Origin of the sequence: Desulfobotulus pelophilus (assembly GCF_026155325.1) — a bacterium.
Lineage (GTDB): Bacteria > Desulfobacterota > Desulfobacteria > Desulfobacterales > ASO4-4 > Desulfobotulus > Desulfobotulus pelophilus.
In genome coordinates, this window is the sequence record NZ_JAPFPW010000019.1 from 1 (window position 1) to 57671 (window position 57671).

Annotated in this window: 54 protein-coding genes and 1 riboswitch (1 of these 55 running past the window's edge); of the genes, 29 read left to right on the forward strand and 25 right to left on the reverse strand. The window is 46.5% G+C overall.

Features of this window, described 5'->3' with window-relative positions; all coding sequences use genetic code 11:
* Positions 1-45: 45 nt before the first annotated feature.
* Positions 46-924, reverse strand: a complete 879-nt coding sequence (locus OOT00_RS13255; protein ID WP_368407604.1) for a PDDEXK nuclease domain-containing protein — start codon at positions 922-924, stop codon at positions 46-48.
* Position 925: 1 nt separating this feature from the next.
* Positions 926-1267, reverse strand: coding sequence for a DUF1016 N-terminal domain-containing protein (locus OOT00_RS13260; protein ID WP_265425866.1), 342 nt, complete (start codon positions 1265-1267; stop codon positions 926-928).
* Between the two features lie 128 nt (positions 1268-1395).
* Between OOT00_RS13260 and OOT00_RS13265 the strand changes: the two genes are divergently transcribed.
* Both OOT00_RS13265 and OOT00_RS13270 read left to right on the forward strand, forming a co-directional pair.
* A complete protein-coding gene (locus OOT00_RS13265; RefSeq protein ID WP_265425867.1) occupies positions 1396-1644 on the forward strand; it encodes a hypothetical protein in 249 nt (82 codons plus the stop codon).
* A gap of 138 nt (positions 1645-1782) precedes the next feature.
* Positions 1783-4008 carry an NADP-dependent isocitrate dehydrogenase gene (locus OOT00_RS13270; RefSeq protein ID WP_265425868.1) on the forward strand — a complete coding sequence of 742 codons (2226 nt, stop codon included), beginning with the start codon at positions 1783-1785 and terminating at the stop codon, positions 4006-4008.
* Positions 4009-4081: 73 nt separating this feature from the next.
* Here OOT00_RS13270 and thiC read toward each other — a convergent pair whose 3' ends face one another.
* The 6 genes from thiC to thiS form a co-directional block, all read right to left on the reverse strand.
* Positions 4082-5386 (reverse strand): phosphomethylpyrimidine synthase ThiC, encoded by a 1305-nt coding sequence (gene thiC, locus OOT00_RS13275; RefSeq protein ID WP_265425869.1) that lies wholly within the window; start codon positions 5384-5386, stop codon positions 4082-4084.
* A 2-nt stretch (positions 5387-5388) separates the two neighbouring features.
* On the reverse strand, positions 5389-6450 hold the full coding sequence (thiE, locus tag OOT00_RS13280) for a thiamine phosphate synthase (RefSeq protein ID WP_265425870.1): 1062 nt from the start codon (positions 6448-6450) through the stop codon (positions 5389-5391).
* The gene (gene thiF / locus OOT00_RS13285) at positions 6447-7103 is read right to left on the reverse strand and encodes a sulfur carrier protein ThiS adenylyltransferase ThiF (RefSeq protein ID WP_265425871.1); all 657 of its coding nucleotides are present in this window, start codon (positions 7101-7103) and stop codon (positions 6447-6449) included. Before thiF ends, thiE begins: the two co-directional genes overlap by 4 nt.
* Positions 7085-8209 (reverse strand): 2-iminoacetate synthase ThiH, encoded by a 1125-nt coding sequence (gene thiH, locus OOT00_RS13290; protein WP_265425872.1) that lies wholly within the window; start codon positions 8207-8209, stop codon positions 7085-7087. Before thiH ends, thiF begins: the two co-directional genes overlap by 19 nt.
* A 322-nt stretch (positions 8210-8531) precedes the next feature.
* Positions 8532-9335, reverse strand: coding sequence for a thiazole synthase (locus OOT00_RS13295; RefSeq protein WP_265425873.1), 804 nt, complete (start codon positions 9333-9335; stop codon positions 8532-8534).
* A gap of 1 nt (position 9336) precedes the next feature.
* A complete protein-coding gene (gene thiS / locus OOT00_RS13300) occupies positions 9337-9537 on the reverse strand; it encodes a sulfur carrier protein ThiS (protein ID WP_265425874.1) in 201 nt (66 codons plus the stop codon).
* Between the two features lie 227 nt (positions 9538-9764).
* Positions 9765-9872, reverse strand: a riboswitch (TPP riboswitch).
* Positions 9873-10190: 318 nt separating this feature from the next.
* On the opposite strand from thiS, the gene OOT00_RS13305 reads away from it, so the two are divergent.
* The 3 genes from OOT00_RS13305 to lon all read left to right on the forward strand — a co-directional run bounded on the left by OOT00_RS13305 (position 10191) and on the right by lon (position 13953).
* Positions 10191-10901 (forward strand): 16S rRNA (uracil(1498)-N(3))-methyltransferase, encoded by a 711-nt coding sequence (locus OOT00_RS13305; protein WP_265425875.1) that lies wholly within the window; start codon positions 10191-10193, stop codon positions 10899-10901.
* Positions 10902-11056: 155 nt separating this feature from the next.
* Positions 11057-11500 carry an Hsp20/alpha crystallin family protein gene (locus tag OOT00_RS13310; protein WP_265425876.1) on the forward strand — a complete coding sequence of 148 codons (444 nt, stop codon included), beginning with the start codon at positions 11057-11059 and terminating at the stop codon, positions 11498-11500.
* Positions 11501-11529: 29 nt separating this feature from the next.
* Complete coding sequence (lon, locus tag OOT00_RS13315; protein WP_265425877.1) at positions 11530-13953, forward strand: endopeptidase La; 2424 nt, start codon at positions 11530-11532, stop codon at positions 13951-13953.
* Between the two features lie 76 nt (positions 13954-14029).
* Here lon and gyrB read toward each other — a convergent pair whose 3' ends face one another.
* From gyrB to rdgC, 4 genes are all read right to left on the reverse strand, one after another.
* Complete coding sequence (gene gyrB / locus OOT00_RS13320) at positions 14030-16456, reverse strand: DNA topoisomerase (ATP-hydrolyzing) subunit B (RefSeq protein ID WP_265425878.1); 2427 nt, start codon at positions 16454-16456, stop codon at positions 14030-14032.
* 5 nt (positions 16457-16461) lie between these two features.
* Complete coding sequence (dnaN, locus tag OOT00_RS13325; protein WP_265425879.1) at positions 16462-17589, reverse strand: DNA polymerase III subunit beta; 1128 nt, start codon at positions 17587-17589, stop codon at positions 16462-16464.
* A 346-nt stretch (positions 17590-17935) separates the two neighbouring features.
* On the reverse strand, positions 17936-18475 hold the full coding sequence (locus tag OOT00_RS13330) for a hypothetical protein (RefSeq protein WP_265425880.1): 540 nt from the start codon (positions 18473-18475) through the stop codon (positions 17936-17938).
* Between the two features lie 3 nt (positions 18476-18478).
* Positions 18479-19093 carry a recombination-associated protein RdgC gene (rdgC, locus tag OOT00_RS13335; protein WP_265425881.1) on the reverse strand — a complete coding sequence of 205 codons (615 nt, stop codon included), beginning with the start codon at positions 19091-19093 and terminating at the stop codon, positions 18479-18481.
* A 137-nt stretch (positions 19094-19230) separates the two neighbouring features.
* On the opposite strand from rdgC, the gene OOT00_RS13340 reads away from it, so the two are divergent.
* From OOT00_RS13340 to OOT00_RS13350, 3 genes are read left to right on the forward strand one after another with little or no spacing between them, the layout of a single operon-like run.
* On the forward strand, positions 19231-19683 hold the full coding sequence (locus tag OOT00_RS13340) for a hypothetical protein (RefSeq protein WP_265425882.1): 453 nt from the start codon (positions 19231-19233) through the stop codon (positions 19681-19683).
* Between the two features lie 15 nt (positions 19684-19698).
* Positions 19699-22938, forward strand: coding sequence for a UvrD-helicase domain-containing protein (locus OOT00_RS13345; RefSeq protein ID WP_265425883.1), 3240 nt, complete (start codon positions 19699-19701; stop codon positions 22936-22938).
* A gap of 21 nt (positions 22939-22959) precedes the next feature.
* Positions 22960-23553: a lytic transglycosylase domain-containing protein gene (locus OOT00_RS13350; protein WP_265425884.1), complete on the forward strand. Its 594-nt coding sequence runs from the start codon at positions 22960-22962 to the stop codon at positions 23551-23553.
* 42 nt (positions 23554-23595) lie between these two features.
* On the opposite strand, the gene OOT00_RS13355 is transcribed toward OOT00_RS13350, so the two are convergent.
* The gene (locus OOT00_RS13355) at positions 23596-24657 is read right to left on the reverse strand and encodes a branched-chain amino acid aminotransferase (RefSeq protein ID WP_265425885.1); all 1062 of its coding nucleotides are present in this window, start codon (positions 24655-24657) and stop codon (positions 23596-23598) included.
* Positions 24658-24840: 183 nt separating this feature from the next.
* Between OOT00_RS13355 and OOT00_RS13360 the strand changes: the two genes are divergently transcribed.
* Positions 24841-25641 (forward strand): YkgJ family cysteine cluster protein, encoded by an 801-nt coding sequence (locus OOT00_RS13360; RefSeq protein ID WP_265425886.1) that lies wholly within the window; start codon positions 24841-24843, stop codon positions 25639-25641.
* Between the two features lie 75 nt (positions 25642-25716).
* Here the strand turns inward: OOT00_RS13360 and dapA are convergent, their stop codons facing one another.
* The gene (gene dapA / locus OOT00_RS13365) at positions 25717-26763 is read right to left on the reverse strand and encodes a 4-hydroxy-tetrahydrodipicolinate synthase (protein ID WP_265425887.1); all 1047 of its coding nucleotides are present in this window, start codon (positions 26761-26763) and stop codon (positions 25717-25719) included.
* A 499-nt stretch (positions 26764-27262) separates the two neighbouring features.
* Here dapA and OOT00_RS13370 point away from each other — a divergent pair, with 499 nt between their 5' ends.
* The 6 genes from OOT00_RS13370 to OOT00_RS13395 all read left to right on the forward strand — a co-directional run bounded on the left by OOT00_RS13370 (position 27263) and on the right by OOT00_RS13395 (position 33619).
* Complete coding sequence (locus tag OOT00_RS13370) at positions 27263-27886, forward strand: tetratricopeptide repeat protein (RefSeq protein ID WP_265425888.1); 624 nt, start codon at positions 27263-27265, stop codon at positions 27884-27886.
* 61 nt (positions 27887-27947) lie between these two features.
* Positions 27948-29066, forward strand: coding sequence for a hypothetical protein (locus OOT00_RS13375; protein ID WP_265425889.1), 1119 nt, complete (start codon positions 27948-27950; stop codon positions 29064-29066).
* Between the two features lie 288 nt (positions 29067-29354).
* A complete protein-coding gene (gene dsrA, locus OOT00_RS13380; RefSeq protein WP_265425890.1) occupies positions 29355-30674 on the forward strand; it encodes a dissimilatory-type sulfite reductase subunit alpha in 1320 nt (439 codons plus the stop codon).
* A gap of 18 nt (positions 30675-30692) precedes the next feature.
* A complete protein-coding gene (dsrB, locus tag OOT00_RS13385) occupies positions 30693-31841 on the forward strand; it encodes a dissimilatory-type sulfite reductase subunit beta (RefSeq protein ID WP_265425891.1) in 1149 nt (382 codons plus the stop codon).
* A gap of 75 nt (positions 31842-31916) precedes the next feature.
* Positions 31917-32159 (forward strand): dissimilatory sulfite reductase D family protein, encoded by a 243-nt coding sequence (locus tag OOT00_RS13390; RefSeq protein WP_265425892.1) that lies wholly within the window; start codon positions 31917-31919, stop codon positions 32157-32159.
* 38 nt (positions 32160-32197) lie between these two features.
* Positions 32198-33619, forward strand: a complete 1422-nt coding sequence (locus OOT00_RS13395) for a cobyrinic acid a,c-diamide synthase CobB (protein ID WP_265425893.1) — start codon at positions 32198-32200, stop codon at positions 33617-33619.
* Positions 33620-33787: 168 nt separating this feature from the next.
* Here OOT00_RS13395 and OOT00_RS13400 read toward each other — a convergent pair whose 3' ends face one another.
* From OOT00_RS13400 to sfsA, 4 genes are all read right to left on the reverse strand, one after another.
* Positions 33788-34228, reverse strand: coding sequence for a cytochrome c3 family protein (locus tag OOT00_RS13400; protein WP_265425894.1), 441 nt, complete (start codon positions 34226-34228; stop codon positions 33788-33790).
* Positions 34229-34291: 63 nt separating this feature from the next.
* Positions 34292-35053, reverse strand: coding sequence for a twin-arginine translocase subunit TatC (gene tatC / locus OOT00_RS13405; RefSeq protein WP_265425895.1), 762 nt, complete (start codon positions 35051-35053; stop codon positions 34292-34294).
* Positions 35043-35279, reverse strand: coding sequence for a twin-arginine translocase TatA/TatE family subunit (gene tatA / locus OOT00_RS13410; RefSeq protein ID WP_265425896.1), 237 nt, complete (start codon positions 35277-35279; stop codon positions 35043-35045). The genes tatC and tatA overlap by 11 nt, the downstream gene beginning before the upstream one ends.
* 100 nt (positions 35280-35379) lie before the next feature.
* On the reverse strand, positions 35380-36093 hold the full coding sequence (sfsA, locus tag OOT00_RS13415) for a DNA/RNA nuclease SfsA (protein WP_265425897.1): 714 nt from the start codon (positions 36091-36093) through the stop codon (positions 35380-35382).
* 85 nt (positions 36094-36178) lie between these two features.
* On the opposite strand from sfsA, the gene OOT00_RS13420 reads away from it, so the two are divergent.
* From OOT00_RS13420 to OOT00_RS13430, 3 genes are read left to right on the forward strand one after another with little or no spacing between them, the layout of a single operon-like run.
* Positions 36179-36634 carry an NfeD family protein gene (locus tag OOT00_RS13420; protein ID WP_265425898.1) on the forward strand — a complete coding sequence of 152 codons (456 nt, stop codon included), beginning with the start codon at positions 36179-36181 and terminating at the stop codon, positions 36632-36634.
* Between the two features lie 11 nt (positions 36635-36645).
* A complete protein-coding gene (locus tag OOT00_RS13425) occupies positions 36646-37629 on the forward strand; it encodes an SPFH domain-containing protein (protein ID WP_265425899.1) in 984 nt (327 codons plus the stop codon).
* Positions 37630-37679: 50 nt separating this feature from the next.
* Positions 37680-38495 (forward strand): sugar phosphate isomerase/epimerase family protein, encoded by an 816-nt coding sequence (locus OOT00_RS13430; protein ID WP_265425901.1) that lies wholly within the window; start codon positions 37680-37682, stop codon positions 38493-38495.
* Positions 38496-38580: 85 nt separating this feature from the next.
* Here the strand turns inward: OOT00_RS13430 and OOT00_RS13435 are convergent, their stop codons facing one another.
* Positions 38581-39891: a DEAD/DEAH box helicase gene (locus OOT00_RS13435; protein WP_265425902.1), complete on the reverse strand. Its 1311-nt coding sequence runs from the start codon at positions 39889-39891 to the stop codon at positions 38581-38583.
* Between the two features lie 486 nt (positions 39892-40377).
* Positions 40378-42042 carry a YcaO-like family protein gene (locus OOT00_RS13440; RefSeq protein WP_265425903.1) on the reverse strand — a complete coding sequence of 555 codons (1665 nt, stop codon included), beginning with the start codon at positions 42040-42042 and terminating at the stop codon, positions 40378-40380.
* Positions 42043-42485: 443 nt separating this feature from the next.
* Here OOT00_RS13440 and OOT00_RS13445 point away from each other — a divergent pair, with 443 nt between their 5' ends.
* The 8 genes from OOT00_RS13445 to OOT00_RS13480 all read left to right on the forward strand — a co-directional run bounded on the left by OOT00_RS13445 (position 42486) and on the right by OOT00_RS13480 (position 49629).
* A complete protein-coding gene (locus OOT00_RS13445) occupies positions 42486-43079 on the forward strand; it encodes an RsbRD N-terminal domain-containing protein (protein WP_265425904.1) in 594 nt (197 codons plus the stop codon).
* A gap of 222 nt (positions 43080-43301) precedes the next feature.
* Positions 43302-44294, forward strand: a complete 993-nt coding sequence (gene dsrM, locus OOT00_RS13450) for a sulfate reduction electron transfer complex DsrMKJOP subunit DsrM (protein ID WP_265425905.1) — start codon at positions 43302-43304, stop codon at positions 44292-44294.
* Between the two features lie 3 nt (positions 44295-44297).
* Positions 44298-45914, forward strand: coding sequence for a sulfate reduction electron transfer complex DsrMKJOP subunit DsrK (gene dsrK, locus OOT00_RS13455; protein WP_265425906.1), 1617 nt, complete (start codon positions 44298-44300; stop codon positions 45912-45914).
* Positions 45907-46308 carry a sulfate reduction electron transfer complex DsrMKJOP subunit DsrJ gene (gene dsrJ / locus OOT00_RS13460; RefSeq protein ID WP_265425907.1) on the forward strand — a complete coding sequence of 134 codons (402 nt, stop codon included), beginning with the start codon at positions 45907-45909 and terminating at the stop codon, positions 46306-46308. Before dsrK ends, dsrJ begins: the two co-directional genes overlap by 8 nt.
* The gene (gene dsrO / locus OOT00_RS13465; RefSeq protein WP_265425908.1) at positions 46308-47102 is read left to right on the forward strand and encodes a sulfate reduction electron transfer complex DsrMKJOP subunit DsrO; all 795 of its coding nucleotides are present in this window, start codon (positions 46308-46310) and stop codon (positions 47100-47102) included. Before dsrJ ends, dsrO begins: the two co-directional genes overlap by 1 nt.
* 7 nt (positions 47103-47109) lie before the next feature.
* Positions 47110-48261 carry a sulfate reduction electron transfer complex DsrMKJOP subunit DsrP gene (gene dsrP / locus OOT00_RS13470; protein ID WP_265425909.1) on the forward strand — a complete coding sequence of 384 codons (1152 nt, stop codon included), beginning with the start codon at positions 47110-47112 and terminating at the stop codon, positions 48259-48261.
* Positions 48262-48902: 641 nt separating this feature from the next.
* A complete protein-coding gene (locus OOT00_RS13475) occupies positions 48903-49061 on the forward strand; it encodes a rubredoxin (RefSeq protein WP_265425910.1) in 159 nt (52 codons plus the stop codon).
* A 139-nt stretch (positions 49062-49200) separates the two neighbouring features.
* A complete protein-coding gene (locus OOT00_RS13480) occupies positions 49201-49629 on the forward strand; it encodes an FKBP-type peptidyl-prolyl cis-trans isomerase (RefSeq protein WP_265425911.1) in 429 nt (142 codons plus the stop codon).
* Between the two features lie 86 nt (positions 49630-49715).
* Here the strand turns inward: OOT00_RS13480 and lpxC are convergent, their stop codons facing one another.
* Entirely contained in the window at positions 49716-50582 is an 867-nt protein-coding gene (gene lpxC / locus OOT00_RS13485) for a UDP-3-O-acyl-N-acetylglucosamine deacetylase (RefSeq protein WP_265425912.1), read from the reverse strand.
* A gap of 124 nt (positions 50583-50706) precedes the next feature.
* Here lpxC and OOT00_RS13490 point away from each other — a divergent pair, with 124 nt between their 5' ends.
* The 3 genes from OOT00_RS13490 to OOT00_RS13500 all read left to right on the forward strand — a co-directional run bounded on the left by OOT00_RS13490 (position 50707) and on the right by OOT00_RS13500 (position 53192).
* The gene (locus OOT00_RS13490) at positions 50707-52248 is read left to right on the forward strand and encodes a YifB family Mg chelatase-like AAA ATPase (protein WP_265425913.1); all 1542 of its coding nucleotides are present in this window, start codon (positions 50707-50709) and stop codon (positions 52246-52248) included.
* A 407-nt stretch (positions 52249-52655) separates the two neighbouring features.
* Complete coding sequence (locus OOT00_RS13495; RefSeq protein WP_265425914.1) at positions 52656-52802, forward strand: hypothetical protein; 147 nt, start codon at positions 52656-52658, stop codon at positions 52800-52802.
* A 114-nt stretch (positions 52803-52916) separates the two neighbouring features.
* Complete coding sequence (locus OOT00_RS13500) at positions 52917-53192, forward strand: hypothetical protein (protein WP_265425915.1); 276 nt, start codon at positions 52917-52919, stop codon at positions 53190-53192.
* Between the two features lie 119 nt (positions 53193-53311).
* On the opposite strand, the gene phaC is transcribed toward OOT00_RS13500, so the two are convergent.
* The 4 genes from phaC to OOT00_RS13520 all read right to left on the reverse strand — a co-directional run.
* On the reverse strand, positions 53312-54421 hold the full coding sequence (phaC, locus tag OOT00_RS13505; RefSeq protein WP_265425916.1) for a class III poly(R)-hydroxyalkanoic acid synthase subunit PhaC: 1110 nt from the start codon (positions 54419-54421) through the stop codon (positions 53312-53314).
* Entirely contained in the window at positions 54414-55175 is a 762-nt protein-coding gene (locus OOT00_RS13510) for a poly(R)-hydroxyalkanoic acid synthase subunit PhaE (RefSeq protein ID WP_265425917.1), read from the reverse strand. The genes phaC and OOT00_RS13510 overlap by 8 nt, the downstream gene beginning before the upstream one ends.
* Positions 55176-55276: 101 nt before the next feature.
* Positions 55277-56224 (reverse strand): universal stress protein, encoded by a 948-nt coding sequence (locus tag OOT00_RS13515; RefSeq protein WP_265425918.1) that lies wholly within the window; start codon positions 56222-56224, stop codon positions 55277-55279.
* A 359-nt stretch (positions 56225-56583) separates the two neighbouring features.
* Positions 56584-57671 carry the 3' portion of a GGDEF domain-containing protein gene (locus tag OOT00_RS13520; protein ID WP_265425919.1) on the reverse strand. The gene runs 163 nt beyond the window's last position, so the window shows 1088 of its 1251 coding nt (coding positions 164-1251); the start codon falls outside the window, past its right edge; it ends in the stop codon at positions 56584-56586.

Sequence of the window (57671 nt, forward strand, 5' to 3'; positions counted from 1 at the left end):
GTTCTTTATCCCACAGATTATATAGATAATAAAAATGGTCAGTTTTTATCTCAATAACTCAAGTCCGAAACTTGAGTTTAAATGATAAAAAAGCAGATCCATATAAAAATCATCTCCGCCGACTTCCACGGGAACCTGCCGCCCGACAAAGGCAAAACCCTGCCCAAGTTCCAGAAGAAATTTTTCCAGATGCCCGATAAGCTTATTTTCCAGCTCCGCTTCTTTACGGATTTCAGCCGTACCAAGAAAATCAAAGAGATATGGATCTTTGAAAATCTGACTGGCCATATCGGAATCATCCGGCGGTAAAGTGGCTTCAAAATTATTGGCGCTCTGCCCGATTCTTTGATGCAGCTTGGTTTCTATCTGAAAAGACAAAACATCACGGCTCCAGCCATTCTTCTGATTTTGTTCAACATACCAAATGCGTAATTTCATATCTTTCACTTTGTATAAAAGAAGCTGGTTGTTACGCCATGGTATTTGTGCAGCGCTGCGCTGCACTATTTCTCTATCGGGCCAGCATTCAGCAAACTTACGCATATCCTTTAGATTTCTAACGGAAAAACCATTCATATCCGGAAACACCTCCCGTAAATCAGTTGAAAGGCGATCAATGATTCTTGCTCCCCAGCCTGATTGCTCCTGCTTTTCCAGAATATCACGACCAATATCCCAGTACATGAGAATCTGGGCAGCATTGGCAGACAAAACCGCTTTCAGCCGTTCCGTTTTTACCCGCTGCTTAATCTGCTTTAAAAAATTCGTATAATCACCGGGTAACTCCATCGGGGCAGCAGGAACCGGCATAATAACATCTGCATTCTTACCCTTATCCCGCCTTTTTCTCTCACTGTCTTCACTGTGTTCCGTGGCTTTACCCAGTTTAGGCCCGCTGGTATCCGTTTGAGCTTTCTTTTTCATCTTACAGGCTCCTTACATCAAGGCTTGCTTCCCATTCGGCATGAGCTTTTTCCGCAGAAATCCGAGACAGTGTCTCGGAAATTGGCATAGACAAAGATTTAACAGGTATGGCCTGTTGAATCTCAATATAACCGACATAAAACTTCCGCATTAATTCCAAATTATCGACGGAAAATCCTTTGCCCAGCTTGTACGTCAATCTCTCTGATACATTTTTGAGCAAATTTTTTCCATATTCCGCTCGAACAGAACCGCTTTGCTGATATTCCACAATATACCGGCCAAACAGCCAGTTCCGCACCACCAATGCAATATCCACCGGCCGCGCAGCCTGACTCTGCATAGTTGTTTCCCATAAAAAAAGTTTGCGGACACCATTTTTTTATGGAAAAAAAGGGTATGATTACAAATATAGTCTTTTCTTTGCACAGGTGATGGCTTGCAATACATGGACAGAAAGGCTGGTGGATTTTGATTGACAGATTTATTCTGCTGAAACAACAGCTGAATGCAAAACAACCCAAGCCATGCCACAGATGCGGGCTTCATTATGAGGACTCCAAAAAGGTCTGTCCGCACTGCGCAGGACTTTCGGAAAGGGAGCTTGAAGCACTGATTCAAAGAAAAAAAGCCATGATAAGGGGCAATGTATGGCACATGCTTTGGGTTTTTGGAGCACTGTCCGCTTTTTTCATCCTGCTTTTCTGGCTTGTGAACTAAAACCATATCCGGCCTGGTTCCAGGGACGGATGGTCGTGGTGTTCAGAAATTGTAATCCGTCTCTGTGTGTGCTAATTTTTTCAGGTCGGCGGCGGCCGAAAGCCTTTCCTTTTAACCCAGAAATCACCGAGGCGGAATATGACCACCCAGAAAATAATCTATACAGAAGTAGATGAAGCACCGGCCCTGGCAACCCATTCACTACTCCCCATCCTGCAGGCCTATACATCCTGGTCCGGTGTTACAATCGAAAAAAAGGATATTTCCCTTGCCGGTCGCATCATCGCAAATTTTCCCGAGAAACTGAACCCGGAGCAACGCCAGCCCGATGATCTGGGCGAGCTGGGCCAGCTCTGTCTGCAGCCGGATACCAATATCATCAAACTGCCCAATATCAGTGCTTCCATTCCCCAGCTCAAAGGCGCCATCCGGGAACTGCAGGAACAGGGCTATGACATCCCGGATTATCCTGACGAACCCCTCAATGATACAGAAAAAAAACTTCAGGAGCGCTACGCTAAAGTACTGGGCAGTGCCGTGAATCCCGTTCTGCGGGAAGGCAACTCCGATCGCCGGGCTCCAGCAGCAGTGAAACGTTTCGGACAGAAAAATCCCCACCGTCTGATGAAACCATGGCCTCAGGATTCAAAATCTCGGGTGGCCTATATGAACGATGGCGATTTCTATGGCAGTGAAAAATCCATGACCATGGATCAGCATTGCAGGGTACGGATTGAATTTGTGGGTGAGGACGGAAAGATACAGATTCTGAAAAAAGAAATGCCCCTTCTGGCCGGAGAGGTGGTGGATACCGCTGTAATGAATGTGGCAAAGCTTACATCCTTTTTTGCCGCTCAGATGGCTGCAGCCAAAAAGGAAGGTTTGCTTTTCTCCCTGCACCTGAAGGCTACCATGATGAAAATATCCGACCCCATCATGTTCGGCCACTGTGTTTCCGTTTACTACGAAGATGTTCTGACCCGTCACGCTGCCGTACTGAAAAAGCTTGGCATCAATGTCAACAATGGTTTTGCCGACATAGAAGTCCGTCTGGAAAAGCTGCCTGAGGCACAGAAAGACGCCATCGAAACAGATATCAAAGCCTGCTACGGGAATAACTGCAGGCTTGCCATGGTGGACTCCCGCCATGGTATCACCAACCTCCATGTTCCCAATAATATCATTATAGATGCCTCCATGCCGGTATTTATACGGGACGGCGGCCGCATGTGGGGGGCAGATGATGAACTCCATGACACCATCGCCGCCATTCCGGACCGAAGCTATGCCACCATCTATCAAAAAGTCGTGGAAGACTGCCAGACAAACGGTGCCTTTGATCCGGCCACCATGGGATCTGTGGCCAATGTGGGGCTGATGGCTCAGAAAGCTGAAGAATATGGCTCCCACGACAAAACTTTTGTGGCACCGGGGCAGGGCAGCATACGTCTTGTAAGCGAAGAAGGGGTCATCCTGCTGGAGCAGACGGTGGAAGAAGGAGACATCTTCCGCAGTTGCCAGACCAAGGATGCGCCGGTCAAAGACTGGGTGAAACTGGCCGTCAGCCGTGCCCGTGAGGCAGGTACCCCCGCCATTTTCTGGCTGGATGAAAACCGTGCCCATGACCGGGAGCTGATAACTAAAGTAAAACGGTATCTTTCTGATCACGATACCAAGGGTCTGGATATCCGGATCATGAATCCTGTGGCTGCCATGGACTTCAGCCTGGAGCGTATCCGCAGGGGTGAAGACACCATCTCCGTAACTGGCAATGTGCTGCGGGATTATCTCACCGATCTTTTTCCCATTCTTGAAATCGGTACCAGCGCCAAAATGCTTTCCATCGTACCCCTGATGAACGGCGGAGGACTATTTGAAACGGGAGCCGGTGGTTCAGCACCCAAACATGTGGAACAGTTTCTACGGGAAGGCCATCTGCGCTGGGATTCTCTGGGAGAATTCTGCGCTCTGGTACCCTCCTTCGAACATATCCATAAAATATCTGGCAATGACAAGGCTCGCCTGCTTGCCCTTACCTTGGATCAGGCCATCGGAAAATTTCTGGAAAAGGGTAAATCCCCCTCCCGTAAGGTGGGAGAACTGGATACCCGGGGCAGCCATTATTATCTGGCCCTCTACTGGGCCGAAAGCCTCGCAGCCCAGACGGAAGATGAGGCACTGGGAAAACGCTTTGCCAAAGTGGCAAAGGATCTTTTGGATAAGGAAGAAACCATTATTAACGAATTACAAGATGCTCAGGGAAAAACCATGGACATTGGCGGCTATTTCCATCCGGATAAGGCGAAAACGGCTGCTGCCATGCGGCCCAGCCCCACCCTCAACGCCATTATCCATGCCATCTGATCAGGGCCCTGTAAAAACTGAATCCGGGCCGCAGGCATCAAGAAGGTTCCTGCGGCCCTTTTCATTCCCTCCATTAGTCCTGAAGCTGAATGTCCTTGCCTTCCCGGATGCGATTCATATTACGCACGGCACACATGCGACCGCACATGCTGCAGGAATCCTCATGCTCCGGCATGGATGAGGCCCGATAAGCCCTTGGTTTGTCGGGGTCCATGGCAAGGTTGAACATGGTTTCCCAGTCCAGGGCCGCTCTGGCACGGCTCATGGCATCATCCCATTTCCTTGCACCGGGAATTTTTTTGGCTATGTCGGCCGCATGGGCGGCAATGCGGGCGGCAATGATGCCTTCTTTCATGTCATCCAGATCAGGAAGACGAAGGTGTTCCGCAGGGGTAACATAGCAGAGAAAATCCGCACCGCTGGCAGCGGCAATGGCTCCGCCTATGGCGCTGGTGATGTGGTCATAGCCCGGTGCCACATCCGTGACCAGCGGTCCCAGTACATAAAAGGGTGCACCGTGGCAAAGGCGCTTTTCCATCATCATGTTACCGGCAATTTCATCCATGGCCATATGGCCGGGACCTTCGATCATGACCTGCACATTGCGCTCCCAGGCCCTGCGGGTCAGTTCCCCTAAGGTGATCAGCTCCTGCACCTGACAGGCATCCGTGGAATCATTCAGGCAGCCGGGACGGCAGGCATCCCCAAGACTCAAGGTCACATCATGGGCCTCGCAGATTGCAAGCAGCCTGTCGTAATGCTCGTAAAAGGGATTTTCCGCATCATTGAGCTGCATCCAGGTATACAGAAGGGATCCGCCCCGGGATACAATACTGGTGATGCGCTCATTTTTTTTGATTTTTTCTGCGGTTTCCCGGTTGAGGCCTGCGTGGATGGTGAGAAAATCCACCCCGTCTTTCACATGGGTTTCCACCACCCGGAAAAACTCATCCACGGTGATGTCTTTGATATTTTTATCGTAAAAGCCCACGGCATCATAAATGGGTACCGTACCGATCATGGCGGGGGATATTTCCACAAGGCGTTTCCGGAATTCCTGTGTCTTACCAAAACAGGACAGATCCATGATGGCTTCGGCTTTGAGTTTCAGGGCAAGATGAACCTTTTCCATCTCCACTTCCACATCAGAACAGTCCTTGGAAATACCCAGATTCACGTTGATCTTGGTGCGAAGACCTTCACCCACACCTTCGGCACTTAAATGTTTGTGGTTTTTATTGGCAGGAATGATGATCCGGCCCTTTGCCATCAGCGCCATGAGGCGTTCCGGGGCCATGCCCTCTTTTTCGGAAACCGTACGGATTTCCGGGGTAAGAATGCCCTTTCTCGCTGCGTCCATCTGTGTGGTGTATGTCATGTTTATCTTCCTTTTTTAGACAGAATGTTTCTGATTTCTCTTATTTTTCCGCCAATATCCTCAGCTCCCGTAATTTCCGTGACAAGACAGATGCACCTTGCCCCGCGTATTGCCACCTCATGGATGTTGTGGGCCTTGATGCCACCAATGGCCACAAAGGGCAGGGGGATGTTGTTCACCACATGCTCAAGATAGGCCAAACCCACGGGATCGCAGACATCCTTTTTAGTACGGGTTTCAAAAATGGGACCGACGCCGATGTAATCTGCTCCGGAAGCAAGGGCGGCGGCGGCCTGTTCCGGACTGTGGGTGGAAAGCCCGATGGCCATGGTTTCACCCACAAGCTCCCTTACGGCAGAAACGGGCCAGTCATCCTGACCGATGTGCACACCATCCGCACCCACCATAAGGGCAAGGTCCACATCATCGTTCACTACAAGTTTAGCTTCGTAATCTTTTGTTATTTTTCTTATTTCCTTACACTCTTCGTATTTTTCGCGAAGGTTTTTTTCCTTTTCCCTGTACTGCACAAGACGGATGTCCGCTTCCATCATCTGTCGCACCACCTCCATATTGGATCTTCCCCTGGAATGCTCCGATGCGGTAATGGCATAGATATCCGTATTCAGAATATGTTTGCGGTTTTCAGGAATCAGGGTCTCCAAAATACGCTTTTCCAATCCATAGGTCTCAAAGCGGCACCGCTCAAAAAAAAGGGACAATTCCGGCATGGAAAGGGCAGCGGCCTGCTCTTCAAGGCTTCTCAGTGCTTCCTGTACCCGTTTGCAGTTGGCCACAGCCACATCTGTCATGCCGGATCTGTTTATGGGCGGACCGTTCTGGGAAATCACAAAACCCGGATCCGTTTCACTGTTTCTGGCTTTCACAGCCTTTACAGCAAGAGCGGCCGTATTTTTACGAATGCTGTGCCGGAGGTTACGCAGGGCTTTGGAAAGAGAAGCCTCTTCTGGTACAAAACGCAGAAGATCCTCCAGCACACGCAGCCCTTCGCAGCAGCGATTTAAATTGGCATCCATGATGCGGTAAAGGGAAGAAGGATTCATGGGTTTATCTCCTTGGATGTCAGGCTTCCTATGAGGTATTTCAAAATGATGTCCGCCTGCATGGCTGCGGCAATGCCCACCCTGGGTGACATGGGAGGAATCCCTGTTTCCGAAGGTGTGCGCCCGTCCCCCACCACAACAATATTCTTTCCGAAGGTCGACACCCTGATTCCTTCGGGATCGCCATAGCCGCCAATGCCGGATGCCGCCACAATGAGCCTTTTATCAGGGGAAAGCGCTTCCACCAGCATGGCTTTGGCAACGGCATCATCCAGGGCTTCCACCACCAGTTCACAGTCTTGAAAAATGACCGTCAGGTTATCTGGTTCAAGACAAATGAAGTGGACTTTCATATCCAGTGCGGGATCAATTCGTAAAAGGTTTTCCTTTAGGGCTTCCACCTTGGGTCGGCCCACCTGATCGGCAAAATAGAACTGACGATTAAGGTTGGAGGGGGTAACCCGGTCACAATCTGCCACCACCAGAGAGGCTATGCCAGAACGGGCCAGATGGCAGGCCACATTGGAGCCGAGTCCTCCCGCACCAGCTATGCCAACACAGGTCTTCTGCAGCCGTTCCCGGCAGTGATCGGGCAGGTAGGTGGCAAGGCCCTGACGGAAAAGATTGTCATGGGTCATGCGCTTTTCTCCCATGAATCCATGGGCCTCCAGTCCTGATAAACGGGCTGGTATCCCTTATTCTTGATAGCCACAGCCATTTCTTCCACGGAACGTTCATCGGAAATATCAAACTGACCTGTACCCGAATCTTTTTCACTGTGCCCGCCCACGGCCGTGCTTACACCCGCCGACATCTTTGTAACACCAAGGCCCATAATGTTGTCCCTGAACTCTTTTCTCTCCCTTGTGGATATGGAAATGCCGCATCTGGGCATAAAAATTCGCTGTGCCAGAAGAATCTGTACAAAATCCGCATCACTGACCTCACAGGCCGGTGAATAACTTCCTGCATGGGGTCTCATTCTGGGCAGAGCAAGGCTTACTTCCACTTCCGGGTAACTTTTCTGCAACCAGTCCGCATGAAGGCCTGTGAAAAAGGCATCCCTTTGCCAGTCATCAAGCCCCAGCAGAGCACCCACATTCACCATGCGCATGCCTGCCATGCAGCCCCGTTCCGGTGCATCCAGCCTGAAATGGTAATCTTTTTTCGGCCCATAGGGATGAAGGGTTTCATAGAGGGTTTCGTTATAGGTTTCCTGATACAGGGTAAGGCCGTCCACACCTGCGTCCACCATGCGACGGTAGGTATCTGTATCCATGGCATAAATTTCTATGGCAATGGAGCTGAAATGTTTCTTAAGCTCTTCGCAGCAGGCCCCAATGTAGGCGGGTGTGGCAATTTTTGGAGCATCACCCGTAAGGATGAGAATATGTTTTAAACCGTCTGCGGCAATCAGGCGGGCTTCTTCTCCCACTTCTTTCAGGGAAAGCTGTTTTCTGGAAATGGAATTAGAACATCCGAAGCCACAGTATACGCAGCCGTTGGTACAAAAATTGGAAAGATACATGGGCGTGAACAGCTGTATGGTTCTACCGAAATGCCTTGTGGTGAGGTCCCTTGCCTTCACAGCCATCTGTTCCAGAAAAGGCCTTGCCGCAGGGGACAGAAGGGCAAGAAAATCCTCTGATCCACAGTTTTCCCTTGAAAGGGCACGCCATACATCCCTCTGGCTAAAGGATACTGTTATTTTTTGAATGTCTTCCTTTTCATATGATGCCAACAGGTCATAAAAACCCATGGATTGCTCCTTTGTAATTGTTCAACACATTTGATTCAGAAATTCAGACATTGTAATTCCAGCCGTTTTGTACCATTGCAAGGCACCTTGGGGTCATACTGCCTGTGACGGCGAGTCTTACTGCTTCCGGACAGGAAAAGAAGCTCCTTAATCCGACACTTAAAATTCATAGGTCTTTTGGTTCCCGTCAAAGGCCCGGGTCTTTCAGCTTGAGGTCGGATTGTGTCACGGCCCAATAGTCTGCGTGTCTGTTCATCGGCCTGATAGCTATGCTCCATAGCCATCGAAGATGGTGCTGAACAGGTATGCTTCTTTTGATCATTTAAGAAAGAAAGCCCGTAAGGGGAGAAGAGGCAAAAGCCCTGTCCGGTGAAACAGCTGCTTCTCCAGCAAGATAGGCCTTTCTTCCCGCAGCTACTGCCCAGCCAAAGGCTTTCGCCATGGATACAGGATCGCCAGCTCCGGCTATGGCCGTGTTCACAAGACAGGCCGCAGCACCCATCTCCATGGCTTCACAGGCCTGAGAAGGCTTACCAATTCCCGCATCCACAATGATGGGCAGGGAAATTTCTTCAATGAGAATCCGCAGCATTTCTTTTGTCTGGAGCCCACGATTACTGCCTATGGGAGCACCAAGGGGCATGACTGCCGCAGCACCCGCCGAAACAAGACTCCTTGCAATCATAAGGTCCGCATTCACATAGGGCAGCACAACAAAACCTTCTTTTGCCAGAATTTCCGTGGCTTTTACCGTTTCATAACCATCGGGCAGGAGATAGCGGTTGTCTGATATCACTTCTATCTTGATCCAGTTGCCGCAGCCCATAGCCTTGGCCAGACGGGCAATGCGTACGGCTTCCTCCGCCGTTCTTGCTCCGGAAGTATTGGGCAGAAGTCTCATATTGGAAGGAATATGCTTCATGACATTGTCCGTTGAAGCATTCAGATCCACCCGGCGCAGGGCAACGGTGATGACCTCGCTGCCCGATGCGGCCAGCACACCGGGAATGAGGGTATCGGAAGGGTATTTTCCCGTACCCACAAAAAGACGGGAGGAAAGGGCTTCGCCTCCTATCAGCAAGGCATCCTTTGCTGGAGAAATCAAACAGGGATCAGAAAAATTCATTTCACCCACCTCCCACAAAGCGCAGTATTTCTACCTGATCCCTGCTGTTAAGAAAGGTTTCGGAAAAACGTTTTTTTTCGATAATGAGGCCGTTCAGCTCTACCACCACCGTATCCGGTTTCAGCTTTTTGGACTGAAGCAAGGCAAGAATATCCGTTTTTTTTTCCATCATTTCTTCTCTGCCATTAACGATAATCTGCATGGTGCATCCTCCACGGGTAGGCCTTCCTTACGAGTAAAAACGGAACATAAAGAGGGGTTTTTAATGGGGCTAGGGGAGGAAAGGAGGGAAAGCTTTTCTGGGAGGGTATGGGGCCTGGGTTGTCTCGGACAGGCCTTTTTTGGTTTTTGTACTCAACAAAAACAAAAAGGGCCTGCCAAAGGCAAGCCCTGAAGAGACCTTCTACCGGATGCATGTATATGGTGCACCCTTGCTCTTTTTCGCTTCCCTACGGCAGTATGAACTGCTTCAGGTTCCAAGGGTCGGATCTTTTTATGATCCCTCTCAGCCTCTTTAAGGCTCCCCCAGCAATCAAAATGTAACGGGTAGGATATAATAATTTTTTTACAACAAAGTAAAGCTTATTTTTTACCAGTAAAAAAAACGGAACCTAAACCTATCCACTTCAGTTTTAGATTCCGTTATGATTATTTTCAGAAGTTAAAGTATCTTTCTATGAAATTATTGCGACCAAAAAAGCCTTTAAAAAGTTTCAGTATCATTTTACTCTCCTCATCATTATATAGTCACTTTGACCCATTGTTTTTTGCATTGCACCAAAAACCTGACAGTAACATAACCTTTATTATGTTTGTGTCAACAAATATTTTTACAATTAACCAAAAAGGTGATCCTTGAATTTACTTATTGTGCACCCCAACGACTTTATATCGGAAAATATGGTATCCATATCCGGTCCAAGGCTCCATCATATAAGAAACATATTGAAAACGGATATAGATCAAAGCCTTGCCATGGGTATTCTCAACGGTTCAATAGGTACGGGTATTCTGGCTAGCAGAAATGAAAGCAGGGATCTGTTTCAGGTACAGTTTTCAAGTCCGCCTCCACCGGCCTTAAACGTAACTCTTATCCTCGCCCTTCCTCGTCCCAAGGTATTCAGGCGCATTCTTCAATCCATTACCAGCCTTGGAGTGAAACACATTATTCTTCTCCATGCCTTCAGGGTTGAAAAAAGTTACTGGCAAAGTCCGTTTCTGTCTGACACCTCTATTTTTACGCAATGCATCAAAGGTCTTGAACAGGCTAAGGACACAATGGTACCCTTTATTCAGATGGAAAAAAAATTCAAACCCTTTGTTGAAGATCAACTGCCCCTTCTTCTGAAAGATAAAAAAGGATATATTGCACACCCATATTGCGAATCCTCTTTTGGTAATCCTGAACCCCCTGCCGTTGTTGCCATTGGTCCTGAAGGTGGATTTATTCCCTACGAGGTCCAATTACTGGAAAAAGCAGGTATGCAGTCCTTTTCCATGGGTGCACGTATCCTTACAACAGAAACAGCCGCATCCGTTCTTCTTTCACGATTTCTTCCTTTTTAATCTGAAACAAAATCATTTTTTTAAGTTTCCTTGTAAAAAAAACAAAAATAACTATCTTTTTTTTAATCTCTTGGATGTTATTGTCTGGTTGATTACACAAAAATAATATCCAGCCTCCTCTTCACCCAGCCATTCTCACGTTGAAGGAGATATTCATGAGCTACATTAAGATTCGTTTTGGATCGGAATTTGATCAGTCCCGAAGCTGCGGAGGTTCCGTTTCAGAAATGTTCACTTCCGTAAATCCCATGTTTTCCGTTGGCCAGAGAAGGTGGAATCCTTCCATGGATATTTATGAAACAGAAGATCATATTATCATTCTTGCGGAAATTGCTGGTGTTGAAAAAGAAAATCTTGAACTGGAAATCAGCCATAAGGCCATACGTATTCATGGAACGCGTAATTGTAAAATATCCATGTCAAATACCACCTACAGACTGGCGGAAATATTTTATGGTTGTTTTGAGAGAGTCCTTTTCCTGCCCACAACCATAGATACGGAAAAGGTCAGTGCATCCTACACCAATGGTTTTCTGGAAATTAACCTTACCAAAAAAAATTCCCGAAATATTCACCGCGTTGAAATTCAGTCCGATTAAACATTTGATATACTATCCGGAGGTGAGCGATGCAGGAGCAGCAGCCGTCCCTGGAACTGAGCCAGGAAAAATTACCCGAAATCTTACCCATTCTTCCCCTTCATGACGTGGTCCTTTTCCCTAAAATGGTGCTGCCGCTGGTTGTACGTCAGGAACAGTCCGTACAACTGATTGATGAAGTAATGGGTAAAGACCGAATTGTCGGATTTATTGCCGTTAAAAAAAATAAAGATAAAGGAAATCCTTTCACTTCACCCGAAGAACTCTATGAAACAGGTTGCGGTGCCATCATATTAAAAATGGCCAAAGGAGAGGACAATCGTGCCCAGCTTCTCGTTCAGGGTATCAGCCGCTTTTCCCTTAAGGAATACAACGCCCATAATCCCTACCTCGTTGCCAATATCCGGCAGATAGAAGAACCGGAAACCAAAGGCAAAGAAATAGATGCCCTTACTTCCAATCTGCTTGACCTTTACATACAGGTTGTGGAGCTTTCTCCCGGTCTTCCGCAGGAAATGGCTCAAATGGCCAGAAACATTGATGAGCCCGGTGTTCTTGCGGATATGATTACCTCAACTATCAATACGAGCCATGAAGAAAAACAAAAAATCCTTGAAATTACGGACCTTAAAAAACGACTCAGGGAAGTCACTAAGATTGTTAATTATCAGCTTGAAATTCTCAAAATTGGTTCCAAAATTCAGACGCAGGTAAAAGAAGATATGGGCCAGAAGCAAAAAGAATTTTATCTGAGACAACAGCTCAAGGCCATTCGGGATGAACTGGGTGAAAGTGATGAACCCACAGTTGAAGTGGATGATTACCGCGCTAAGATAGCAGAAAAAAAACTTTCCGAAGAAGCCAGAAAAGAAGCGGAAAGGGAGCTGAAACGTCTTTCCAGAATGCACCCATCTTCTGCAGAATACAATGTTGTTACAACCTATCTTGACTGGATGGTGGCCCTGCCATGGGGTCATTCAACGGAAGATATTATTGATATTAAAAAAGCCAGAAAAATTCTGGATGATGATCACTATGGACTTGAAAAGGCAAAAAAACGCATACTTGAATACCTCGCTGTCCGTAAACTGAAACCGGATTCCAAAGGCCCCATACTCTGCCTTGCCGGACCTCCCGGAACGGGAAAAACATCCCTTGGTCGATCCATAGCCAAAGCTTTGGGCAGGGAGTTTGTTCGCATGGCCTTAGGAGGCGTACGCGATGAGGCTGAAATAAGGGGTCACAGAAGAACTTACGTAGGTGCACTCCCCGGAAGAATTATCCAGGCACTACGAAGGGCCGGAACGGATAACCCCGTATTTATTCTTGATGAAATAGATAAGCTGGGCAATGATTTCAGAGGAGATCCATCATCCGCCCTGCTTGAAGTACTGGATCCGGAACAGAATCATTCTTTTGTGGATCATTACGTTGATGTACCCTTTGATCTCTCCAAGGTTATGTTCATCACAACGGCTAATGTGCTGCATACCATACCACCGGCACTGAGAGACCGCATGGAAGTTATTGAACTTTCCGGGTACACGCTGGATGAAAAAGTAAAAATATCAAACAGATATATTATACCCAGACAGAGAAAAGCCCATGGCATCAATGCCAACCAGATAACCTTTACCAATGGTTCCGTACGTCATATTATTGAAGATTATACCCGTGAGGCAGGACTTAGAAATCTTGAAAGGGAAATTGCCTCCATATGCAGAGGCGTGGCAAGCCGCATAGCGGAAGGAGAAGCGGAAAACGTTTCTATTAACGTGATGAATATTCCCAGATACCTGGGACCTAAAAAAATTCATAACGAGGTGAATACCAACATCAAGGTTCCAGGGGTTGCCGTGGGACTTGCATGGACTCCTGCCGGTGGTGATGTGCTGGTCATTGAGGCCAAAGCCATGAAAGGGAAGGGGAAACTCACCCTTACGGGACAGCTGGGGGATGTCATGAAAGAATCTGTATCCGCAGCCATGAGTTTTATAAAGGCAGATGCATCCCGTCTTCAGATTCCAGAAGACTTTTTTGAAAATCATGATCTTCACATCCATGTACCTGCCGGTGCTATTCCAAAAGACGGGCCTTCAGCAGGGGTAACCATGCTCACAGCCATAACCTCTCTGGCAACGGGCAGAAAAGTGAACCAGAACCTTGCCATGACCGGAGAAATAACCTTGCGGGGTGAAGTGCTTCCCGTAGGCGGTATTAAGGAAAAGGTACTCGCCGCACACAGAGCGGGAATAAGAACGCTGATTCTTCCCAAATGGAACGAAAAAGATACGGAAGAAATACCTAAAAAAATCAAAAAAGAAATTATTTTTTACTTTCCGGATAAAATGCTGGACGTTCTGGATATCGCCCTTGAAAAAGGGGAAAATATAAAAAAGGAAACATCAAAAGAAAAACAAAAGCCACCCAGAAAACCGGCAGAGAACAAATGACGTATTCATAACCAACAATAAAAGCCCGCACCCAAAAACAGTGTGCGGGCTTTTATTATTTCCTTCATGTATTGTATCACATGTCAATCATGGTCACTTCCAGTGCATTATTCTGGATAAACTCACGTCTGGGCTCAACCTCATCACCCATAAGCAGGGTAAAAATATCATCGGCAACCTGAGCATCTTCAACCTTGACTTGTAACAGTCTCCTTTTATCAGGATCCATAGTGGTTTCCCACAGCTGGTCCGGGTTCATCTCACCAAGGCCCTTATAGCGCTGAATATTAATTCCTTTTTTAGCTTCTTCATTGATTTTTTTATAAAAAGACCTGAGATTACCTAATGTTTCCCTGTTGTCTGTCTCTTTAGAAGAAATTTGGAAAGGAGGCCTGTTAAATTCTTTTATTTTCTGGCTTAAATCGGCACATCTCTGATACTCTTGGGAAAAAATAAAACTTCTCCCTATTCTTACGGGTTTTTTCTCCCTGACTGTTGCATATTCTTCTTCCAGCGATATTTTCCTTTCCGGAGATGTTACCACCAGTTCAAAAATATCCCTCTCTGCATTCCACATAAACTGGTTTATTTCATATCCGGAAGCAAGGAGATGATTGTGGACACGCTGCATCAGTTCTTCGTTTTTAAGGTCCTCTTTTTCCTTTATGCCTTCTCCCAGCAGAATATCCATCAGCTCGGGTTCATATCCCTTGCGCTGGAGTTTTTCCTGATTCAGCATAAAAAGGTCAAGATTTTTTAAAAATGTATAGAGAACCTCACTTTCCAGAGGTGTTTCTTCGTTATGAACATAAATATGTTTCAGGTCACAGACCCTTTTCAGCAGATAACGGCTGTATTCATTTTCATCTTTAAGATAAATGCCACCCTTTCCTTTTCCTATACGGTACAGAGGAGGCTGGGCAATATACATATACCCTTTTGCTATAACCTCAGGAACCTGCCTGTAGAAAAAGGTAAGAAGCAGAGTCCGGATATGGGAACCATCCACATCCGCATCCGTCATAATAACAATTTTATGATACCGGACCTTTTCAATATCAAATTCTTCCCTGCCTATTCCAGCACCAAGAACGGTAATTATATTTTTGACTTCTTCACTTTTCAGAATCTTGTCAAAACGTGCTTTTTCAACGTTTAATATCTTACCCCTCAAGGGTAGAATAGCCTGAAATCTTCTGTCCCTTGCCTGCTTTGCCGAACCTCCGGCAGAATCGCCCTCCACAAGAAAGAGTTCCCTTTCTTTGGGATCGGAATACTGACATTCTGCAAGTTTTCCGGGTAGTGTTGCATCGGCCATTCCTCCCTTGCTTCTGGCAAGATCTCTTGCACGCCTGGCTGCTTCTCTGGCACGGGCAGCTTCCACAGCCTTCACAATAATTTTTCTTGCAATGGAAGGATTTTCTTCAAAAAACAGATTCAGCTTTTCGTTTACCAGAGATTCAACCAACCCCTTAACCTCAGAGTTCCCAAGTTTGGTTTTCGTCTGGCCTTCAAACTGAGGTTCTTTTATTCGAATACTGACAATGGCTGTCAGTCCTTCACGGACATCATCTCCGGATATTTTGGCCTGCATATTTTTAGGGATATGGTCCCCGGAAGCATAGGCATTCAAGGTACGGGTAAGGGCTCCCTTGAATCCACTGAGATGAAAACCGCCTTCCACAGTATGAATATTATTTGCAAAAGACTGAATTTTTTCATTGAAGGAATCATTGTACTGAATGGCAACTTCTATCTGAACATCATTGCGTTTTCCTTCAATAACAATGGGATCATGAATCAAAGCATGATGACGATTCAGATATTCGACAAAGGACCGTATCCCACCTTCATAATGGAAATCATCCCGTTCATCGGATCTTTCATCTTCTATGACGATACGAATCCCTTTATTCAGAAAGGCGAGCTCACGCATACGTCGGCTTAAAATTTCGTAAACAAAGCTGTCCGTATTCATTACCGTTGTATCAGGTTTGAAATGAACCTGTGTTCCGGTCAGATCCGTTTCACCAATGATCTTTAGTTCGGAAGTCTTTTTTCCTTTGGAAAAAGTTTGAAAAAAAACATTTCCTTTTTGCCAGATAGTCAGTTCCAGAAGATCTGAAAGTGCATTGACAACGGAAATCCCAACACCGTGAAGACCACCTGAAACCTTATAGGTATCATTATCGAATTTTCCACCAGCATGAAGTTTGGTAAGAACCACTTCTGCCGCAGGTACCCCTTCTTTCTCGTGTATTTCAGTGGGGATTCCCCTGCCGTTATCTTTGACGGTTACACTGTTGTCCGTATGGATAGTGATTTCAATCCTGTCACAATATCCTGCCATGGCTTCATCAATGGAGTTATCCACTACCTCATAAACCAGATGATGGAGACCTTCACTTTCAATGTTACCAATGTACATGGAAGGACGTTTACGGACGGCTTCAAGGCCTTCAAGTATTTTTATATTTTTAGCTGTATAGGTATTTTCAGTCATTTTTTTTATATTCTTATCGGCATAATTACGGATGTGAAGTGATTGTCAGATTTTCCTTTTATAATACAGGGTGTCTGACTGTTATGAATATAAACATGAACCTCTTCTTCTTCTACCAGGGCTAAGGCATCCATAAAAAACTTTGGATTAAAGGCAACTTCAAACCCTTCCCTTTCAAAGGAAATTGTCAGTTCTTCATGGGATTCTCCCATATCGGGATTGGATGTCATGAGGGTGAGTTTATCCCTGTCAAAGGAAAATATGATGGATCTGAATTCATCATCAGACAGAATGGACATTCTGCGAAGGCTCATGATGAGTTCCTGTCTGTTAAAAACAATAATATTTTCCGGATCCATCTGCATGATATCCTGATAACCGGGGAAGCCTCCTTCCAGAAGGGTTATGGAAAAAATTTCTGTTTCTTTGGCAACCACAAAGCGGTTATTCAGTACACCAATATTGACAGGAAGGTTCGTATCTAAAAATTTGAGCAGTTCTGCAAGACCTTTTTTAGGTATCAGTAGAAAAGGACTTCCTTCTTTAAAAGGAAACTCTTGTGCCGATGGCATATCATACTTAACCATCCTTTTGGAATCCGTTGACACACCACGAATAAAACTGTTTCCTTCTTCATTTGTAAATGATTCCATATACAATCCCTGAGTGTAGATTCGTTTTTCTTCAACAAGGGCTGGTATGGATATATTTTTTTCGATCATTTTTTTAAAATGGTGGCTATCCACGGCAATAAAAGATGTATCCGTATCCCTTCCGATTTCAGGAAAATCTTCAGGGTTCATACCTACAATATGAAAAAGAAGATTATTTTCTCCTATTTCGATCCATCTGTTTTCTATTTCGCTGAGAAGAATTGTTTCTGAAGGGAAACTTTTAACTATTTCGTATAGTTTTTTAGCATTAATGCAAACAGTTCCCGTTTCCTGTATATCGGCAGGATAGATACCCGTAAAGTCTGTTTCAAGATCCGTTGATTCTATGCGCAGGGTTCCATCCTGCTCACCCGTAAGACGTACGGTAGACGTTATAAAAAGATTGGTTTTTCTTCCTGCTATGCCTTGAATTTTTGCAAGGACTTCATTGATTTCATTTTTTATGAGTCGGCATTTCATTTTTTTCTCCGCTTTATTTGCCTTTGTTTTTATTTTTTACATTTTTGCAAAAAACCTCTCTTTTTTACCAGCCTTTTTTTCTTTTTACAATTTTTGTTTTTTATTCTTTTCTTATTTAATAAAAACTCATAATAAGCTTTAGTCTTTTTTGTTGAAAGAGTATATAAATAGCTGTTATTTTTTCATTTTAGTCCTTTTTTTATTGTTTTTTACTCTCTTTTGTTCTGTTGAAAAAACATAACTTTTAGGTTCTTTTTTTTATTTGTTTAAAACCCGTATGGTTTTGAACATATAGTATCTGGATTTTTTTGTTCTTCGACAAAAGATGGTTGATAATTATTGTATCCTACCTGTCTTGGGTTGAACGTTTAACCCAGGCCTTCATATCTGAAAATGTTTGTTTCCATTCATCAGACGTTCGTATGGAAACAAATTCTGTAAAAAGTTGATCAATAAATTCATAGGTTTTTTGAATAAGTAAAAATTTTTCTAAAACAGCACCCTCTAACTCATCATTTTCATGAACAGAAGCCGTTTCCGGTGTTTTTAGGCTGGAAAAGCCAAGATGTTCCCCTTTAAGAATAAAGCTCCACTCATGTTCTCCAGAAATCATGATCAGTTGCATTTCCATGACCACAGCACCTTTTTTAAGGGCTACCATAGCTTCTTCTAAACCAGCTGCGTCTCCTTTGATGGTAAGGGTTTCTATACGGTCATCTCCATAGCGATTCTGCAGTACTACCCTGTTTCCAAGCCGGAAATCGGATATTTCTTCATGGACTTTGCTGGCCTGATCAGGATTGGTTTCTGAAAGAAACCAGAGCCATGTAAGGAATTCCTGACCAACAAAACTGAAACGATTATATGCAACGGCGATATCAAGCATTATTTACTCCGAAAAACGTACGGGGCTGAGGGTGGTAAAGGCATCTTTCTGGGTATCCGTTATATTTTTAGTAAACATGACTGCTGTGTACGGAAATATGCGGATAAGCTGACGTTCAAAGGTTTTTAAGAAAAGGGTTTCCACCTCTTCACTGGCGGCTTTCTGGCTGGAAAAAAAATAGGCCTCTCCCGCTTCCATGTCCCATAAAAAATCATAGATGCTGGGGGTGGCAGGAATTCTCAGTAAAAGAGAGGCCTCTATGTCTTCTTTGAGAGCTTTTTTTTCATTTTTGGATAAAAAATCTTTTCCTGATTCCTGAAGACGTTTCTGTGTTTCCATTATAACCAGTTTTTTTAATATTTTGGATGGAATAGCTTTTTTGTCAATTCTCAGACAAAACAAAATAAAATTTCCAAAAACAATTGTTTTTTCTGAAAAATCAGATAAGTAGTGAGATTCAAAGGGAGTCCATCCGCTGGTAAAAAGAGCGGCAGGGTCTTCTATTTCTGGAAAACGGTTGCTGTGAACTCTGTCTCTTATGCTTTCAAGGGAAAGATTTTCATGGTTTCCTTCTACTCGATACCTTGTCAGTGCTGTGGATGAAGAAAGCAGGGCCATAAAACTCCATATATTCTGGAAACTAATTCCTGGATGATGTGTTAAAAGTTTAAAAAAACAGGAATATTTTGATATATTCTCCATATTTTACTATCATGGATTCATATAAAAAGCACCTATGAAAAACAGGAAATCAAATGAGTATACATACCTGTGTAAACCCCGGCAGAGGCGTTGATTCCATTCCCTTTGGTTCCGATGAAAAGTTTGTTGTAGCATCCTTGGGTTTGGCAGATTTTACTGATTTAATTAAAGAAAAAACTCTGGGAAGTACAAAGGTACTGTATTATTTTGATAGAGGAATTACGTTTTATTTTGATGAAGAAGATGGGTACCGTCTTGGCTGTATAGAGGTGGAAGGTTTTTCTATTTTCATGTTTGATCAGAATGTAGCCCGTATTTCTAAGGAAGAACTGAAAAACGTGCTAAGGAAAAATGGAATTGAAGACTGGTATGAGGATAATGATGAAGAACAGGAAGCCCTTACGTCAGATTCTCTGGCGGCAACTTTTTATTTTGAGTTTAACACCCTTATTTCTGTCCAGATAGGGGTGTGTACGGATCAGGAAGAAAATCCGATATGGCCGTAAGGGGATGTGAAAATTATGAAATTTATAGCAGATCTGCATATACATTCAAAATTTTCCATGGCAACGGCCTCCTCTCTGGATCTGGAGCACCTTTATATTTCCGCACAGGAAAAAGGTATTTCGGTTATTGCCACCGGAGACTGTACCCACCCTGGCTGGTATGAAGAACTGAGTACTAAGCTTGTTCCGGCAGAATACGGGTTGTATGCCCTGAAGAATGAAATAGCTTCTGACCTGGACTCTCTGGTTCCTCAAGGATGCAGGCGGGAAGTACGCTTTATGCTTTCTTCGGAAATCAGTTGTATTTACAAAAAGAATGGCAAGGTAAGAAAAAACCATAACCTTGTTTATTTTCCAGACCTTGCGTCCGTAAAGAAATTCAATACCCGCCTGGGCCGTATGGGTAATATCGTTTCGGATGGCAGACCTATTTTGGGTTTGGACAGTCGTGATCTGTTAGAAATGGTATTGGAAACCCATACCCACGCTTTTCTTATTCCTGCCCACATATGGACTCCATGGTTTTCTCTTTTAGGATCCAAATCAGGTTTTAACCATATAACTGATTGTTTTGGTGATCTTACCCGTCATATTTTTGCTGTGGAAACAGGCCTTTCATCAGATCCTGCCATGAACTGGCGGGTTTCTTTTCTTGATGATTTTTGCCTTGTATCAAACTCTGATGCCCATTCTCCGGGTAATCTGGGAAGGGAAGCCAATATACTGAATACGGATTTCGATTATATGGGTATTTACAATGCCCTTAAATATAAGGATCCGGAAATGTTTTTGGGAACATACGAATTTTATCCCGAAGAGGGTAAGTATCATCTGGATGGGCACAGAAAATGCGGTGTCCGTTTTTCTCCGGAGGAGTCCATGGGCCTTGGTGGTATCTGCCCTGTCTGTGGAAAACCTCTTACCCTTGGTGTTTTATATAGAGTGTGTGAGCTTGCGGACCGAAAAAATCCGGATACGAGCCGAAAAATACCTTTTCACAGTATTGTTCCTTTAAAAAATATTCTTTCGGAAATTCATGGGGTTGGACCTAAGACCAAAAAGGTTCAGGCAAGTTATGAACAAGTTTTAAAAAAATGTGGTTCAGAACTTTCCGTTCTTTGGGAAAAAGATAAGTATGAACTAAAAAGCCTGGGGATTCCTCTCCTCGATGAGGCAATTGTAAGAGTGAGGGAAAATCGTATTTTTCTTGAAGGAGGATATGACGGTGATTACGGAAAGGTGAAAATCTTTTCCAGCGAAGAAAAAAATGATCTTCTTCCCCAAAAAAAATTTTTTCCCCTTCAGGAAGAAGCAAAGGGGGAACAGAAAAAAACTGAAAAATATACAAACCAAAAAATAAAAGGGCTTATAAAAGACTGTTCCCGGACCAGAAAGGAAGAAAAAGCCGTTTTACAGCTGAATGATGAACAGGAAGCAGCGGTGCATTACACCCATGGCCCTTCTTTGATCATTGCGGGACCCGGAACGGGTAAGACAAGAACCCTTACCTGTAAAATAGCCAGGATGGCAAAAAAAGCTGACGTGAGTAAAGGGGTTGTTCTGGCCATAACCTTTACCCGAAAAGCTGCTGAAGAGATGAAGGAAAGACTGGATAATCTTGGTGTAGACGAAGGCAACGTTCTGGTTCAGACCTTTCATGGTCTGGGGTATGAAATTCTTGAGGAATCAGGAGAACAAATTCAGCTTGCGGATCGGAATGTATACGAATTTCTGATCAGACAGACTATCCGGAAAAGTGGGTTGAACATAAATGTTCATTCGGCAAAGCAAAGAATATCAGATGTAAAAAAAATGATGTTCACAGGCGCGGTTCCAGACAATGAATCTTTTTTTCTGCTTACAAGCTATGAAAAGGAGATGAATGCTGCGGGAATGATGGATTTTGATGATCTGGTCATAAAAAGTATTGAATGTTTAGAAAAGAAAAAGTCGTTTTATGAAAAATTCATAAAACGATTCACAGCTGTCTGTATAGATGAATATCAGGATCTTGATGCGGCCCAGTATCGTCTTGTTAAGCTGATGACAAAGGATATCAGTAAAATAACAGCCATAGGAGATCCCAATCAGTCCATTTACGGTTTCAGGGGTGGAGACTCCTTTTATTTTGATCAGTTTCGGAAAGACTGGCCGGGCACGAAACTGTTCAGACTTACCCGTAACTATCGTTCATCAGAAAATATTCTCAGTACGGCATGGAAGCTGATGGAAAGCAGTTCTGAAGACAGTTCTCTGAAGGTTATTTCTGGCATTCCAGGCAGACCGGTTGTTTTAAAAGTCTGTTCCGATGAAAAAAAAGAGGCGGAATGGATCGCAGATTGCATACAAAAAGGTATTGGTGGAACTGGTCACCATGCCATTTATGCGGGAATGGATGACCATGAAGGTGATCGTTTTGGTTTCTCTGATATAGCTGTTCTGGTGAGAACCCGAAAACAGATGGATATTATAGGGGATGTTTTTTTAAAAAAGGGAATTCCCTTCCAAACAGGATCAGAAAAATCTTTACAGGAAAATGCAGTTGTTAAAGAAATAATTGCCGCCTTCCGTATTCTTTCAGGTCAGGCGATGGTGTGGGATCTTTTTTCTTTTTCTTTTGGCATACCATGTAAAGAAAGCTGGATACAAAAACTGTGGGAAGAAAATCCTCTGCTGTCTTTTCATATGGAAAAAAAAGAAATGGGTTCATTAAACAAAAAAATAAGTGCTTTAACAAAGATGTACCATTCTTCCAGAGATAGTATTCAGCTTATGGAAGCTGTTCTCGACGAGGTGGATCCGGAGAAAAAGAAGAGAGATGATTTGTTTGTTGCTGCTTTGTTAAAGAAGGCGGAAAAGAAGGATCCGGCTGCATTTTTGAAAGAAATTTTTTTAGAAAAAGAGATTGATACGGTCAGCGAGAAGGCCGAAAAAGTAAGTATGATAACCCTTCATGCATCTAAAGGCCTGGAATTTCCAATGGTTTTTATGCCCGGTTGCGAAGAAGGTTTTCTGCCCCACCGTAAAGGAGGGAAAAGTCTTGATGAAGATGAGGAAAGAAGGCTTTTCTATGTGGGTATAACCCGTGCTGCTTCCAGTCTCTGGCTAAGCTGGGCAAAAAGAAGGCGGATTTTTGGGAAAAGTGAGGAGAGAATGATCTCACCTTTTGTTCGTGATATTTTGTTTCTGCTTGCGGAAGAAAAAGAGAGAAAGGCAGTGAAAGAGAAAAAAGATGGACAGATGCGACTATTTTAAACAGGGATTGTCGGTGAAATAATGATTAAAAGGGAAATAATAAAAAAATACGGAAAAGTTTTTTCCCTTGTTTCTCTGTTTTGTCTGTTTTCAAGTACCTGCTTTTCAGACATCTATATGTATGTGGATGAAAAAGGTGTTGTCCGTTTTACCAATGCACCAACGTCATCCAGATATAAGGTTTTTTTAAAAGAAGAGGGGGGAGACAGAAATGATAGCATGGGTCCTCTTACTTTTTACGATGAAAATATAAAAATTGCAGCCGACTACCATGGGATTGATCCGCTTCTGGTCAAGGCTGTTGTGAGGGTGGAATCTTCCTTTAATCCCCTGGCCGTTTCGCCCAAGGGGGCAAAAGGACTGATGCAGTTGATGCCCTCTACCATTAAAGATCTTGGTGTTAAAGATCCCTTTAACCCAAGGGAAAATATTATGGCTGGAACCCGTTATCTGCGAATGATGCTGGATGTTTTTGATCAGGATACGGAGCTGGCCCTTGCAGCCTATAATGCTGGTCCTTCCAATGTAAGAAGATATGAAGGCGTACCTCCTTTCAGGGAAACTCAGGATTATATAAGAAGGGTTTTTTCTTTTTGGGAGGAATACAGCAGATAAAAACCAAGGGGTATGGGATCTGAAAACCCCTTGGCTCCTTTATTATATTTTTTCAGTCCACTGAAAAGGGTCCTTTTTTTCTCCGTACTGAATGGCTGTAATTTCATCAAAAAGCATGGATGCAACCGGACCGGCTGTACCTTTTTGAATGGTGAGAACCCGGTCTTCATACCGGATGGTACCCACAGGAGAGATAACAGCAGCGGTTCCTGAGCCAAATGCTTCGCTAAGCCATCCTTTCTCGTGGGCATCACAGATTTCATTCATGGAAATACGTTTTTCAGAAACGGCAATCCCTTGTTTTTTGGCCATCTGAATAACCGTATCTCTGGTTATACCGGAAAGAATACTCCCGTTGAGGGCAGGAGTTACAATGGTATTATTGATGACAAAAAAGATATTCATGGAGCCCACTTCTTCCACATAACGGTGTTCTTTTCCATCGAGCCACAGAACCTGGGTGTATCCCTCACGCTGGGCTTCTTCCGATGCATAAAGGCTGGCAGCATAATTACCTGCGGTCTTGGCTTCACCAACCCCACCGGGTACGGCTCTTACATAATCAGAAGTAACCCATATTTTAACGGGATTGAAGCCTTCGGGGTAATATGCACCGACTGGTGACAATATGATAAAGAAACGGTATGTGTGGGAGGCCCGGATACCCAGATAAGGGTCGGTTGCAATAATGGCGGGGCGGATGTAAAGAGAAGTTCCCCGGCTGGAAGGAACCCATTCTCTGTCTGTCCGGATCAGATCTTTCAAATGTTCAAGCACAGTATCCGTATCTATTTCAGGAATACACATGCGTTTTGCAGACCGGTTGAAACGATTGAAGTTGTCTCTGGCCCTGAAAAGTTGAATGGTATCGTCTGGACATCTGTATGCTTTTAACCCTTCGAATATGGCCTGTCCATAATGCAATACCGTGGTGGAGGGAGGAAGGGAAAAATTTCCGTAAGGAACGATACGACTGTCATGCCAACCCTTTTCCCGGTTGTAATCCATAAGAAACATATGGTCCGTAAACTGGGTTCCAAAGCTGAGCTGGCTGTCTTCAGGTTTGGTTTTAGGGGTTTGGGTGGATGTAAAGGATACTTTCATCAGGGTTGCCTCTCCAGCTTTTGATGGCTTTTTTGAATGGTTAATACCCATGGGATGGCTTGCGTCCTGTTATATACGTGTTTTTTCAGCCCGGAATCAAGATGGACTTTTGTCTTTTTATTGATTGAAACCCGAAAAAAGATTCTGCATAAAAATCAAATACAGTGTAAGGAGATGTTTTTTATGATCGATCAGGAGTTTAAGAATCAGGCTGTCCCTGTCCAGTTAACCCGAGACAGCCGTTTTTGCTTTGACTGCCACCCGGGAGTTTCCTGTTTTACGGATTGCTGCCGGAAGATAAATATCATGCTGACCCCCTATGATATTATCCGGATGAAAAACCGTCTGGATATCTCATCGGATGAATTTCTGGCGGTCTATACAGAACCCAGAATTCTTGAAAAGACAGGCCTTCCCGTACCCACAATGCGTCTCCTTGATGACGAAAAACAGTCCTGTCCCTTTGTGCGGGATGAAGAAGGATGTCTTATTTATTCTGATCGCCCCAGTGCCTGTCGGTACTATCCCATAGGAATGGCTACGCGCAGTCATGTTGAGGAGACAGGAGATGATTTTTTCTTCATGATCAATGAGGATCGCTGTAAGGGGCATCAGGAGGAAAAAGAATGGACTGTTGGAGAATGGCGTATGGATCAGGGCGTAGACAAACAGGATATGTTCAATGAAGGCTGGACAGAGCTTGTTGTAAGGAAAAAAAGTTTTGGTATGACCATGGATATGACCGAGAAAAGCAGGAAGTTGTTTTTTATGGTCTGTTATAATATTGACGGGTTCAGAAGATTTGTGTTTGAGTCTGATTTTTTAAAAGTCCACACGATCAGTGAAGACATTGTTGAAAAAATAAAAAAAGATGAAATAGCACTTCTTCAGTTCGGATTTGACTGGTTACGTGCGTTGTTGTTCCAGCTGGATCCGGAAGGTAGGTTTACCCCTAAAGAGGGCAGAAAGGTCACGGCAGACTAGATTTGCCGACAACAACTTTTATATAGTTTTGAAATTTATAGGAGTCCCCATCAGAAAAGATGGGGACTTTTTTTATCAGGGTTTCAGGTAATCTTCTGTGTAATAAAGGTCTGACCAGCAGGCAGGATTTGTCAGGCGTTCTTTGATATCAACGTTAAAAAATTCTCCCGCAGGGTTCAATATGGCAGGATTTTTTTCATGAACCTCCCGTGCTGTAGCCAGGACATAATTAAAACCTTTTTGGGTCATTTTACCCAATGGTTTTCGGCAGGGTCCGGAAGGCATACCGAGAAGTTGCATCAGGGTTTTAAGGGCCAGGGGATTGCGTGCTCTGCAGGCAACGGGACCATAGGGTGTTTCTTCCTGTGTTGTGACCGTAACCAGGCGGAAGAGGGGTTCTATGTCGGAAAGAATCTGCTGGGCTCTTTCCGTTTCACCCTTTCCGAGACAATAGGTCATCTCCGTTACAGCTGCAGGTACAACATTGGAGGCAACAGAAATAATACCCGATGCGGCAATATAAGGATCTGTCATCATAGGAAAAGTAAGGGCGTCATCACCGGAAAAAATAAAAAAATCTTTACCGCAGCACTCACGGGTCCGACGCATGTTTTCCATATTTCCGGTAGCTTCCTTCACGCAGCGTACGTTTTTGTATGTCTTGTGAAGGATGGCGATGTCTTCGGGAAACATCTGTGCTCCCGTTCGGCCGGGTATGATGTAGGGAATGATATCCATATCCGGAAAGGCCTGTGCTATGGGACCAATATATTCTCGACGGATTTCAAGGGAGCTGGGGCCGTTATAGTAGGGATCCACAAGGAGAATGGCATCTACGCCACAGTTGGCTGCATGCTGGGCAGCATGCAGGGATTCCGTTGTATTGTTACTGCCGGCTCCGGCAATACAAAGAGCTTTCTTTTTGCATTTGGAAGCAACGGTTTTTATGACGGTATTGTGTTCTTCCCAGTTCAGGGTCGGGCTTTCTCCTGTGGTACCCACTGCAAGAATGCCCGTAACTCCGCATTGAAGCTGAAAATCGACAAGATGTTCAAGCCCTTTGTAGTCAACGGCATTATGGAACATAGGTGTGACGAGCGCGGTATAACAGCCTGTGCGCATCTGAATCTCCCTTCTGTGCGAAATATCCGAAAAAGATACTATATAAGGATAAAGGTAAGGGTCTCTGTTTCGGGTGAAGTTTGCCTTCCTGTCCGCCTACCATAGATTTGACGCTTTGACAATATTTAACCCTTTGGGAATACAGCAAAGATAAATAGTCTTGACATAAAGGGACAGCCCATATTAACGAAAACCGTTCGATTGGTTTTTTGTTTTATGATGAATAATCATAAAAAAATTTATTTCATTCTGTATGGCAGGTCTGATAAGTGAGGGTTGTATCCGGTTTGTCGATTTGTGAAGGCTACATAAGGTTGGGGTGAGTGAGGTCAGGCAAAAAGGTGGATGGCCGAAGCGGGTTCGAGTCATCTTCGATTTGCAGGTTGAGCGGAAAAAAGAATTATATGGGCTGCCGGTTTGCCAGGAAAGCAGTGGTTTTTAAAAAAACAGGCTTGTTGGCTTGAAAGATATTTCTTTAAACATGTAAAGGGTGGATGCTATGCAGAAAGCACAGAATGCTGAAGAATATATTGCGATGCAGCGAGCCTCGCTGGCCGGTAACTCAGAATGCGGTGCGAGTCATTATAATCTTGCCGTAGCACTGATGGGCCAGAAAAAATATGAAGAAGCCGAGTCCCATCTTCACGAAGCTGTTTCGTGCAGCCCGAATCTGGCGGAGGCTTTTGTTCAGCTGGGCGCTATCTGTCTTCAGAGAGGGGATGCGGAAGGGTGTCTTCACTACAACAAGCGGTCCATAAAGGCCCGCGCAGGATTTGCACCGGGCTATGCAAATATAGGATATCTTGAACTTCAGAACGGTAATATTGATGAAGCCATTAAGAATCTTCAAAAGGCCATTGTTTTTAATTCAAAACATGTTCAGGCTTATACCACCCTGGCTTCCGCCTATCTCATGAAAGGTCTTATGGATGAAGCCATTGAAATATGTTTAAAGAGTATTGAGATCGAACCTGATTTTCCCATCAGCTATAATAACCTTGCCGTGGCTTATCTTGAAAAGGGTGAGTACGCCAAGTCCATAGAAAATGCCGACAAGGCAGGGTCGCTTGGGTATACAGTGGCGGAAGGCCTGTTAAAAGAACTTGAGCCCTACAGACAATAGTTTCCAGAGCAGGCAAAAAGTATGCTTTGGATATGCGCCGGACCTTATTTCGGAAAAGAAAATGGCTATATACCAATATGGTATTGCAGGTGTCACGGACAGCCTTCATCCGGAGGACTCTTCGTATACTCATTTACTGCCATCCAATCGAGAGTTGACCGGAGCTTCTGACAGTGTGGGGTGCGGCCTTTTTCTGGAGGGAGTCGGCAGATTTGTAGAAAATCATATTATTGATCTGGAAAAAGTTTGCGGAGAAAAAATCAGCAATGTGAGGGTTACCCTTGAAAAGCATGGCGCATTTTACCACCCCTGCCGGGTTACTCTGAATAATCAGTGTGCCCTTTCTTTTGTGGTGAATGGTGCGGTTACGGAAGAGGGTATCCGGGTCATGCACTCGGAAGAAAAATCCCTCAGGCTTCTTTGGGATAAAAAAATTAACAATATTCCAGAGCTTCTTTTTTCGGAAGAAGGCTTGCTTTCCGATGGCCACCGGGTTTCTTTTTTTTCAGCAACATGGTTTGACGATTTTTATGAGTTTCACTGGTCTTTTGACGGAAAAGAGCTGGCAATATCCGTATGGGAAGACAATGATAAAAAAAAGTCCCTTTCTTCAGGGCAGGTTTTCGATCTTTTTCGCAAAGCAGCCCGTATTTTAAGTTCTGCCTACGATTTTGATCATTTTCATCAGATATTTCCCTGGCATCATGCGGCCGGTGATTTTGTGGTACGTTCCGTTGGCGATTATGTGGATGTTCGCCTGATAACGGTACGCCAGTACACAAGTCTTTTTGGTACGGATCCGGAACATGCTGATATGTCAGACCGAATGGACTGCATGTTTTATTTTTTATGGAATCTGCTTCTGCGCATGCGCCTTGATCGCCTTGATGGCATTGGTGAGCTGATCTGGGCACCTGAAGAAATTGTTGTTCCCTGCATCCGTGGTTTTTTCGATGCCTTTGTTGAAAAAGCCGTTCATCGGGAAGATATTTCTATGGTTCTGGGGGTTTTTCAACAGATTATCGAATCCATGGGTAAAGATGGTCTTTTTGAAATCCATGAGGATATTCTTTCCGTCTACCATCCCGAATCTCCGGAAAGGATTCTTATGGGTGAGAATCTGAGGGCTCATTCAGATCTGGTTTTTGATAGTATTATGAGCGAACCGGTAATAAAATAATGATGACAGGGGAATAAAAATACAAGATGGGGATAGTCTTTGGGAGGAAAGAATCAAGATAGAGGGTTTTTGGAGAAAAATTGATAAATAAGAGCTATCGGTTTTGAAGAAAAAAACCCTTTTTTATTGACAATCATGCGTTCACATCCTATATGATCCATCTTTGAACAGACATGAAACAGGCGGTTTTTTGATAAAGAAATAAGAAACATTTTATGTTTCGGAGTTATGGTGAGTTCCCCTTGACTGTACGTCAGGATTGTAAATCTTTTACATGGAGGTAAGGTAATGGCAAAACACGAAACTCCGTTGTTGGACCAGCTGGAGTCTGGCCCCTGGCCGAGCTTCGTCTCCGACATGAAGCTTGAAGCTGAAGTCCGTGCCAAGAATGAGGCTGGCATTGAATTTCAGATTCCGGTAGATGCTGTGGATGACCTGCTGGGTGTTCTGGAACTTTCTTATGTACACGGCCGTACCCACTGGAAACATGGGGGTATCGTTGGTGTATTCGGTTATGGTGGTGGTGTTATCGGTCGTTATTGCGACCAGCCGGAAATGTTTCCCGGCGTTGCCCACTTCCACACCGTTCGCGTGGCGCAGCCTGCTGGTAAGTACTACAAGGCAGACTATCTGCGTCAGCTCATGGACATCTGGCAGATGCGCGGTTCCGGCATGACCAACATGCATGGTTCCACGGGTGATATTGTTTTCATTGGTACCCGTACCGAGCAGCTGGAAGAAATCTTCTATGAACTGACCCATAATCTGAATACAGACCTTGGTGGTTCCGGTTCCAACCTGAGAACCCCTGCGGACTGCATTGGTTCTTCCCGTTGTGAATTTGCCTGCTATGACACCAATGGTCTGTGTCATTTCCTCACCAATCTGTATCAGGACGAGCTGCACCGTCCCGCTTTCCCCTACAAGTTTAAGTTTAAGTTCGACGGGTGCCCCAATGGTTGCGTTGCCTCCATTGCACGCTCTGACATGAGCTTTATCGGTACCTGGAAGGATGATATCCGTATTGATCAGGAAGCTGTTCAGGCGTATATCGGTGGTGAGATTGCTCCCAACGGTGGTGCTTTTAAAGGCCGTGACTGGGGTGCTTTCGATATTCAGAAAGAAGTCATTGATCTCTGCCCCACCGAATGTATGTGGATGGAAGGCAAAGAGCTGAAAATCGACAACAAAGAGTGCAACCGCTGCATGCACTGCATTAACGCCATGCCCCGTGCCCTGCGCGTAGGTAAGGATACCGGTGTTTCCATTCTGGTAGGTGCCAAGGCCCCCATTCTGGATGGTCAGCAGATGGGTTCTCTTCTGGCTCCCTTTGTTGAAGTCAATCCCGAAGATGATTATGCTGCTGTTACGGAAGTGATTGAATCTATCTGGGATTGGTGGATGGAAGAAGGCAAGAACCGTGAGCGCCTTGGCGAGCTTATCCGCCGTGCCGGTTTCCAGAAAATGCTGGAAGTTACCGGTATTAAAGCGGACGCCCGTCACGTCAGCGAACCCCGCTGCAACCCCTACATCTTCTGGAAAGAAGATGAAGTACCCGGTGGCTGGGAGCGTGACGTCAAGGAATACAGAAAACATCATAAGCGCTAAGAAGGGGAGGGATATTCCATGGCTTTTGTATCCTCTGGTTATAATCCGGCTACTCCGATGGAAAACCGGATCACAGATATAGGTCCTCGTCACTTTGAAGAGTTTTATCCTCCGGTCATCAAGGCCAATAAGGGTAAGTGGCTCTACCATGAAATCATTGAACCCGGTGTTCTGGTGCATGTTGCCGAAAGCGGAGATGAAATTTATACCATCCGCTGCGGTGGTGCCCGCCTGATGTCCGGTACCCTGATCCGTGAAATCTGCGATATTGCCGACAAACACTGTGATGGCTACCTGCGCTTCACCACTCGTAACAACATCGAGTTCATGGTGGATTCCAAAGATAAGGTTGAAGCCCTTAAGGCTGACCTGAAAGACCGCAAGTTTGCAGGCGGATCCTTTAAATTTCCCATCGGTGGTACGGGTGCAGGTATTTCCAACATCGTCCATACCCAGGGCTGGATCCACTGCCACACGCCTGCCACGGATGCTTCCGGTACCGTGAAGGCAACCATGGATGAAGTTTTCACGGATTTCCAGGACATGCGCCTTCCTGCCAAGCTGCGTATCGCCATGGCCTGCTGTCTGAATATGTGCGGTGCCGTTCACTGCTCTGATATTGCCATCCTCGGTTACCACAGAAAACCGCCGATGATTGACCATGAGTATCTGGATAAGCAGTGCGAGATTCCTCTGGCCATCGCCTCCTGCCCCACGGCGGCCATTAAGCCAGCCAAGCATGAGCTGCCCGATGGTACCAAGGTAAACTCTCTGGCCATCAACAATGAGCGCTGCATGTACTGCGGTAACTGCTATACCATGTGTCCTTCACTGCCCATTTCTGACACCGAAGGCGATGGTATCGTTCTCATGGTGGGTGGTAAGATTTCCAACCGCATCAACCCTCCCAAGTTTTCCAAGGTTGTTGTGGCCTTCATTGAAAACGAAATGCCCCGCTGGCCCACAATGACTCAGGTTATCCGCCGCATGGTGGAAGCCTATGCCAGTGATGCCAGAAAATACGAGCGCGTTGGTGACTGGGCCGAGCGTATCGGATGGGAGCGTTTCTTTGAGAAGTGCGAAATCGAGTTTACGCACCACCTGATCGATGATTTCCGCGATCATGCATACTACACCTGGCGGCAGACCACCCAGTTCAAGTTCTAAGAGCTGAGTCTTTTGCTTCAAGAGGCCGGTATCTTTCAGATACCGGCCCAAACTTTTTTCTTACGGAGGCGTACAATGGCTCTTCCTGAAAATGCAAAAGAGATGGTTCTGGATTACATTGAAAAAAAATCCAAAACCAAATCCAAGTTTTACCTGAAAGATTTTTATACTATTTTTCCCGAAGAGGGTCCCCGGACCGTAAAAAACTTCATCAATAAGATGGTTGGTGAAGGTATTCTGGAGTACTGGTCTTCCGGTTCGTCCACCATGATTGGCCTCAAAGGTGCCGGCAAGCAGGCAGGCGCTGAGGGCGAATAGTTGTATCTTTCTGCTTTTTGAACGGAGCAACCAGCTTCATGCGTTACGATATTCCCCGCATTACCATTTCTGCCTTACGGGGCGGGTCCGGCAAAACCATTCTTTCCATTGGACTTGCCGCAGCCTGGACCCAGGCTGGAATGAAGGTGGCTCCCTTTAAAAAAGGTCCGGATTATATTGATGCCGGCTGGCTGGCTTTTGCTACTGGCCGGCATTGTTATAATCTGGATACCTATTTGTGCGAACCCGATGTGGTTCGCACATCTTTTTTTCGCCACAGCCAAAAAACCGATATAGCCCTTATTGAAGGAAACAGAGGGTTATACGATGGCATTGATCTGGCAGGAAGCACATCCACGGCAGATATTGCCAAGCTTGTCGATGCACCTGTTCTTTTGTGTCTGGACGTAACCAAAAGTACCCGCACCATGGCCGCTCTGGTTTTGGGATGTCTGCATTTTGATCCGGAAGTGCGTATCTGCGGGGTTATTTTAAACCGTGTTGCAGGAACACGCCACGCCGGAATTCTTACCAAAACCATTGAACATCATACAGGTGTTCCGGTTCTGGGAGCGATTCCCAAATTAAGGGAGCAGGATTTTCCTGAGCGTCACATGGGACTCGTTCCTTCTCAGGAGCACGGGTGGGCATCCCATTCCATACGCACAGCTGCTGCCGTTGTGAAGGAACATGTTGATCTCGAGCGACTTTTGAGGCTGTCACAACCAACGGTTTTACGGAATCCAGAGAAGAACAAATCTTTTCACAAAGCCATTACTACGGAAGAAAAACCGGTTACAATTGGTTTTATAAAAGATGCGGCCTTTCAGTTCTATTACCCGGAAAATCTTGAGGCACTGGAAGAAGAGGGTGCTGTTCTGGTACCCGTCAGCAGCTTAGAAGATGGGAGGCTGCCTGATATTGATGCCCTTTACATAGGTGGCGGTTTTCCAGAAACCCATGCGGCGGCTCTGGTAGGGAATGCCAGTCTGAGAAAAGAAATTCTGGAAGCGGCTAATAATGGACTTCCCATTTATGCGGAATGCGGGGGTCTTATGTATCTGGGGGAGGCCCTGGTTCTGGACGGGACTTGCTACCCCATGTGCGGGGTTTTTCCCGTGCGTTTCGGTTTCAGTGAAAAACCCCAGGGGCATGGATATGTTCGGGTTACGGTGGATGGCGACAATCCCTTTTATCCTAAAGGGCTCAGTATATTGGGCCATGAATTCCGTTATTCCCGGGTAGAGGCCATTGAGGAGGGGATACCTATGGCTTTTTCCATGGGGCGCGGTGTCGGGATTGGAAAAGGTCGGGACGGGCTTGTCTTCCGTAATACCCTTGCAGCTTATACCCATATTCATGCCATGGGAACACCTCAGTGGGCACCGTCTCTGGTTGCACAGGCTCGTTTATTCCGCGCTTCAAAAGAGAAGGCAACAAGTCTGTCAGATACAAAGTAAGGTTCCCGCAAACAGGCAGGTCGGGTCAGTTTTAATTATGATGACCTGATACTGTCATGTGAAGATAAAAAAAGGGTACTCCTGCATGAGGAGCACCCTTCATTGATTACGACACCTGATCCCCCTCGTTTCCCCACTTCCCCTCAGGATCGCACTGCCGTTAATGCATCAGTTTGTATGACACTGGTTGCACATTACCGGAGCAATGCGCTCACCCTTATCCCTGTTAAACTGGGCATGGCAGGTGCGGCAGTTGTCATGCATGGCTTCAGCATGGAAATCGAGTTTCGGAGTCTGATCTCCTCTGGCTCTCTGGCCGGGAATGCTATGGCACGCGGCACAGGACTGTACGGGGTCACCCATTACCAGTTCAAGGGGTTGTCCCTTGTCATCATGGTGACAGTCTCCACAGGAAATTCCATAATCTTCAGCATGTTTTTTGTGGGTGAATGTTACAAGGGGTCTCTGATGTTCTTCGTAGATGGGTGTTTTCATCTGAATGACATCATCAACGTCGGTTTTACCCTGCGCTGCCAGCGCTATGGCTGCAGCACAAAGAAAGGTTGCCGAGGCGGCAAGGATGATGATCAGTTTTCTTTTTTGTTTCATAAAGCCTCCTGTATTAGGGATGGGAATAAAAGGTTCTTTGCGGCGAGGGGGCCGGAAAAAACCTTATGATGAATGACCTGCACTGTCTGGATTTTTCTGATCCAGAGATTGTCGCTGAAAAATACGGGCCCCGAGAATGCTTACTTCATAAAGCAATACGAGGGGTATGGCCATCATGATCTGTGTAACCACATCCGGAGGTGTCAGGATGGCGGCCATTCCAAAAAAAAGAAGAAGGGCATACTTGCGGTTTTTAGAAAGAAATTGATGTGTTACAATTCCCATTTTTGCCATGGCTGTAAGAATAAGGGGCATTTCAAAAACCAGACCGAAAGCCAGAAGCATTTTGCTGGAAAAAGAAAGATACTCTTTCATCGCGGGCAGGGCCTGAATATTTTCCGTGGCAAAGCCCAGAAAAAATCGAAAGCCCCATGGAAAAACGATAAAGTAACCAAAAAAAGCTCCTCCAAGGAAAAAGAGAACAGAAAGAAAAATAATGGGTATCAGAATTTTTTTTTCTGTTCGGTATAGTCCGGGAGAAACGAACAGCCAGAATTCAGTCAGGATATAGGGTGATGCAAGAAGAAGCCCCCCGAGCAGAGCCACTTTCAGATAGGTGAAAAAAGCTTCCGGGAGTCCTGTAAAAATAAGGGTGGACCCTGTTGTGCCCATAGCTTCCTGAAGAGGGGCTACGAGAATAAAAAAAAGCTCTTCTTTGAACCCGTAACAAATGAGAAAGCCGACGGTTATGGCGATGATACAGCGGACCAATCGTTTTCTGAGTTCTGTAAGATGATCCATAAGGGAGAGAGACTCATCCTTCATGGCGGCTTTCTTTATCCTTATTTTTCTCCGGTGCATCAATGGCCTGTGGTTTCTTAGCGGGATCTGCCTCCGCATTCAGGGCATCTTTAAAATCTCTGGAGGCCGTTTTAAACTCACCAAAGGCTTTTCCCAGGGAGCGGGCAAGATCCGGTAGCTTTTTAGGTCCGATCACAATCAGTGCCACGGCAAGGATCACTAGAATTTCAGGCATGCCCAAACCAAACATGGATTCCTCCCTTTTTCATAAAAAAATACGGCCATTGCCGTATTCATTCAGCGTATATTATTAGCTTTTCCGGTATTTCCTGTCAAGTATGGCTTACTTTTTATAGGAAAACCGGCAGGGGCTGATGAAGGGAAATACCTTCCAGATTTATGCGTACATCATAACAGATAATTTCCACACCCCTTGCATGGGCTATCCGCAGCGATGCGGCGTAGGCGGGATCTATGGTTTCAGCAGGACAAAACCCGGAAGCATCTTCTCTTTGTACAAGGAAAAAAACAGCCGCACGATGACCACTGTCCACGAGCATGGCAAGCTCTTCCATGTGTTTTTTTCCCCGTGCGGTTACGGCATCGGGAAAGGCGGCAAGTCCGTTAATGATTTGCGTACAGTTTTTCACCTCAACAAAGCAGTTTTTTTGAACCGGGTCCGACAGGAGGATATCTAGGCGAGCATTTTGCGTGACGGCTTCCCGTTTAAGGGATTGATAACCTGCGAGTTCGGGCACAAGCCCTTTCTCTATGGAACGGGAAACGAGATTATTGGGTATCTGGGTATGAATTCCCACAAGACTTTCTTTCATCTGAATAAGGTACCATGTGTACGAAAGTTTTCTTGACGGGGATGGATCATGGGTAACCCATACCGGACGACCCGGCTCACTGCAGTGAGTCATGGCTCCTGAGTTGGCGCAGTGAGCCGTAATCCTTTCTCCCGTATCCAGAAGAATATCTGCCAGAAAACGCTTGTAACGTTGAATCAGAGTTCCTCTGAGGAGTGGTGGCCATAGGATAAGTTTTTGCTCTGAAGCCATGATCCACCTTTCCGGTATGGGCTCTTCATGGTACTATCCGTCTGGTTTTCATACGATAGCCGGAACCAAAGGGCAAGGAGGGAATATGGCTTTGTTTGAGCCTTGGCATGTGTGGATTGTTCTGGGCATTGCGCTGGTGGCCGGAGAAATGTTTACCTTAGGTTTTTTTCTGGCCTGTTTTGGGCTTGGAGCCTTTGCAGCCGCTTTTTTCTCTTTTTTGGGCATGGGGCTTGTTTTTCAGATTTTTATTTTTTCTGTGATGACATTTTTCTGTGTTTTTGCGGTTCGTCCCTTTCTTTTACGTTTTTCGTCGGGAAACAGTCGAAAGATTCAAACCGGGGTGGCGGCTCTTGTTGGAAAAACGGCTGTTGTGCTGGAAGCCTTTGGCGGCCCGGAAAGTCACGGAAAGGTAAAAACAGGGGGAGATGTATGGAGAGCCAGATCAAAGGACGGATCTTTTTTTTCTGAAGGAGATCTTGTTGTTATAGAATCGGTCAGTGGAGTAACCCTTGAGGTTCGTGCTGTCCCAACAACCGCATAAGGAGAACTTTTATGGAACCGCTGTTAATGATCGTTGGATTGCTGGCGCTGTTTGTCATTGTTTTTGCAATCAAAGGGCTGAAAATCATTCAGCAGGCCGAAACCATGATAGTGGAAAGGCTGGGCCGGTTTCACAGGGTGCTGGACAGCGGTATTAACATACTCTGGCCCTTTCTGGATCAACCCCGTCAGATTCACTGGCGGTACGTAACCCAGGATAATACGGGAGAGCGCCGTGTTACCATTACCAAGCTTACGGATCGCATAGATCTGCGTGAGACGGTGTATGATTTTCCCCGTCAGAATGTTATTACAAGAGATAATGTGACCATGGAAATCGATGCACTTTTGTATTTTCAGGTTACGGATGCCATTAAAGCGGTTTATGAGGTTGCCAACCTTCCCCAAGCCATTGAAAAACTGACCCAGACAACTCTCAGAAACGTGGTCGGTGAAATGGATTTCGATGAATGTCTGGCTTCCCGTGAGGTCATTAATACCAAGTTGCGCAGTATTCTGGATGATGCCACAGATAAATGGGGGGTAAGGGTCAGCAGGGTGGAGCTTCAGGACATAACGCCGCCGGCAGAAGTTCAGGAAGCCATGGAAAAGCAGATGAGGGCGGAAAGGGACAGAAGGGCAGCTATTCTCAAGGCGGAAGGTGAAAAAAGAGCTGCTATCCTTGAGGCAGAAGGCGAAAAAGAAGCAGCCATTAACCGTGCGGAAGGGGAGAAACGAGCTACTATCCTGGAGGCCGAAGGTGAGGCTGAGGCCCGGTATAAAATTGCTTCTGCTGAGGCCATGGCCATCTTGAAGCTTGTGGAGGCTTTCAAGGACAGGCCTGGGGATCCGGCTAATTATCTCATCGCCGTACGTTATATAGAAGCCCTGAAAGAAATGGCAGAAGGAAAAGAGAATAAGATAATTTATCTTCCCTATGAGGCAAGTAATTTCCTTGGTTCCATTGGTGGTATCAGGGAGATGTTCAAGGCATAAGGATTACAGCCGGAACCCTCGGGGCTATCTGCGAAAAGGAAATAAAATCTGTGAATTTATCTGAAATTTCAGCTATTCCGGAAAAAATAAGGGCAAAGGTTCAGGTGAATCTTCCCTTCCGTATGCGGGATCTCTACATGGAAAGTTTCCTTGCCATGGGGTTGAACCCTGAAATAGGCCTGGATGCTGTGACTTTGGACAGTATGGATATGCAGGAAATAAAGGCTGTTGCCAGGGCCTTTCAAAACAGGGGAAGAAGGATTACGCTCCACGGACCATTTATGGATTTATCCCCCGGGTCGCCGGACCCGGCCATCCGCAGGGTTTCCATGGAAAGAATGTTGCAGCTGCTGGAAGTCGTTCCTGTTTGTAAGCCTCTTTCCGTTGTCTGCCATGCAGGGTGGGAAAGACGGCGGTATGACTGGATTCAGGACGAATGGTATGACAGGTCCGCAGCTTTCTGGAAAGACACTGCCGTTTTGTTGCGAAAAAGGCAGTGTCGGCTTCTGCTTGAAAATGTATATGAAGAAAGCCCGCAGGACCTTCTGCGGCTTCTGGAATATCTGCGCTCCGAAGATGTAGGCGCCTGTCTGGACACAGGGCATCTGTTTGCATTTGGATCCGGCGGACTTACGGAATGGGTTCGTGTGCTTGGTAGTTTTGTGGGAGAAGTTCATCTACACGATAATATGGGTGACAAGGACTCGCATCTGCCCCCTGGGCAGGGTAGAATCGATTTTTCTTCTTTACCGGCTTTGTTTCGTCAACAATCCGGATTTCCAGTTATTACCCTGGAACCCCATGAAAGCAAGGATCTGTTGCCATCCCTGGAATGGGTGGCACGGGAACTCAAGGATTTTGTATAATTCAAATTCAATATTGATCGCAGACCAAGGGCATGTCTTCAGGACATGCCCTTGGTCTGTCTAGCCGCCTTGGCTGCAGACTGGTTTATCGGGAGAAAGCAGGCCTGCGGGAAGCTTTTGATTCGTTTTTGCGCCGTGATTTTGTCTTTTCTCTGGAAGCCTGTTTTCTTGCCTCCCTTTGTTGCACGAGTTCAAGAATTTCTCGATCTGCCCTTTTTTCACTGGATTTATTGCCCGGCCGAAGCAGAATATGGGCTGGAAGGTCATCGTCTTCCGTAAAGCCATCTACTTTTTTGACCGGTATTTTTTGACCAAGTAATTGTTCAATGGCTTTCAGGCTGGCCTTTTCTTCACTGCTGACAAAGGAGATGGCTATTCCGCTGGCCCCCGCCCTTCCTGTGCGACCGATACGGTGTACATAATCTTCCGCAATTCCGGGTATATCAAAGTTCACAACAAAAGGCAGATGGTCGATATCAAGACCCCTTGCAGCAACATCCGTTGCCACAAGAACGCGGATATCATTATTTTTGAAGGCCGAAAGGGTTCGTGTACGCACGGATTGGCTTTTATTTCCATGGAGTGCGGCAGTCCGTATACCATGGTTTGCCAGTTTTTCAGCCAGCTTGTTTGCGCCGTGCTTCGTGCGGGAAAAAACCAGAACCTGGGTCGAGGCCTCCTGGCTTAGAAGGTGAAGAAGGAGGGCCCTTTTGTTTTCTCTGGCCACCATATGGACCCTCTGGCTGACGGACTCGGCAGCGGTCTTTTCGGGTTCAATTTCAATATGGGCAGGGTCCTGCAGCATTGTTGCCGCCAGCTTTTTGATTTCGCTGGAATAGGTGGCAGAGAAGAGCATGGTTTTGCGTTCAGAGGGAAGCAGTTTCCGTATTTCTGTAATAGCTTTACTAAAGCCCATGTCCAGCATTCTGTCGGCCTCGTCTAAAACAAAAAACTCGATGTGGGAAAGACGGAGGTGGCGGTTGCCGGCAAGATCCAGGAGGCGGCCCGGTGTGGCAACAAGAATATCAATCCCTTTTTTGAGCTTCTCAATCTGCGGGGGAAGACTGACTCCACCGTAGACTACCGTACAGCGAAGGGAGGTTCTTCTTGCATAGGCCTGAATACATTCTCCTACTTGAAGAGCCAGTTCCCGTGTAGGAGTAAGAACCAGAGCACGTGGATGTTTCAGGCGGTTTGGCTGCTGGCTGAGGAGTTCAACCATAGGAAGGGCAAAAGCATCGGTTTTACCTGTGCCTGTCTGGGCTCTGGCAAGAAGGTCTCTGCCATGAAGGATTGCTGGAATGGCAAGGTTTTGAATGGGGGTCGGCTTTGTATAACCTTTGTCCCGAATGGCTTTCATCAGTTCGGGGCGAAGACCAAGGTGATCAAATGTCATAGCTGAATGGGTTCTTTTCTCTAGTGGATTTGTTTGGATTCTGTATAAAAGTAACGGAATAGGACTCGGACGGCACAGGATATATACTAAAAAGAATGGATTGTCTCATAAAATCAAACGGCCTGTATGGCCGTTTTTCATATAAGAAGCAAAGCTGTCCCAGCCGTCTCCTGAGAATCAATCATTGTATATCATATTGAATTTTTAAGTAAGGCTTTAGTTTTTATAATAGATATGAACATCTTTTCCGTTCCTTGCAAGGCTTTGTTCAAAACCCATGGGTTTTGAACAAAGCCTATGATGCCCCTATGCTTTGGTGCCCTGTGTCAGGTCTTTTTAGAACGGTCATAATGAATGGACTTGCAAAAGCATCGCAATACGTCAGCATACAATATATGAAAGTGAGTTTCGGCAATGTTGAAAACCCCTATGCAGAGTAGTCGGCGGCAGTGATCAGGTTGTTTGTAAAGCCATTACAATTCAATATTATCTATGGGTACGTAGGTTTTTCAGGCCGGACAGGGGAGTGTTTATAAGTTTTTCATAACGGGTAAATAACCTTTTATTGACGGTTGAAAACCTGTCGAAATCTCCCACTATCTCCAGGCCGGGAACGAGGCTGCGCACAACGGGAATACGCAGATCAGACCGGGTTATGGGTACATGGATAGGGGTATATCCGTTGGCGGCAAGGCATTGTTCCACACGGTCAAGATCTGCCGCAGGATTGGATGTTGAAAAGTCAGGAAGGTCTTCCAGTTTAATGAGGGGCATTTCAGAATCCGGTCTTTGCGTGGATGGCCCTGGAAAAGGCCATGGTGTTTCTGTCATGGCAGCGAGCAGGGCACGTTTGCCATAAAGGTGAGAGCCTGTGCCACGGATAACTTTGCCATTTTCTGCTATGACAAGACACCGATAGGAGGGAATGCCGAACTCTGTTGTGATATCTTCGAAAAAAGGGTAGATTCCATGCTTGCGGTAAGCATCAAGAACCCTTTTAATTTGAGGGTCTTGAGAATAAATTTGAAAGCAGTTTGATGGGTTGTGGGGCATGGTTGCCTCCGCATCTCTTTCAATAACTTCCAGGAGGCCGGCAAGTCTTGCTCCCTCTTCGGAGGCCCCTGCTGCAAGCCCTGTTGATCCCAGAGCCGTAAAAAGCTGGATTTCCGGAAGATTGGAGAACAGCAGCACGCACTGCACGGGTACAAGGCAGGAAAGCCTGCCTTCTGAGGTTATTTTCTGACCGGGCATCCACCAGATTGCTTCATCAGGAAAGGGGGCTTCGAGAAGCAGATCATTGGGGTTGAGGGCTTCTGCAGAGTTTTGCTTAAGTTCAGAGAAAGAGGCTTTCTGTATGGGGGTTGGGAGGAGTCTGTGGCCGATATGATCTTTTTTTACATCGGCAAAGGCGCTGATTCTTTCTGCTGCTTCCATGATGCAGGCAGCCCTCGCAGTCTCGACGGAAAAACCTCTTCCATAGCTTGTCTGTTTGCCGGTGAGTCTTTGTTCATATCCTGGAATATCAATTTTTCTATCCAGATCCCATTCGCGAAGAAGGGCTATGGGGCTCAGGGATGCCATATGGCGTTTTTCTGATGTCATTAGTTTTGTATGGTTTTGCAGGCGTTCGGATGCCGCATAAAAAACGTCCAATGGCCCGGGCATGGGTGGGGCCGGTATGGCTTTCTGCGGTATGGCATCAATGGTAAGGGGGTTCAGGGGAATATCGGGCCCGGACAGTTCCGGAGCGGGCAGTTTGTCCATAGCTGTAGGGTCTGGGGTCTGCAGGTGGAAGATATTTTGGCGGAAAAGTTCTATCCAGGCGGTTCTGCTGTCAGAAAAAGTCGATCGAAGATAGGCCAGAGGAGATTTTCCGGGAGGTAGTTTTTCCGGAAGAACCCATGAAGCACCGGACGCTTGAGAGGCTTCTTTCATGGCGAAAAGCAGAAAAGGGTCTTGTTGCATGGTTGATCTGTCTTCATCAGAAAGTGCCAGAATGTTTTCGAGGAGAAATCCCCTGAGAAAAGCGTCTTCGGGACGTTGTTTGCACAGCTTGACCAGATTTTTGAAAATGGGTTCTGGAAAAGGAGCGGGCCTGAAATAACCTGTGGCGGCTTCTGTTGTCTTGTGCTGCATGATAAAATGAATCATTTTATTTCCTTATTATTTGCTCTTGTTTGATCCTTGAGATAAAAAGAGAAGTCTTTTTCAGGCTGCATGGAAAAATGGAAAAAAGATTTTGTCTGTTTTTATCAAAATGCCAAATAGACGCGATCCTGAACCTTGAAGACTACCTATCACCTCTCCGGAATTCCTGAAAGAAAAAGCCTCTTTTCAAAATGGAGACGCCGTGGAACTTGGGAGCTGAAAGATGATTTTATGAACTATATATAGTGGGTGGAGCAGTTTTAAGTCGCGTATGGTGTGTTGGTGAAAGGGTTTTTTCCAGTAAGGGATAAGTCCTTATTTTTGCTTTTATTCTTGACATATAAAGGAGGCATCGAGTATAAGTCGCCATTCATGATGATAAGTCATTCAGGACCGCTGTCAGGGGCCTGCAGGCACCCAACAGCCTGCGGGCAGGAGATTGAAAAATGGATTGGAAGGTATTGCTGGGCGATTATAGGGAAAAAATGGCAGAGCGGTGGGTGGATCTTGTGGTAAGAACCTATCCTGCCAAACGAAGTCAGTCTTTTTTTCTGAATGAAAAAGATCCTTTTTCAAATCCCGTGGGACACACTCTGCGTACAGCCCTTCCGGACGTTTTGAACGCTCTCATTGACGGGGCAGAAGATTCGGTCCTTGAAACAATGCTCGATCCTGTTATCCGGGTCCGTGCTGTGCAGGAATTTACGGTCAGGGAAGCCATTACTTTTGTATTTTATTTAAAAGATCTTGCCCGTGAGGTTCTGAAAAATTCAATAACTGAAAAAGATAACGCACCGCTTTATGCCTTTGATAAGCGTGTGGATGATCTTGCCCTTGTGGCCTTCTCTTTATATATGGGATGCAGGGAACAGATCTGGTCCTTTAAATCCCGTCATGTTGTGGAAAGAAGTATCAATCTGCTGGAAAAGGCGGATATCCTCTGTGAGGTCGAAAATTTAGGTGTGGACATTCTGCCCCAGCGAATTTTCCGGCGGATGCAGAAGGATGCGGCAGCTAAAAAATCGGCCATCACCCAGTAGGTTTGTAAAAAGTCTTGCTTTTTTCTTTCATAAGAAGAAAAAGACTGAACGTGCGTAAATTTCGAGTAAATGCGGACCTTGTTTGCAGGAGGGTCCTGTTTATAGGGGGTTAATGGCAGCGGGCGGGAGTTCAGGCCCCGGGCAACCGTTGCCGGCAGAATCAATTTTGGACCGGAGGTAACTCCGGATCGGTGTTTCTTGCCGAAGAGAGAGGTAGTGTCCATGAATCAACACCTGCTTTATTCCCTTGCGGCGGTACTGGTTCTCGGTTTGATCGGCTATGCCGGTGGAAACGGGATGCCCTATCTGTTTGGGGTTGTGATACCCTATGCCGCCATGGTGCTGTTTTTTGCAGGATTCGCCATGCGGATGCTGGGCTGGGTAAAATCCCCTGTCCCCTTCCGTATACCGACCACCTGCGGGCAGCAGCAATCTTTTTCCTGGATCCAGCACTCAAAATACGACAACCCTTCGGATGGAAAAGGTGTTGTGGTACGTATGCTGCTGGAGATTTTTCTTTTCCGTTCTTTGTTCCGCAATACAAAAAATGAGATACGGGAAGGAAAAATCGCTTATAACCTGGAAATCTGGCTCTGGCTGTTTGGTCTTGTTTTCCATTATTCCTTCCTTGTGGTTTTGGTAAGGCACCTTCGTTTTTTTCTGGAGCCTTTGCCTGCACTGCTGGTGGTGGTGGAAACTCTGGACGGTATTTTGCAGATCGGGCTTCCCGGTGTGATGCTGTCTGGTTTTATGCTGCTGGGGGCGGCTCTTTTCCTGTTCGCACGCAGGGTTGTGATTCCTCAGGTGCGGTACATTTCCCTTACGGCAGACTATTTCCCCATTCTGCTGATTGCAGTGATTGCGGCAACGGGCATTCTTCTGCGGTACTTTACCAAGGTGGATATTTTCATGGTAAAACAGATGACCATGGGGCTTGCCACTTTCAGTCCTGTGGTGCCTGAAGGCATTGGTGGTCTTTTCTATGCCCACCTTTTCCTTGTCTGTGTACTGTTTGCTTATTTTCCCTTCTCAAAATTAATGCACTCCGGTGGTATTTTCTTAAGCCCCACACGGAATTTGGCCAACAACAGCCGGACTGTACGTCATGTCAATCCCTGGAATCCCGAGCTGAAGTTCGTTACCTATGCGGATTATGAGGACGAATTCAGAGAGAAGATGATCGAGGCCGGCCTGCCGGTGGAAAAGAAGGAGTAAACAATGGTCGATATTCCCAAAGCGGATGAATTGATCCAGATCGACAACGCACCGGGCAAAGAGTGCTGGATGGATGTTCCACCGGATCTGTCCGAAGGAAGGTTCTGTTACCCGGCCAAGCCTAAGACTCTGGAATACTTAGGGCTTCCCAATGCAAGGGTCTGGAGTCCCGCGGATGAAGACTGGCAGCTGCCTGCGGACTGGCAGAAAATTGTTCATGAAGGTTTCAAGGAGAGGCTGGATAAATACCGTTCTCTGAAAGTGTTCATGGATATCTGCGTTCGCTGTGGTGCCTGTGCGGATAAATGTCATTTTTATATTGGCTCCGGTGATCCCAAGAATATGCCCGTCCTCAGGGCTGAACTGCTGCGTTCTATTTACCGCAATGATTTCACCATGGCTGGTAAGATACTGGGACGTATTGCCGGTGCCAGAAAACTGACCCCTCAGGTAATTAAAGAGTGGTTCAGTTATTTCTATCAATGTACGGAATGCCGCCGTTGTTCCGTGTATTGTCCTTACGGCATTGACACGGCAGAAATAACCATGATGGCCCGTGAGCTTTTGAACCTTCTGGGTCTCAACATTAACTGGATCAAGGATCCTGTTGCCAACTGTTCCCGCACGGGGAACCATCTGGGAATTCAGCCCCAGAACATGGTGGAAATCATTGATTTCTTTTGTGATGACATTGAGGAAATCACTGGTGTCAGGCCCAATCCAACCTTTAACCGTAAGGGTGCTGAGGTTCTCTTCATTACCCCTTCCGGTGATGCCTTTGCCGATCCAGGTACCTATACCTATATGGGGTATCTGATGCTGTTTGAGGCTATTGGCCTTGATTATACCATTAGCACCTATGCTTCGGAAGGTGGTAACTTCGGCCTGTTCACATCTTCCGATATGATGAAAAAGATCAATGCCAAAATGTACCATGAGGCCAATCGTCTTGGTGTCAAGTGGATTCTTGGTGGAGAATGCGGTCATATGTGGCGCGTTATCAACCAGTATATGGATACCATGAACGGTCCTACGGGTCCGAAAATGGAGACTCCCAAATCTCCGATTACGGGAACGGTCTTCAACAATGCAGCCTCAACAAAAATGGTGCATATTGCGGAATTTACCGCCGACCTGATCCGTAATGGCAAGCTGAATCTCAAGCCCGGTCGCAACGATCACCTCAAGGTGACCTATCATGATTCCTGCAACCCGGCCCGTGCCATGGGAATGCTGGATGAGCCCCGTTATGTGCTGCAGAATGTTTGTAATAATTTTTATGAAATGCCTGAAAACACCATTCGGGAGCAGACGTTCTGCTGTGGTTCCGGCTCCGGTCTGAATACGGAAGAAATTATGGAAATCCGTATGCGTGGTGGCCTGCCAAGGGCCAATGCCGTTAAGCATGTTCACGATAAGTATGGTGTCAATATGCTTTCCTGTGTCTGTGCCATTGACCGCGCTGTTCTCCCTCCGCTGATGGATTACTGGGTGCCGGGTGTGGAGGTTACGGGCCTGCATGAACTGGTGGGCAACGCCCTGGTCCTTGACGGCGAACATGCAAGGGAAACCAACCTTCGTTTTGAACCCTTAGAGAATGCGGAGGGTGCAGATGAGTGATAAATTGAAAGTCCTTGCGGGGCTTGTCGTTCTGGCGGTCCTGATTACGGTTCCCTTCTGGCTGAATGCCGGTAAGACTGGTGAGGTACCGGAGGTGGTCATTGCGGATGCTGCCAAAAAAGCTGGTGCCTGTGTGGAGTCAAAAGAGTGGATGGCTGCCAACCATATGATCCTGCTGGATACATGGCGGGATACGGTGGTTCGTGAAGGCAAGCATATCTATGTGAATGAAAGCGGGCAAGAGTTCAATATGAGCCTTTCTTCCGGAGAAAATTCCTGCCTGGGTTGTCACACGTCCACAGCGGAATTCTGTGACCGCTGTCATGACTACACCGGAGTGGGTACCCTCTACTGCTGGGATTGCCACATAGACCCGACAAAGGAGAATAAGTGATGAAGGAAAGCAGACGCAAGTTTCTGAAAATAGCCGGTGTTTCCGCCATCGGTATCGGAACGGGTTCTGTGCTGACTGCCTTTGCCTCTTCGGGTTCGAAGGATGAAAAGGCTGCGGAAACCGCAGGTGCCCGGTTTAAAAAGAGACCCGAGTCCCTTACGGCTGGGCACTGGGGTATGGTGATTGATATTCGCAAAATTGATGCGGACCTTGCGGCAGAAATCCAAAAAGCCTGTCACAGCATACACAATGTTCCCGATATTGAGGGGAAGCAGGAGCTGAAGTGGGTATGGCCTTCGGACTTCAAGCATGTTTTCCCCATGCAGGAAAACCGTTATCTCTCTGAAGAGCTTAAGAAAGCTCCTGTTCTTGCCCTGTGCAATCATTGTGAGAATCCTCCCTGCGTACGGGTATGCCCCACCAAGGCTACCTTTCAGCGCGAAGATGGCATTGTCATGATGGATTTTCATCGCTGCATCGGCTGTCGTTTCTGTATGGCAGGCTGCCCTTACGGTGCCAGAAGTTTTAACTTCAGGGATCCAAAACCTTTTATCAAGGAAATGGATCCCATGTATCCCCATCGTATGATTGGTGTTGTGGAAAAATGTAACTTCTGCGATGAGCGCCTGGCCAAGGGCCAGATGCCCGCCTGCGTGGAAGTGTCCAGGGGTGCCATTCTGTTTGGTGATCTGGATGATCCCAACTCCAATGTCCGTAAGGCCCTGAAAGCCAACACGACCATCCGACGGAAACCGAGTCTGGGTACCGGCCCTTCCGTCTACTACATTGTGTGAGGTGACCATGCTGGAAAAAGCGATCAAAGGAAGCAGTAAATACTGGATATGGATCGCCTCCCTGCTGCTTGTCATCGGGGTGGCGGGACTTGCCTGGATGAAGCAGCTGGACCAGGGGCTTGTCATCACCGGCATGAGTCGGGACGTGACCTGGGGCTTTTATATTGCTCAGTTCACCTTCCTTGTGGGTGTGGCCGCAGGGGGGGTTATGCTGGTTCTTCCCTATTATCTCCACGACTATAAGGCCTTTGGCAGAATTACCGTTCTCGGTGAGTTTCTGGCCATTGCCTCTATTATCATGTGTTTGCTTTTCATTATTGCAGACATGGGTTTTCCTTCCCGGCTGATGAACGTGATCTGGCATGCCAGCCCGGATTCCATGCTTTTCTGGGATATGATCGTTCTTAACGGTTATCTACTCTTGAATATCCTTGTGGGTTGGAATGTACTTGAAGCGGAACGTAACGGTGTTCCAGCCAAAAAGTGGGTGAAAATTCTCGCTCTTATTTCCATTCCATGGGCCTTTGGTATCCATACGGTGACAGCGTACCTGTACTGCGGTCTGCCCGGAAGGGGTTTCTGGCTTTCTGCCATTATTGCTCCCCGCTTTCTGGCCTCCGCCTTTGCAGCAGGCCCGGCTTTCCTGATTATTCTGGCTACGATTCTTAAGAAAACCACAGGTTTTGATTCTGGCGACAAAGCCTTGCGGACCCTTTCCAAAATAGTCTGCTATGCTCTCATTGCCAATGTGTTCTTCTTTATCTGTGAAGTATTTGTGGTCTTCTACAGCCAGAATCCGGAACATATGGATCACTTTATCTATCTGTTCTGGGGTACGGGGAATCTGGTACCCTTCATGTGGGCATCCATGATTCTCATGGTGACGGGGATTGTTCTGCTTCTGATACCGAAATACAGAAATAACCTTTCTCTGCTGCCATGGATCTGTGGAATTGTTTTCATCGGTACCTGGCTGGATAAAGGGCTCGGTTTTGTTACGGGCGGTTTTGTTCCCAACCCACTGCATGAGTACACAGAATATGCGCCAACGGCTTTGGAGCTGGTGATCAGCATGGGGATTTTTGCTACAGGTTTCCTTGTGCTCACCCTGCTCTTTAAGATGGTTGTGGGTGTTAAAAAGGAAGTTGGGGATTATTAATAGTCTTCGGCGGGTATCCGTAATCGTTTGAAGGCTGTATGACGGGTGCCGTTGTGTAAGGTATTAAAGGAGGGCTGCGTAAGCGGCCCTCTTTTTTTGTGTTTACCCGGCAAAACCGGCGTTCCGCCAACTTGAGAAATGGAATGCCATCAGCGGGGGAATCTCTCAAGTGCAGACATAAAAAGTTCGATATTTATCAGTATGTGAGATGAGACAGCAGCCGTATGGACTTTTCTGTCCGTGGGAGGTTTCGTAAGGAAGTGGAAAAGAGGGGAAATAAACCTGAACTTTGTATGGCAGCCCTATAAACACTGTACAGTGAAAGAGGCAGAACCTGTGCTCAGCACTCCGTCTCTGCAGAGAACTCTGTTATTTCGTTGGCAAGACAGGCAAGGCGTATAGGATCGGTATTGTCCCTTGTTTCTGTTCCATTTTTTATTTTTGTGAAGAGGCAGGGGTTTCCGTAGAGAGTGTTGAAAAACAGCGTCGGAGTTTTGCACCTGCGTTTTGGCAGGTGCGGAATGAATTGTACTCGTAAGAGATCTACCTGTTAACAGGGAGGATATTTTCTTGACGCTTGTGCATGCCTCTTTCCTGTGTCAGAATAGAGAAAGAAACTTCACATAAAGGAGGGGTTTATAATGGTAAAATACGAGTGTCCCTGTGGTTATGTGTATGATCCTGCCGAAGGTGACCCCGGTAATGGTATAGCAGCGGGAACGGCCTTTGAAGATCTTCCTGACGATTGGGTCTGTCCTGTCTGTGATGCGGAAAAAGAGTTTTTTGAAAAGGCAGATTGAAAAAGTGGTGTGGCAGAGCATTTTGCTTTCCACCAGAGGTTTCCCAGGCCCTTTGAGCCGAAAGGGAAGAACAGAAAAAGGAGGCATCCGGTTGGCTCCTCCTTTTTTCTTATTCAGACCGACCGGAAATGGATGTCAGATGCGCAAGGCGGAAAAAGGCGATCAGGTTCAGGTTCATTATACAGGAACTTTTCCTGAAGGAGAGGTTTTTGATTCTTCTGCAGGTAAGGAGCCCTTACGTTTTGAACTGGGCGGTGGTCAGATGATTCCCGGCTTCGATGCCGCTGTGCATGGGATGGCCGTGGGAGAGAAGAAAACCATCACCCTGCCGCCGGAAGAAGCCTATGGCCCCAGTAATCCTGAGCTTGTGGCTGTTTATGAAAAGAGCCTTTTCCCTGAAGGGATGGAGCTTGAGGAGGGAATGCTTTTGGAAAGCCGGATGGAGGATGGAACGGTTATACCGATCCGTATTGCCGCCATTGATGGTGAAAATGTGACAGTCGATGCCAATTTCCCCATGGCAGGTAAAACCCTGGTATTTAACCTTGAGCTGGTATCTATCAGCTGATTTTTCAGCCGGTAGTGAAGGTTCGGTTATTGACAGGTCAATTCAGAAAGCGCCGTTTTTTCCGTCCGGGAAGTGCGGCGCTTTTTTTAGGTTGGGGTGACGGTTTCCCAGCAGGAACGGTTTTTAAAGAATTCTGTGATGAAATGATGATTGAAAAGGTGTCCGGATTTAACGGTTTTGATATGTCCGCGTATGGGCATGCCGATCAGGGAAAAGTCGCCGATGCAGTCCAGAAGCTTATGCCGGACAAATTCATCCGGGAAGCGCAGTCCCCCTTCGTTGATCACTTCCTCACCACTGACCACCACCGCCGTTTCCAGAGAACCTCCCCGTCCCAGGCCCAGCTGTTTCATCATTTCTACTTCGTGCAGAAAACCAAACGTTCTTGCAGGCGCAATTTCTGAAAAAAAATGATCTCCACCAAGATCAATACTGATGGTTTGCCGTCCAATGATCGGGTTTGGGAATTCTATGGTACAGGTAATGCGGAAGCTGTTATCTGGATAGGCACCCACAAACTTGTCTCCATCGGCTATTTCAATGGGGTGGGTGACAATGAAGTGGGAGCAGGGGGCTGACTGGGCAATAATACCGGTTTCTCGAATTTTATCCGCAAATACAATGGCACTTCCATCCATGATGGGCATTTCGTAATTATCGAGTTCAACACGGGCATTGTCGATGCCCATACCGGCAAAAGCTGCCATCAGGTGCTCAATGGTAGAAACGATAACCCCGTTTTCTCCGATGACCGTAGCAAGGCTGGTATCCACCACACGGCTGAAAAGGGCTGGGATTCCCTGCGTTCCGGGTAGATCGGTCCGGAAAAACCGGATTCCGTGGTTTTCCGGAGCTGGCTTCAGGGTGAGTGTGGCATTCTTACCGGAGTGTACACCAATGCCGTAACAGGAAATGGGAGCTCTGAGAGTTTGCTGACGGGTTCGAATGGGCATAATTATCCAGTAAAGTGAACGTTGTTGTGGCTTGCATCCTTGCAAATGACAGAGTATTAAACCATAAACTCTTTGTGAAAATCCATAACTTTTATTGTTATATGGAAAAAGAAAGACAATCAATATGCTTGCAAGGAGCTGCTGTGCTGCCGTAGTGGGCGTTGATGCCATACCTGTGAACGTGGAAGTTGATGTGGGAAGAGGGCTTCCTGTTTTTCAGATAGTGGGATTACCGGAAACAGCTGTTCGGGAGAGTCGGGACCGCATTCGGACCGCGTTGCGGAATGGTGGCTATGGTTTTCCCAAAGGGCGTATTACGGTGAATTTGTCTCCTGCAGACATCCGGAAAGAGGGCACCGGGTTTGATCTGGCCATTGCACTGGGAATCCTTGCCGCTTCAGGTCTCCTTCCGATGGAGGCTGTGGCTTCTCATCTGGCACTGGGCGAGTTATCCCTTGATGGGAAAGTCAATCCTGTGCGGGGTGCCCTTGCCGCATCCGTCCTTGCAGATCCGGTTACGATTCATGGAATTCTTGTACCTGTGGCCAATGCGGCGGAAGCGTCGGCCTCGGGTAAAATTCCTGTTTTTGCCGTACAGAGCCTTGGAGATGCGGCGGATCACCTCGCAGGTCGCAGGATTCTGGAAGCCAGAAAGCCTGTAGATTTTTCCCGGCTGTGCTGGTGGGCAGAGGATGCGGATTTTCGGGACGTAGCAGGTCAGCAACATGCAAAAAGAGCCCTTGAAATTGCCGCTGCCGGTAATCATAATATATTGATGAGTGGTCCTCCCGGATCGGGTAAAACCATGCTGGCTCGCCGTATCCCCGGTATTCTTCCTCCTTTATCCTTTGAAGAGGCACTGGAGACGAGCCGTATCTATTCTGCTGCAGGACTTCTGAATTCCCGGACGGGTCTGGTGGTGAAAAGACCTTTCCGGGCTCCCCACCATACCATCAGTGATGCGGGGCTTGTAGGTGGCGGCAGCCATCCTCGTCCGGGAGAAGTCAGTCTTGCTCACCATGGCGTTCTGTTTCTGGATGAATTTCCGGAATTCCGGAAATCCCTTTTGGATCTGCTGCGGCAGCCCCTTGAAGACCGGATGCTTACGGTATCAAGGGCCGCCTATACGGTTCGTTTTCCTGCGTCCATCATGCTGGTGGCTGCCATGAACCCCTGTCCCTGTGGATATGCGGATGACCCGGAGGGCAGGTGTCGATGCCAGACCTTTGCCATTGACAGATACAGGGCTCGAATATCCGGACCTCTTATGGACAGAATGGATATACAGATAGAAGTTCCTTCCCTGTCTTATGGTGATATCCGGCGTGCCGGTGAGGGAGAGTCATCGCTTACGATAAGGGAGCGTGTGATCCATGCGAGAGAGCTGCAGGAGCTACGCTTTTCACAGAAAAAATATTCCTGTAATGCTGCCATGGATGCCCCGGCCATACGTGAGTTTTGCAAAACAGGCGCGGAAGGTGATCAACTTCTGGCCAGGGCGGCTGATAGGCTCCATCTCTCTGCCCGGGGAATTTCCCGTGTTTTGAAAATTGCCAGGACCATAGCTGACCTTGAAGAATCTCAAACTATTGAATCCTGTCATCTTGCGGAAGCCGTACAGTACAGGCGCCTTTCTCCGAATGATGGAGATGGTTTCGGGAAATAATCCCGTAAAAATGAGGGTATGACCCCATAGACACGGAACGCTGTTTATGTAAAAGAATAGTCAACCTCTTTTAGAAGGAGCGTTCCTCCACACGCTCCGGAAGATTCTTAACCGGACTCCCCCGCCTTCCGGATCTAAGATCTTCTTGGCAAACCCCTGTTGAAGGAGTTTGTTCTTTTGTGGACAGACTCCTCAACCCCCGTAGCTTGAGAAAACGGCCTGATATCCTGCAGCATAAAGGATGTCAGGCCGTTTTCTGTGCAAGCCATAAAAAATATTCCAACCATTCAATTTATTGTTGATTCTTTCTTTATGAGCTGATAACCAAATAAATCATTACTGGCCATTTAGGGCTGCATACGGGGGTGCAGCGCATCAAAAACCTTGAGAGCGGTGTGGAGGGCAACATGCTGGCAAGAAGAAGCGTTGAGGAGGAAACGCAGGTTAACGATGTGCAGGACCGGCAGGATGAGTGTTTCTGGAACTGGTTGGAATGTACGGAAAGAGCCATGGGAGAGGCTCTGGAAGACACAAAGAAAAGAAAGGCCCGATAATTTTTCCACTTGGGAATGGAAATAACGGGTTTTTGTACGGGGCTATTGCAAGGCCTACAGGTTTCCGGTAAAGCTTTCTGTGGAAATGAAAATGACATACCGGAGACAGTGGACGTGATATTCTATAAGTATGCAACCATACAGTGCACGGACAGTGGGGTTTTTCTGTTCATGGACAATGAAATTGAAGTACCTACCATGGGTAATTGTACATGGTTACGACAGTTTGAACCAGGGCAGCGGAATGAGGCTTTTTCCTTTGCCATTCGATGGACTCTTGTAAAGGTCAGTGAAATCTTACTTTCCGTAACGGGTAAAAGGCAGATACGGCTTCTTTATATCCGTGATCCTGAAGACAAGACACGTCCGTACAAGAGCCGATTCTGGTAAAAACAAAGATTTGTTTTGGGTAAGAAACGAAAAAGAGTCCGGAATTGTATGATGCCATAAGGCTCATAGAATTTCCGGACTCTTTGTTTTCCCTCACAGTAAAAGATCATGGAGTTCTGTCAGGCAGCGGCACAGGTTTGACCTTTGGTCGTTTTGGCTTGTCTGTCCCTTTTTTTCAGCCAGTCTGCAATGGCAGGAACAAAGGCCTGCTGGCAGCTTCCGCTAACGTAAATGCCGATGTGGCCCGTATCCAGGCATATATCACGGGTATCGCGGCTTCCGGTGGATTCTCCCAGATTTCTGGCGGCTTCCGGTGGAACGAGATGGTCATATCGGCCATAAATATTGAGCAGGGGCATGGTTACAGCTTTCAGGTTCACTGTTTTGCCACCCACAACCATTCGGTTTTCAATAAGTTTGTTTTCCTGATAACAGTCCTTGATAAACTGATGGAAGGTTGCACCCGGTACATCCGGACTGTCAAAAATCCATCTTTCCATGCGGATAAAATCTTCTACGAAGGTTTTTCTGTGCATGTTTCTAAAAAATCCTACATACTTATCCATCATGAGCCGGGACGGGTTCAGCATGAGGAAACCCAGATTCATGACATCACCCGGAATATTACCCCAGGCCTGCACCATGGCGTCTGGATCCAGATTTTTCATCCATACGTGGAGGAGACCGGATTCATGATCGAAACGGGAAGGTGTGACGGTGGTGATCAGGGTTTTGACCTTTTCAGGGTGAAGTGCTGCATAGATAAGGGAGAATGTTCCTCCCATACAGACTCCCATCAGGTGTAGGGCTGAGACCTGATGGCGGTGGCAGATGAAGTTGATCATTCTGTCCATATATCCATTCACGTGGTCATCAATGGTCAAATACTGATCTTTGGCTTCCGGGTATCCCCATTCCAGCAGGTATACCTCAATGCCTTTGGACAGAAAGTTTTGGATTACGCTGCGCTCGGGCTGAAGATCCAGCATGGTTTCTCGATTGATGAGGGCATACACTATAAAGACCGGTGTGCTGAGGCCAGGACCTGAAGGAGGCATATAATGCTTGAGCCGGACCCTTCCTTCCTGATGCACAAGCTCAAAAGGTGTGGCAGCGAGGTCCGTATTCAGCCTGCCCGTGATTACACCTATGGACTCCCTTGCATAGCCCATGGTACGGCTTGCCTGACTGAGGTTCTGGAGAAAATAGTTTTGTATGGTATTATCCATTTTGAGAAGTCTCCGCTTGGATCACTGGGTTTTTGGAACAGATTTCTTTTATCTCAGCAATTTCTTTTTTCATCGTGTACACATCCATATAGAGGGCTTCCATAGATGTTTCCGATGGAAAGCCGAGGTATCTGCCAGCTTCATGGCTGATTTCTTTGAGGGTAGTTTTGAGGTGCCCCAGGGTGGTGATTACATTGGCCAGCGCCCGGGTGTAATGGCCCGAATGAAACTGTTCATGATAGGCCTTCTCCAGATCGCCTACAGTTTTTTCATATACCTTGGATAATTGTTGAAAATTGCCTTCCTGAATGAGTTCCAGAATATCCTTGCCTGCCTGCTGAAGTGTTTTTTCTACGGGAATCCCCATATAATACAGAAACTCAAGCAGGTTAACCTGAAAGGCAGCCATGCGATCCAGAACCGTATCCATTCGTTCCTGATGTTCCCGAATCAGTCCCAGCCTCGGGATTCGAAAAGGGTCCATCAGCAGTGTTTTGCTGAGGTTGCGGATGGCATTGAATCCTTGGGTGTCTATTCCATGAAAACCTTGGCTTTTCATGGAAAGAAAGAGAGCATCCATTTCCTTGCTTGTTTTTTCGTAGAACGTGAGTGCCGTAAGATCATTTGTTTTCCACATTTCTCCAAAGCCGATGATCTGCTCCCGCATGGCATCCATGAACTCGAAGGGGAGTTTTGCGTCCGGAAAGGAAAAGGGGAAAAATGATGAAAAATCAGCTCGATGTTGCCCTGTCATTGTGATCACCTGAATAAAGGGTTGTGGGTTGCTTTAATAAACTGTCTGTTCTGTTTGTTGCTTGATTGTCTCTTAGGGTGGCAGAACCGAAAGGGGTTCTGTCAGCCGATAATCCAAACGGCCTGCTGTTTCGCCATTTCAATCAGTTTTTCGCCGACTCTTCCGATAAAGAAGTCCTGAACCCTGGAAATCCCTCTGCGGCCAACAAAAATAGTTCCCCACTTTTCTTTTTCGGCCGTATCCAGAAGACCAAGAGAGCGGCTCATATATCCTTCAATTATGGCGGTATCGATATTTTTAGCATGGACTCCCCGTTCTTTCAGTATCTGAACTGCTTTGTCCAGTGCGGGGTTCATTTTGTTTTTGTGTATACGGCTCTGGTCAGTAAAAAGTAACTCCGCAGGATCCATGCTGGCTGGGTAGGGATAGAAATTGCCACTAATGGGATTGATGGAGCGTGCGACGTGGCGGAGATGGATTTGCTTATCTGTTCCGGCAAAAAGACTGGATGCCATACGGATGGAGCGTCTCGAACCGTGGGAATCGTCAAAACCGATAAGAATATGGCGGGTTTCGGGGTTTTCTCCCACAAGAACCAGCGGGATGGAATGGATTCGGGAAACGAGTTTTCTCGCCACACTGCCGAGGGGCAGGCGGGAAAGGCTGGAAAACCCCGTGCGGCCTGCTATCAGTCCGTTGTAGCCATCCATGCTTTCGGAGACAATGTCACGGGTGACACCTGTCTTTCTTCTCTGAATCTTGATTTGTACCTTTTCCAAGGGAAAGCCCGCTTCGATAAAGAGACTACGGATTTTTTCCATGGAGCTTGTAAAAAATCTGTTTTGCCTATGTCTCCATTCATTCATGCTTTCCTGCTGGGGATGGATCTGAGGTTCCGGATCAATATCCCAGAAGGATTCAGGCATGTCGTATTCCACAAGAAAAAGAACAATTTCGCACCGGTCACTGGGAAGAACTGCCGCTGCATAACGGGCGGCAGCAACAGAAGCATCGGAACCGTCAATGGCAATAAGGTACTTGTGTTTCATACAATCCCCCTTGCTGAAATGGTTGGGTTGTTTCGTAGGGCTGTATTCCATGTTTGCACAGGGTATGCCATGGGGATCAAAAACAGTAAGGGAGTGGAAGGTCTTTTTTTCATAAGTCTTTGATTCGGAATGATTGAACAGAGTTTTTGTTTTTCTAAACGGGAAACCACTTTATGAGATGAGTAAGGATAAGATGTCGGATTGTTGAGTTTTCCTGTTCGCAGGGATAGGATAGTGGTGATGATAGGATAAATGACGGGGAGAAGTCGACAGATACGGATGGTGTGTGATTAGAAGCGGAGGGGTTATTTGTCAGGTTTTTTAACAGAGTGTAAAGGCTGTTTGGCCGTTGCAGGGGGTCAATTTTCTTCGACTCGGTTTTTGCTCAGGATCTTTGCCCGGTAAAGGGCAGCATCCGCTCTGTCAAGAAGGGTCTGGGCCTCTGTTTCATCATCGGGAATCCGGGCACTTACACCGATACTTATGGTCAGATAGGGAGCCACCGGGGAATGATCATGGCGGATGGCCAGTTTCTGAACCTTCTGCAGAATACTGTCAGCAATCATGGCAGCCTGCTTTTTTTCCGTATTGGGAAGTAAAAGGACGAATTCTTCTCCTCCAAAACGTGCCGGGAGGTCCGAAGGTCTGCGGCTGTGGGCTTTCAGAATACCGGCTATGGATTTCAGGCATTCATCGCCGGCGGGATGTCCATAGTTGTCATTATATGTTTTAAAATTATCCACATCTATAAAAAGCAGGGCAAGGGAGTCGCCGGAGCGTGCGGCTTTACGCCAGTTTCGTCTCAGGCTTTCATCAAAATGCCGACGATTGGCAAGGCCCGTAAGCGGATCGGAAAGTGACAGCCGGGTGAGTTCTTGATTGGTATATCGTAGACGTAGGGTATCCACCTTTTTCATCTGGGCTGCGACATATTCCTTCCGGTGCCGATATTCCATCTGGTAGCATCCGACAAGGCATACGAGAATGGCTGTTGCCAGTATAAAAATGCTGTTGATTTTCGCAGCCGTTGGCATGGAAAATACGAAAGGAAGAGATACGGCATAGGCCGTAAAGATAAGCAGACAGGCTGCAAGGGCCAGATGAAACCGGATGCGGGTGGCAATGGTTATGAAAATAACGGAAATAAGAATCCCCGTATGATAGTGGGCGGAAATGGGGGCTTTGCTGAGCGTAAGAAAGAGAAGAATGGCGAAGGTTCCTGTCAAAAGGGCCAGAACCATAAGAATGTCTGCGTGGTTCGGTATGGAAGGGCTGCGGATAAGAATGAGGATTCCTGCACATATGGGAGTAACGGCAAAAAATCTGATGGACCAGGCTGTTTTGTAGATATCCGGGAGAAGAAAGTAATCAGCAATGGCATAAAGGAGAAAGAGGAGCAGGGCTCCTGCACCTAAGAGAGGAAACAGTTTCTTTTGTTGCCTTGCTT

What these genes read in the sequence shown, in the direction of transcription:
- OOT00_RS13255 (WP_368407604.1), bottom strand. Translation starts at nt 924, where the DNA reads ATGAAAAAGAAAGCTCAAACGGATACCAGCGGGCCTAAACTGGGTAAA.
- OOT00_RS13260 (WP_265425866.1), bottom strand. Translation starts at nt 1,267, where the DNA reads ATGCAGAGTCAGGCTGCGCGGCCGGTGGATATTGCATTGGTGGTGCGG.
- OOT00_RS13270 (WP_265425868.1), top strand. Translation starts at nt 1,783, where the DNA reads ATGACCACCCAGAAAATAATCTATACAGAAGTAGATGAAGCACCGGCC.
- thiC (WP_265425869.1), bottom strand. Translation starts at nt 5,386, where the DNA reads ATGACATACACCACACAGATGGACGCAGCGAGAAAGGGCATTCTTACC.
- thiE (WP_265425870.1), bottom strand. Translation starts at nt 6,450, where the DNA reads ATGAATCCTTCTTCCCTTTACCGCATCATGGATGCCAATTTAAATCGC.
- thiF (WP_265425871.1), bottom strand. Translation starts at nt 7,103, where the DNA reads ATGGGAGAAAAGCGCATGACCCATGACAATCTTTTCCGTCAGGGCCTT.
- thiH (WP_265425872.1), bottom strand. Translation starts at nt 8,209, where the DNA reads ATGGGTTTTTATGACCTGTTGGCATCATATGAAAAGGAAGACATTCAA.
- OOT00_RS13295 (WP_265425873.1), bottom strand. Translation starts at nt 9,335, where the DNA reads ATGAATTTTTCTGATCCCTGTTTGATTTCTCCAGCAAAGGATGCCTTG.
- thiS (WP_265425874.1), bottom strand. Translation starts at nt 9,537, where the DNA reads ATGCAGATTATCGTTAATGGCAGAGAAGAAATGATGGAAAAAAAAACG.
- OOT00_RS13310 (WP_265425876.1), top strand. Translation starts at nt 11,057, where the DNA reads ATGAGCTACATTAAGATTCGTTTTGGATCGGAATTTGATCAGTCCCGA.
- lon (WP_265425877.1), top strand. Translation starts at nt 11,530, where the DNA reads ATGCAGGAGCAGCAGCCGTCCCTGGAACTGAGCCAGGAAAAATTACCC.
- gyrB (WP_265425878.1), bottom strand. Translation starts at nt 16,456, where the DNA reads ATGACTGAAAATACCTATACAGCTAAAAATATAAAAATACTTGAAGGC.
- dnaN (WP_265425879.1), bottom strand. Translation starts at nt 17,589, where the DNA reads ATGAAATGCCGACTCATAAAAAATGAAATCAATGAAGTCCTTGCAAAA.
- OOT00_RS13330 (WP_265425880.1), bottom strand. Translation starts at nt 18,475, where the DNA reads ATGCTTGATATCGCCGTTGCATATAATCGTTTCAGTTTTGTTGGTCAG.
- rdgC (WP_265425881.1), bottom strand. Translation starts at nt 19,093, where the DNA reads ATGGCCCTGCTTTCTTCATCCACAGCACTGACAAGGTATCGAGTAGAA.
- OOT00_RS13340 (WP_265425882.1), top strand. Translation starts at nt 19,231, where the DNA reads ATGAGTATACATACCTGTGTAAACCCCGGCAGAGGCGTTGATTCCATT.
- OOT00_RS13345 (WP_265425883.1), top strand. Translation starts at nt 19,699, where the DNA reads ATGAAATTTATAGCAGATCTGCATATACATTCAAAATTTTCCATGGCA.
- OOT00_RS13350 (WP_265425884.1), top strand. Translation starts at nt 22,960, where the DNA reads ATGATTAAAAGGGAAATAATAAAAAAATACGGAAAAGTTTTTTCCCTT.
- OOT00_RS13355 (WP_265425885.1), bottom strand. Translation starts at nt 24,657, where the DNA reads ATGAAAGTATCCTTTACATCCACCCAAACCCCTAAAACCAAACCTGAA.
- OOT00_RS13360 (WP_265425886.1), top strand. Translation starts at nt 24,841, where the DNA reads ATGATCGATCAGGAGTTTAAGAATCAGGCTGTCCCTGTCCAGTTAACC.
- dapA (WP_265425887.1), bottom strand. Translation starts at nt 26,763, where the DNA reads ATGCGCACAGGCTGTTATACCGCGCTCGTCACACCTATGTTCCATAAT.
- OOT00_RS13370 (WP_265425888.1), top strand. Translation starts at nt 27,263, where the DNA reads ATGCAGAAAGCACAGAATGCTGAAGAATATATTGCGATGCAGCGAGCC.
- OOT00_RS13375 (WP_265425889.1), top strand. Translation starts at nt 27,948, where the DNA reads ATGGCTATATACCAATATGGTATTGCAGGTGTCACGGACAGCCTTCAT.
- dsrA (WP_265425890.1), top strand. Translation starts at nt 29,355, where the DNA reads ATGGCAAAACACGAAACTCCGTTGTTGGACCAGCTGGAGTCTGGCCCC.
- dsrB (WP_265425891.1), top strand. Translation starts at nt 30,693, where the DNA reads ATGGCTTTTGTATCCTCTGGTTATAATCCGGCTACTCCGATGGAAAAC.
- OOT00_RS13390 (WP_265425892.1), top strand. Translation starts at nt 31,917, where the DNA reads ATGGCTCTTCCTGAAAATGCAAAAGAGATGGTTCTGGATTACATTGAA.
- OOT00_RS13395 (WP_265425893.1), top strand. Translation starts at nt 32,198, where the DNA reads ATGCGTTACGATATTCCCCGCATTACCATTTCTGCCTTACGGGGCGGG.
- OOT00_RS13400 (WP_265425894.1), bottom strand. Translation starts at nt 34,228, where the DNA reads ATGAAACAAAAAAGAAAACTGATCATCATCCTTGCCGCCTCGGCAACC.
- tatC (WP_265425895.1), bottom strand. Translation starts at nt 35,053, where the DNA reads ATGAAGGATGAGTCTCTCTCCCTTATGGATCATCTTACAGAACTCAGA.
- tatA (WP_265425896.1), bottom strand. Translation starts at nt 35,279, where the DNA reads ATGTTTGGTTTGGGCATGCCTGAAATTCTAGTGATCCTTGCCGTGGCA.
- sfsA (WP_265425897.1), bottom strand. Translation starts at nt 36,093, where the DNA reads ATGGCTTCAGAGCAAAAACTTATCCTATGGCCACCACTCCTCAGAGGA.
- OOT00_RS13420 (WP_265425898.1), top strand. Translation starts at nt 36,179, where the DNA reads ATGGCTTTGTTTGAGCCTTGGCATGTGTGGATTGTTCTGGGCATTGCG.
- OOT00_RS13425 (WP_265425899.1), top strand. Translation starts at nt 36,646, where the DNA reads ATGGAACCGCTGTTAATGATCGTTGGATTGCTGGCGCTGTTTGTCATT.
- OOT00_RS13435 (WP_265425902.1), bottom strand. Translation starts at nt 39,891, where the DNA reads ATGACATTTGATCACCTTGGTCTTCGCCCCGAACTGATGAAAGCCATT.
- OOT00_RS13440 (WP_265425903.1), bottom strand. Translation starts at nt 42,042, where the DNA reads ATGATTCATTTTATCATGCAGCACAAGACAACAGAAGCCGCCACAGGT.
- OOT00_RS13445 (WP_265425904.1), top strand. Translation starts at nt 42,486, where the DNA reads ATGGATTGGAAGGTATTGCTGGGCGATTATAGGGAAAAAATGGCAGAG.
- dsrM (WP_265425905.1), top strand. Translation starts at nt 43,302, where the DNA reads ATGAATCAACACCTGCTTTATTCCCTTGCGGCGGTACTGGTTCTCGGT.
- dsrK (WP_265425906.1), top strand. Translation starts at nt 44,298, where the DNA reads ATGGTCGATATTCCCAAAGCGGATGAATTGATCCAGATCGACAACGCA.
- dsrJ (WP_265425907.1), top strand. Translation starts at nt 45,907, where the DNA reads ATGAGTGATAAATTGAAAGTCCTTGCGGGGCTTGTCGTTCTGGCGGTC.
- dsrO (WP_265425908.1), top strand. Translation starts at nt 46,308, where the DNA reads ATGAAGGAAAGCAGACGCAAGTTTCTGAAAATAGCCGGTGTTTCCGCC.
- dsrP (WP_265425909.1), top strand. Translation starts at nt 47,110, where the DNA reads ATGCTGGAAAAAGCGATCAAAGGAAGCAGTAAATACTGGATATGGATC.
- OOT00_RS13475 (WP_265425910.1), top strand. Translation starts at nt 48,903, where the DNA reads ATGGTAAAATACGAGTGTCCCTGTGGTTATGTGTATGATCCTGCCGAA.
- OOT00_RS13480 (WP_265425911.1), top strand. Translation starts at nt 49,201, where the DNA reads ATGCGCAAGGCGGAAAAAGGCGATCAGGTTCAGGTTCATTATACAGGA.
- lpxC (WP_265425912.1), bottom strand. Translation starts at nt 50,582, where the DNA reads ATGCCCATTCGAACCCGTCAGCAAACTCTCAGAGCTCCCATTTCCTGT.
- OOT00_RS13490 (WP_265425913.1), top strand. Translation starts at nt 50,707, where the DNA reads ATGCTTGCAAGGAGCTGCTGTGCTGCCGTAGTGGGCGTTGATGCCATA.
- OOT00_RS13495 (WP_265425914.1), top strand. Translation starts at nt 52,656, where the DNA reads ATGCTGGCAAGAAGAAGCGTTGAGGAGGAAACGCAGGTTAACGATGTG.
- phaC (WP_265425916.1), bottom strand. Translation starts at nt 54,421, where the DNA reads ATGGATAATACCATACAAAACTATTTTCTCCAGAACCTCAGTCAGGCA.
- OOT00_RS13510 (WP_265425917.1), bottom strand. Translation starts at nt 55,175, where the DNA reads ATGACAGGGCAACATCGAGCTGATTTTTCATCATTTTTCCCCTTTTCC.
- OOT00_RS13515 (WP_265425918.1), bottom strand. Translation starts at nt 56,224, where the DNA reads ATGAAACACAAGTACCTTATTGCCATTGACGGTTCCGATGCTTCTGTT.